The organism is Burkholderia sp. BCC0322 (assembly GCF_902833045.1).
Taxonomy (GTDB): domain Bacteria; phylum Pseudomonadota; class Gammaproteobacteria; order Burkholderiales; family Burkholderiaceae; genus Burkholderia.
Genome location: NZ_CADFDU010000012.1, coordinates 1 through 56,795, shown reverse-complemented (window position 1 = coordinate 56,795; position 56,795 = coordinate 1). Strand labels below are relative to the sequence as shown.

51 protein-coding genes and 2 pseudogenes (1 of these 53 running past the window's edge) are annotated in these 56,795 nt (G+C 67.1%); 17 read left to right on the top strand and 36 right to left on the bottom strand.

Annotated features, from left to right (window positions below; translation table 11 throughout):
- Both HWX39_RS27315 and HWX39_RS27310 read right to left on the bottom strand, forming a co-directional pair.
- A protein-coding gene (locus tag HWX39_RS27315) for a peptidylprolyl isomerase (RefSeq protein ID WP_175970861.1) crosses the window boundary here: on the bottom strand, window positions 1–751 show its 5' portion. It extends 608 nt beyond the left edge of the window; only the first 751 of its 1,359 coding nucleotides appear in the window; it begins with the start codon at window positions 749–751; the stop codon falls past the left edge of the window.
- Between the two features lie 51 nt (window positions 752–802).
- Entirely contained in the window at window positions 803–3,163 is a 2,361-nt protein-coding gene (locus tag HWX39_RS27310) for an LPS-assembly protein LptD (RefSeq protein WP_175970860.1), read from the bottom strand.
- A gap of 223 nt (window positions 3,164–3,386) precedes the next feature.
- Between HWX39_RS27310 and HWX39_RS27305 the strand changes: the two genes are divergently transcribed.
- Window positions 3,387–4,436 (top strand): phosphotransferase, encoded by a 1,050-nt coding sequence (locus tag HWX39_RS27305; protein WP_175970859.1) that lies wholly within the window; start codon window positions 3,387–3,389, stop codon window positions 4,434–4,436.
- Window positions 4,437–4,467: 31 nt separating this feature from the next.
- A complete protein-coding gene (gene murU, locus HWX39_RS27300; protein WP_175970858.1) occupies window positions 4,468–5,187 on the top strand; it encodes an N-acetylmuramate alpha-1-phosphate uridylyltransferase MurU in 720 nt (239 codons plus the stop codon).
- A gap of 194 nt (window positions 5,188–5,381) precedes the next feature.
- Here murU and HWX39_RS27295 read toward each other — a convergent pair whose 3' ends face one another.
- Window positions 5,382–7,253, bottom strand: coding sequence for an ABC transporter ATP-binding protein/permease (locus HWX39_RS27295; RefSeq protein WP_175956332.1), 1,872 nt, complete (start codon window positions 7,251–7,253; stop codon window positions 5,382–5,384).
- A gap of 175 nt (window positions 7,254–7,428) precedes the next feature.
- On the opposite strand from HWX39_RS27295, the gene HWX39_RS27290 reads away from it, so the two are divergent.
- Entirely contained in the window at window positions 7,429–7,824 is a 396-nt protein-coding gene (locus HWX39_RS27290; protein ID WP_041492954.1) for a hotdog domain-containing protein, read from the top strand.
- A 46-nt stretch (window positions 7,825–7,870) separates the two neighbouring features.
- Here the strand turns inward: HWX39_RS27290 and HWX39_RS27285 are convergent, their stop codons facing one another.
- Window positions 7,871–8,353, bottom strand: a complete 483-nt coding sequence (locus HWX39_RS27285; protein WP_175970857.1) for a nitrate reductase associated protein — start codon at window positions 8,351–8,353, stop codon at window positions 7,871–7,873.
- 121 nt (window positions 8,354–8,474) lie between these two features.
- Between HWX39_RS27285 and fdhD the strand changes: the two genes are divergently transcribed.
- Window positions 8,475–9,311, top strand: coding sequence for a formate dehydrogenase accessory sulfurtransferase FdhD (fdhD, locus tag HWX39_RS27280; protein WP_175970856.1), 837 nt, complete (start codon window positions 8,475–8,477; stop codon window positions 9,309–9,311).
- 51 nt (window positions 9,312–9,362) lie between these two features.
- On the opposite strand, the gene HWX39_RS27275 is transcribed toward fdhD, so the two are convergent.
- The 18 genes from HWX39_RS27275 to HWX39_RS27190 form a co-directional block, all read right to left on the bottom strand.
- A complete protein-coding gene (locus tag HWX39_RS27275; protein WP_175970855.1) occupies window positions 9,363–10,130 on the bottom strand; it encodes an enoyl-CoA hydratase in 768 nt (255 codons plus the stop codon).
- 91 nt (window positions 10,131–10,221) lie between these two features.
- A complete protein-coding gene (locus tag HWX39_RS27270; RefSeq protein ID WP_175970854.1) occupies window positions 10,222–11,421 on the bottom strand; it encodes an acetyl-CoA C-acyltransferase in 1,200 nt (399 codons plus the stop codon).
- A 27-nt stretch (window positions 11,422–11,448) separates the two neighbouring features.
- Window positions 11,449–13,884 carry a 3-hydroxyacyl-CoA dehydrogenase/enoyl-CoA hydratase family protein gene (locus tag HWX39_RS27265; RefSeq protein WP_175956322.1) on the bottom strand — a complete coding sequence of 812 codons (2,436 nt, stop codon included), beginning with the start codon at window positions 13,882–13,884 and terminating at the stop codon, window positions 11,449–11,451.
- Between the two features lie 113 nt (window positions 13,885–13,997).
- Window positions 13,998–15,785 carry an acyl-CoA dehydrogenase C-terminal domain-containing protein gene (locus HWX39_RS27260; protein WP_069257557.1) on the bottom strand — a complete coding sequence of 596 codons (1,788 nt, stop codon included), beginning with the start codon at window positions 15,783–15,785 and terminating at the stop codon, window positions 13,998–14,000.
- Between the two features lie 58 nt (window positions 15,786–15,843).
- Window positions 15,844–16,443 (bottom strand): TetR/AcrR family transcriptional regulator, encoded by a 600-nt coding sequence (locus tag HWX39_RS27255; protein ID WP_006751498.1) that lies wholly within the window; start codon window positions 16,441–16,443, stop codon window positions 15,844–15,846.
- A 199-nt stretch (window positions 16,444–16,642) separates the two neighbouring features.
- Window positions 16,643–17,917 carry a cardiolipin synthase ClsB gene (gene clsB / locus HWX39_RS27250; RefSeq protein ID WP_175970853.1) on the bottom strand — a complete coding sequence of 425 codons (1,275 nt, stop codon included), beginning with the start codon at window positions 17,915–17,917 and terminating at the stop codon, window positions 16,643–16,645.
- Entirely contained in the window at window positions 17,914–18,408 is a 495-nt protein-coding gene (gene nudB / locus HWX39_RS27245) for a dihydroneopterin triphosphate diphosphatase (protein WP_175970852.1), read from the bottom strand. The genes clsB and nudB overlap by 4 nt, the downstream gene beginning before the upstream one ends.
- A 159-nt stretch (window positions 18,409–18,567) precedes the next feature.
- On the bottom strand, window positions 18,568–20,370 hold the full coding sequence (gene aspS, locus HWX39_RS27240) for an aspartate--tRNA ligase (protein WP_006477843.1): 1,803 nt from the start codon (window positions 20,368–20,370) through the stop codon (window positions 18,568–18,570).
- Window positions 20,371–20,437: 67 nt separating this feature from the next.
- Window positions 20,438–21,088, bottom strand: a complete 651-nt coding sequence (locus HWX39_RS27235) for a DUF502 domain-containing protein (RefSeq protein WP_175970851.1) — start codon at window positions 21,086–21,088, stop codon at window positions 20,438–20,440.
- 61 nt (window positions 21,089–21,149) lie between these two features.
- Window positions 21,150–21,497, bottom strand: a complete 348-nt coding sequence (locus tag HWX39_RS27230; RefSeq protein ID WP_175970850.1) for an FmdB family zinc ribbon protein — start codon at window positions 21,495–21,497, stop codon at window positions 21,150–21,152.
- Window positions 21,498–21,592: 95 nt separating this feature from the next.
- The gene (locus HWX39_RS27225) at window positions 21,593–22,219 is read right to left on the bottom strand and encodes an SAM-dependent methyltransferase (RefSeq protein WP_175970849.1); all 627 of its coding nucleotides are present in this window, start codon (window positions 22,217–22,219) and stop codon (window positions 21,593–21,595) included.
- A 17-nt stretch (window positions 22,220–22,236) separates the two neighbouring features.
- Complete coding sequence (gene ubiB / locus HWX39_RS27220; RefSeq protein WP_175970848.1) at window positions 22,237–23,814, bottom strand: ubiquinone biosynthesis regulatory protein kinase UbiB; 1,578 nt, start codon at window positions 23,812–23,814, stop codon at window positions 22,237–22,239.
- A 13-nt stretch (window positions 23,815–23,827) separates the two neighbouring features.
- The gene (locus HWX39_RS27215; RefSeq protein WP_175970847.1) at window positions 23,828–24,454 is read right to left on the bottom strand and encodes an SCP2 sterol-binding domain-containing protein; all 627 of its coding nucleotides are present in this window, start codon (window positions 24,452–24,454) and stop codon (window positions 23,828–23,830) included.
- 164 nt (window positions 24,455–24,618) lie between these two features.
- Window positions 24,619–25,653 carry a TIM44-like domain-containing protein gene (locus HWX39_RS27210; protein WP_175970846.1) on the bottom strand — a complete coding sequence of 345 codons (1,035 nt, stop codon included), beginning with the start codon at window positions 25,651–25,653 and terminating at the stop codon, window positions 24,619–24,621.
- 41 nt (window positions 25,654–25,694) lie between these two features.
- Window positions 25,695–26,426 (bottom strand): bifunctional demethylmenaquinone methyltransferase/2-methoxy-6-polyprenyl-1,4-benzoquinol methylase UbiE, encoded by a 732-nt coding sequence (ubiE, locus tag HWX39_RS27205; RefSeq protein ID WP_175970976.1) that lies wholly within the window; start codon window positions 26,424–26,426, stop codon window positions 25,695–25,697.
- 53 nt (window positions 26,427–26,479) lie between these two features.
- The gene (locus HWX39_RS27200) at window positions 26,480–26,893 is read right to left on the bottom strand and encodes a DUF971 domain-containing protein (protein ID WP_175970845.1); all 414 of its coding nucleotides are present in this window, start codon (window positions 26,891–26,893) and stop codon (window positions 26,480–26,482) included.
- Window positions 26,890–27,333: an HIT family protein gene (locus HWX39_RS27195; protein ID WP_175970844.1), complete on the bottom strand. Its 444-nt coding sequence runs from the start codon at window positions 27,331–27,333 to the stop codon at window positions 26,890–26,892. Before HWX39_RS27195 ends, HWX39_RS27200 begins: the two co-directional genes overlap by 4 nt.
- Window positions 27,334–27,418: 85 nt before the next feature.
- Window positions 27,419–31,444, bottom strand: coding sequence for a DUF3683 domain-containing protein (locus HWX39_RS27190; protein ID WP_175970843.1), 4,026 nt, complete (start codon window positions 31,442–31,444; stop codon window positions 27,419–27,421).
- 578 nt (window positions 31,445–32,022) lie between these two features.
- On the opposite strand from HWX39_RS27190, the gene ilvA reads away from it, so the two are divergent.
- Together ilvA and queF are read left to right on the top strand one after the other, a co-directional pair.
- On the top strand, window positions 32,023–33,546 hold the full coding sequence (gene ilvA, locus HWX39_RS27185) for a threonine ammonia-lyase, biosynthetic (RefSeq protein WP_175970842.1): 1,524 nt from the start codon (window positions 32,023–32,025) through the stop codon (window positions 33,544–33,546).
- Between the two features lie 11 nt (window positions 33,547–33,557).
- Entirely contained in the window at window positions 33,558–34,382 is an 825-nt protein-coding gene (gene queF / locus HWX39_RS27180) for an NADPH-dependent 7-cyano-7-deazaguanine reductase QueF (RefSeq protein ID WP_175970841.1), read from the top strand.
- Between the two features lie 90 nt (window positions 34,383–34,472).
- On the opposite strand, the gene HWX39_RS27175 is transcribed toward queF, so the two are convergent.
- From HWX39_RS27175 to HWX39_RS27165, 3 genes are all read right to left on the bottom strand, one after another.
- Window positions 34,473–34,859: a Rid family hydrolase gene (locus tag HWX39_RS27175; RefSeq protein ID WP_006751946.1), complete on the bottom strand. Its 387-nt coding sequence runs from the start codon at window positions 34,857–34,859 to the stop codon at window positions 34,473–34,475.
- 133 nt (window positions 34,860–34,992) lie between these two features.
- A complete protein-coding gene (locus HWX39_RS27170) occupies window positions 34,993–36,474 on the bottom strand; it encodes a D-aminoacylase (RefSeq protein WP_175970840.1) in 1,482 nt (493 codons plus the stop codon).
- A 3-nt stretch (window positions 36,475–36,477) separates the two neighbouring features.
- Entirely contained in the window at window positions 36,478–37,416 is a 939-nt protein-coding gene (locus HWX39_RS27165; RefSeq protein WP_175970839.1) for a MurR/RpiR family transcriptional regulator, read from the bottom strand.
- Between the two features lie 119 nt (window positions 37,417–37,535).
- On the opposite strand from HWX39_RS27165, the gene HWX39_RS27160 reads away from it, so the two are divergent.
- Window positions 37,536–38,816 carry an amino acid deaminase gene (locus tag HWX39_RS27160; RefSeq protein WP_174940195.1) on the top strand — a complete coding sequence of 427 codons (1,281 nt, stop codon included), beginning with the start codon at window positions 37,536–37,538 and terminating at the stop codon, window positions 38,814–38,816.
- A 156-nt stretch (window positions 38,817–38,972) separates the two neighbouring features.
- Window positions 38,973–39,554, top strand: a complete 582-nt coding sequence (locus HWX39_RS27155; RefSeq protein ID WP_021161332.1) for a DJ-1/PfpI family protein — start codon at window positions 38,973–38,975, stop codon at window positions 39,552–39,554.
- A gap of 113 nt (window positions 39,555–39,667) precedes the next feature.
- On the opposite strand, the gene HWX39_RS27150 is transcribed toward HWX39_RS27155, so the two are convergent.
- Both HWX39_RS27150 and HWX39_RS27145 read right to left on the bottom strand, forming a co-directional pair.
- Window positions 39,668–40,114: a MarR family transcriptional regulator gene (locus tag HWX39_RS27150; RefSeq protein WP_175970838.1), complete on the bottom strand. Its 447-nt coding sequence runs from the start codon at window positions 40,112–40,114 to the stop codon at window positions 39,668–39,670.
- 26 nt (window positions 40,115–40,140) lie between these two features.
- On the bottom strand, window positions 40,141–41,736 hold the full coding sequence (locus tag HWX39_RS27145) for an MDR family MFS transporter (protein ID WP_175970837.1): 1,596 nt from the start codon (window positions 41,734–41,736) through the stop codon (window positions 40,141–40,143).
- Window positions 41,737–41,844: 108 nt separating this feature from the next.
- Here HWX39_RS27145 and HWX39_RS27140 point away from each other — a divergent pair, with 108 nt between their 5' ends.
- Window positions 41,845–42,687, top strand: coding sequence for an EcsC family protein (locus HWX39_RS27140; protein ID WP_175970836.1), 843 nt, complete (start codon window positions 41,845–41,847; stop codon window positions 42,685–42,687).
- On the opposite strand, the gene HWX39_RS27135 is transcribed toward HWX39_RS27140, so the two are convergent.
- On the bottom strand, window positions 42,657–43,619 hold the full coding sequence (locus HWX39_RS27135; protein ID WP_175970835.1) for an alpha/beta hydrolase: 963 nt from the start codon (window positions 43,617–43,619) through the stop codon (window positions 42,657–42,659). The genes HWX39_RS27140 and HWX39_RS27135 overlap by 31 nt on opposite strands.
- Before the next feature lie 89 nt (window positions 43,620–43,708).
- Window positions 43,709–44,143, bottom strand: coding sequence for a CHRD domain-containing protein (locus tag HWX39_RS27130; protein WP_175970834.1), 435 nt, complete (start codon window positions 44,141–44,143; stop codon window positions 43,709–43,711).
- Window positions 44,144–44,505: 362 nt separating this feature from the next.
- On the opposite strand from HWX39_RS27130, the pseudogene HWX39_RS36440 reads away from it, so the two are divergent.
- Window positions 44,506–44,956 (top strand): annotated as a pseudogene (locus HWX39_RS36440) (hypothetical protein); the annotation flags it as partial.
- Between the two features lie 13 nt (window positions 44,957–44,969).
- On the opposite strand, the gene HWX39_RS27120 reads toward HWX39_RS36440, so the two are convergent.
- From HWX39_RS27120 to HWX39_RS27110, 3 genes are all read right to left on the bottom strand, one after another.
- Entirely contained in the window at window positions 44,970–45,743 is a 774-nt protein-coding gene (locus HWX39_RS27120) for a class II aldolase/adducin family protein (protein ID WP_175970832.1), read from the bottom strand.
- A gap of 149 nt (window positions 45,744–45,892) precedes the next feature.
- Complete coding sequence (locus tag HWX39_RS27115) at window positions 45,893–47,518, bottom strand: phospholipase D family protein (RefSeq protein WP_175970831.1); 1,626 nt, start codon at window positions 47,516–47,518, stop codon at window positions 45,893–45,895.
- Window positions 47,519–47,745: 227 nt separating this feature from the next.
- Entirely contained in the window at window positions 47,746–48,462 is a 717-nt protein-coding gene (locus HWX39_RS27110) for a FadR/GntR family transcriptional regulator (RefSeq protein ID WP_175970830.1), read from the bottom strand.
- A 133-nt stretch (window positions 48,463–48,595) separates the two neighbouring features.
- On the opposite strand from HWX39_RS27110, the gene HWX39_RS27105 reads away from it, so the two are divergent.
- From HWX39_RS27105 to HWX39_RS27090, 4 genes are read left to right on the top strand one after another with little or no spacing between them, the layout of a single operon-like run.
- On the top strand, window positions 48,596–49,396 hold the full coding sequence (locus tag HWX39_RS27105; protein WP_175970829.1) for a (Fe-S)-binding protein: 801 nt from the start codon (window positions 48,596–48,598) through the stop codon (window positions 49,394–49,396).
- On the top strand, window positions 49,393–50,124 hold the full coding sequence (locus tag HWX39_RS27100; RefSeq protein ID WP_175970828.1) for a lactate utilization protein C: 732 nt from the start codon (window positions 49,393–49,395) through the stop codon (window positions 50,122–50,124). The genes HWX39_RS27105 and HWX39_RS27100 overlap by 4 nt, the downstream gene beginning before the upstream one ends.
- Window positions 50,121–51,566 carry a LutB/LldF family L-lactate oxidation iron-sulfur protein gene (locus tag HWX39_RS27095; protein ID WP_175970827.1) on the top strand — a complete coding sequence of 482 codons (1,446 nt, stop codon included), beginning with the start codon at window positions 50,121–50,123 and terminating at the stop codon, window positions 51,564–51,566. Before HWX39_RS27100 ends, HWX39_RS27095 begins: the two co-directional genes overlap by 4 nt.
- 49 nt (window positions 51,567–51,615) lie before the next feature.
- Window positions 51,616–53,328: a lactate permease LctP family transporter gene (locus tag HWX39_RS27090; RefSeq protein ID WP_175970826.1), complete on the top strand. Its 1,713-nt coding sequence runs from the start codon at window positions 51,616–51,618 to the stop codon at window positions 53,326–53,328.
- A gap of 107 nt (window positions 53,329–53,435) precedes the next feature.
- On the opposite strand, the gene HWX39_RS27085 is transcribed toward HWX39_RS27090, so the two are convergent.
- Window positions 53,436–54,197: a M48 family metalloprotease gene (locus tag HWX39_RS27085; RefSeq protein WP_175970825.1), complete on the bottom strand. Its 762-nt coding sequence runs from the start codon at window positions 54,195–54,197 to the stop codon at window positions 53,436–53,438.
- 132 nt (window positions 54,198–54,329) lie between these two features.
- Here HWX39_RS27085 and HWX39_RS27080 point away from each other — a divergent pair, with 132 nt between their 5' ends.
- The 3 genes and pseudogenes from HWX39_RS27080 (at window position 54,330) to HWX39_RS27070 (ending at window position 55,326) form a co-directional block, all read left to right on the top strand.
- Entirely contained in the window at window positions 54,330–54,506 is a 177-nt protein-coding gene (locus tag HWX39_RS27080) for a hypothetical protein (protein WP_175970824.1), read from the top strand.
- 143 nt (window positions 54,507–54,649) lie between these two features.
- Window positions 54,650–54,943: pseudogene (locus HWX39_RS27075) on the top strand (beta-ketoacyl-[acyl-carrier-protein] synthase II); the annotation flags it as partial.
- An 83-nt stretch (window positions 54,944–55,026) separates the two neighbouring features.
- On the top strand, window positions 55,027–55,326 hold the full coding sequence (locus HWX39_RS27070; RefSeq protein ID WP_175970823.1) for a hypothetical protein: 300 nt from the start codon (window positions 55,027–55,029) through the stop codon (window positions 55,324–55,326).
- Between the two features lie 90 nt (window positions 55,327–55,416).
- On the opposite strand, the gene HWX39_RS27065 is transcribed toward HWX39_RS27070, so the two are convergent.
- From HWX39_RS27065 to HWX39_RS27055, 3 genes are all read right to left on the bottom strand, one after another.
- A complete protein-coding gene (locus HWX39_RS27065; protein ID WP_175970822.1) occupies window positions 55,417–55,623 on the bottom strand; it encodes a hypothetical protein in 207 nt (68 codons plus the stop codon).
- Between the two features lie 109 nt (window positions 55,624–55,732).
- Window positions 55,733–56,476, bottom strand: a complete 744-nt coding sequence (gene phbB / locus HWX39_RS27060; RefSeq protein WP_175970821.1) for an acetoacetyl-CoA reductase — start codon at window positions 56,474–56,476, stop codon at window positions 55,733–55,735.
- A 216-nt stretch (window positions 56,477–56,692) separates the two neighbouring features.
- Window positions 56,693–56,795, bottom strand: a 103-nt coding sequence (locus tag HWX39_RS27055; protein WP_155633707.1) for a hypothetical protein, incomplete at its 5' end; no start/stop codon positions are given.

The window sequence follows — 56,795 nt, the reverse complement described above, 5'->3', positions numbered from 1 at the left end:
GTGCCTTGAAGCCGAGGTCACCGCCCTTCTTCGCGTCGTTCGCTTCCGAATTGTTCTTCGCGAGCTTCTCGAAATCGGCGCCCGACTTCGCCTGCTGCAGCAACGCGTCAGCCTTCTTCTGCGCGGCTTCGATGTCGGCCTGCGGCGCGTTGGTCGGCGCCTTGATGAAGATGTGCTGGAAGCGCAGGTCCTGCTGCTGCGACGCATTCGGCCCGCGTTGGCTCGCGATGTAGTTCGCGACCTCGGCGTCCGACACGGTGATCTTGCCGTCGACCTCGCGCTCGCGCAGCTTCGACAGCATCAGTTCGGTGCGCGCGTCGCTCGTGAAGATGCTCCAGGGCACGCCTTGCGCCTCGAGACGCGCGCGGTACTGCTCGAGCGTCATGCCGTTCGCCTGCGCGAGACGCTGCAGGGTGGACTGCACGGTCGCGTCGTCGATGCGGATCCCGTCGTCCTTGGCCTTCTGCACCTGGATACGCTCGAGCACCATCTGGTTCAGCACCTGCGCGCGCAACTGGTCGGTCGGCGGCACGGGTGCGTTCTGCTGCTGCAACCGGCGCGCGATCAGGCCGGCACGCTGGTCGAGTTCGCGGCCCGTGATCACGTCGTTGTTGACGACGGCGACGACTTCGTCGGCGAGCTGCGCACCTTGCGAACCGAGCGCCTGCGCCGCGGCCGGCGCGGCGGCGAGCAGCGCGGAGGCCGCAGCGAGGCTGGACACGACTGCCGCGAAACGAAGGGTTTTCTTCATTGCCACTGGAACTCCATTGAAATCGTGCTGACCGGTGCAGACAAGCCGGCGTTACTCGTAGTTGCTGAAGCGGGACATCGGCGGCGGCGGCGGCGGCAACGGCGTGTAGCCCGGCACCCCGGCGCGGAATGCGGACACGAGGCCGTTGTCGACGGTCGACAGGCCCTTGAGCGTCAGCTGCATCATGACTCGCGTCGACGAGTTCTGCTGTCCCGACGAATTGATGCCGTTCGCAGCCCGTTGCACCCCGACCCCGAGCGCCCAGCAGTCCGCGTCGTATTGTAAGCCGACCAGACCGTCGACCACGCGATCGCCGGCGAGGTCGTAGTTGAAGCGGCCGATCGCATACAGGCGGCGCGTGAGCGGCCATTGCGCGGACACCAGGAACTGGTTGATCGGCTGGTTGTCGAGCGTGGTGTTCGAGCGCGTATAACGGTAGCCGACGTTGATCACGCGGCGCTCGCCCGGGCTGTAGCCGAAACCGACGCTCGACTTCACGAGCTGGTTGTTGTTCTGGTTGTACTGGAACGCCGTCTCCGACATGAAGCCCGAGCCGAGCTTCAGCGCGGCGCCGACGATCAGGTCCGAGTGGCGCGCCAGTACGGCACTCTGCCCGGAATTCAGCGTGACACGCTGATCGGCGAAGTAATACTGCTGCGCGATCACGAAGCGCGCACGCTCGTCGCCGGTGCGCGGATCGATGAAGCGCGACGTGAGGCCGGCCGTGATCCGGTTCGCATCGGCGATCCGGTCGTTGCCGACGAACGTGTTCGGCTGGTAGATCTCCGCGAGGCCGAAGTCCGATTCCGCAGTATCGAACAGCGGCGCGTTCGACTGGTTGCGATACGGCGTGTACACGTAGTACAGGCGCGGCTCGAGGGTCTGGATGAAGTCCTGGCCGAACAGGCGTACCGAGCGGTCGAAGATCAGCCCCGAGTCGAAGCTGACGGTCGGGATCGATTCGGTGAAGCGCTTCGGGTTGTTCGGCGTGGTCGACGACAGGTAGTTCAGGTCGTACGACGCGAAGTGGTACTGGACCTTCGGCACGACGAAGTAGCCGGGGCCGTACACGCCGTACGAGATGTACGGATTGAAGACGATCCGGTCACCCTGGGCCGCATCGGCGGTCGTGATGCGGAACCGCGAATAGTCGGCTTCCGCGCCGAAGTCGAAGCCGCCGACGTTGTACTTCGTGTACTTCACGTTCAACTGCGGCTCACGGCTGTACGGCGCGATCGACGGCGGCAGCGTCTGCCAGTGCTGGTAGCGCGCGAGCACCGACCACGGGCCGTTGTTGTACGTCAGGCCGGCTTCCTGCTGGTACAGCGTCTGCGTCCCGTTGATGAACTGGTTCGACGAACCGAGATCTTCGGGATAGGTGTTGTCCGAAACCTTGTTGTAGTAGACGTAGCCGCCGAAGCCGCCGCCGAAGTTCTGCTGGTGCTGCCAGTAGATCGCGTAGCGGTTGCGGTGCGCGAGCCGGTCATCCGGCAGGTAATTGGCCGTAAACGTGCCCGAATACGACGGCGACAGGTAGCGGAACGTCGCCTCGGCCATCACGCCGCGCCGCGAGATGATGCGCGGCGTGAGCGTCAGGTCGCGGTTCGGCGCGATGTTGAAATAGTACGGCAGCGTCAGTTCGAAGCCGTTGCTCGAGTTCATCGAGAACGTCGGCGGCAGCAGGCCGCTGCGTCGCTCGCCCGACAGCGGGAACGTCATCCACGGGCTCGCGAAGATCGGTACGCCCTGGAAGAACAGCACGCCGTTGCGCGCGGTGCCTTCGTCGGCGCCCGTATCGAAGTCGAAGCGGCTGCCCTTGATGTACCACGCGGGGTTCGTCGAGCACTGGCACGCGGTGTACGTGCCGTTGACGAACACCGAGCGCTCGCTGTCGATCATGTCGACGCGCTCCGCGCTGCCCGACCCGCCCGTCATGTTGAAGTGGTACTTCGGCGCCGTCATGAAGCCCTGGTTCGCCTCGATCTTCAGATGCGCCTCGGGGCCCGCGAACGACGTGCCGCCATTGATCACCTTGACCTGGCCGTACGCATCGGCCATGTCGGTATCCTGATCGTAGTGGATCGCGTCGGCCTTCACGACGGCGTCACCGCGCCGCAGCTCGGCCGAACCCTTCGCGGCGAGATCCTGCTCGGCCGTGCCGCTCGTGTGGTCGGCGATCACGAAGGCGGCCGGCTTCGAGCCGTCCTTCAGCGGATGATCCTCGAGCTGGGGCGCGAGACGCAGATCCCACGGCGAGTCGAGCGGCTGCGGCTGCGCGGCCGCGCCCGACAGCTGCGCGTACGACACGGCCGGCACGAGGCCGGGCACGGCCAGGAGCGCGAGCGCGAGCCGCCGTTTGCGCGGCGCCCCGTCACCGGGGAAAACATTCGGGAATAGCGGTTTGGGCGGCATCTATCGTTTGGCGAATCGCCCCTTGTCAACCGCGCCGTCGCGGCACATTCGCGCATGGCGGGCCGCACCGTCGCACCGCGACTGCGGCTGAGCGCAAACCGGGGAGGCGATCGGGCGGACGGCGCGGCAGGCAGCGGGCCTGCACGGCGGAAGCTGACGCGGGGCGCGTCAAAAAAGTCGTGGGGTATTATATGGCAAGACGTTCCCCCCTCCGCCGAGTTTCATGACGCCCCCATCCGCCGCATCCCAGCCCGACGCCCGCCTCGAAGCGCTCGCCGCGTGGCTGCACCCGCTCGCCGAACGCTATGCGCTCGACCTGTCGACACTCTCGCCCGCATCGTCGGACGCCAGTTTCCGGCGCTATTTCCGCGTCGCATCGGCCACGAGCGCCGGCGGCACGCTGATCGCCGTCGACGCGCCGCCGCCCGAAAAGTGCCGCGAGTTCGTCCAGGTCGCGCAACTGCTCGTCGCGGCCGGCAACCATGTGCCTGACGTGCTGGCCCACGATTTCGACGCGGGCTTCATGCTCGTGACCGATCTCGGCCGCACCTCGTACATCTCGGTGCTCGATCCGACCGACCCGGCCGCCGCAAAACCGCTGATGCGCGCGGCGCTCGACGCACTGATCCGCTTCCAGCTCACATCGAAGCCCGACGTGCTGCCGCCGTTCGACGAGGCATTCCTGCGCCGCGAGATGGAGCTGATGCCCGAATGGTTCGTCGGCCGCCACCTCGGCAAGCCCGTCACCGACGCGATGCGCGGCACACTCGACCGCACCTTCGCGCTGCTGGTCGCCAGCGCGCACGCGCAGCCGCAAGGTTTCATGCTGCGCGACTTCATGCCGCGCAACCTGATGGTGTGCGAGCCGAACCCGGGCATCCTCGATTTCCAGGACGCCGTCTACGGGCCGCTGACGTACGACGTCGTGTCGCTGCTGCGCGACGCCTTCATCAGCTGGGACGAGGCGTTCGAGCTCGACTGCTTCGCGTACTACTGGGAAAAGGCGAAAAAGGCCGGCCTGCCGGTCGACCCCGATTTCGGCGAGTTCTACCGCCAGCTCGAGTGGATGGGGCTGCAGCGCCACATCAAGGTGCTCGGCCTGTTCGCGCGTATCAACTACCGTGACGGCAAGCCGCACTACCTGAACGACCTGCCGCGCTTCATCGCGTATGCGCGCAAGGTCGCGCTGCGCTACCGCCCGCTCGTGCCGTTCGCGAAGCTGCTCGACGAGTTCGAGGGTAACGCACCGGCCGACGTGGGCTATACGTTCTGATCGTTCCGACTCTCCTGAAACCCGGCCGAACATGAGCAACACCCTGACCACGGCGATGATCTTCGCCGCCGGGCGCGGCGAACGGATGCGCCCGCTCACCGACACTCGCCCGAAGCCGCTGCTCGAAGCGGGCGGCAAGCCGCTGATCGTGTGGCAGATCGAAGCGCTCGCCCGCGCGGGCATCGAGACGATCGTGATCAACCATGCGTGGCTAGGCGAACAGATCGAGGCTGCGCTCGGCGACGGTTCGCGCTGGGGCGTGCGGCTCGCGTATTCGGCCGAGGGCGAGGCACTGGAAACGGCCGGCGGCATCGCGAAGGCCTTGCCGCTGCTCGAGCGCGACGGGCAGCCGGCCGTGTTCGCGGCGGTCAGCGGCGACGTCTACTGCGCGTTCGACTACCGGTCGCTCGCGCCGCGCGCCGCCCGAATGGCCGAGCTCGAAGCGCCGGCGATGCACCTCGTGATGGTGCCGAACCCGCCGTTCCACCCGGCCGGCGACTTCGCACTCGGCGACGACGGCCGCCTTGCGCTCGACGGCCCCGCACGCTTCACGTTCGGCAATATCGGCCTGTATGACACGCGGATGTTCCGCGATCTCGCGCCCGGCACACGGCGTGCGCTGACGCCGTACTATCGCGCGGCGATCGAGGCCGGCCGCGCGAGCGGCGAACTGTATGAAGGCGTCTGGGAGAACGTCGGCACACCCGCGCAGCTCGGCGAGCTCGATGCGCGGCTGCGCGCCGCGGAGTGACCGGCTGACGGGTCGTCGGGCCGGTCGATCGGATGGGCGGTTGGCCCGCTGGTGAGCCGACCGGCAACCCGGCCGGGTTGGCCTGGCTGAACAACAGGACCAGCGCCTGCCGGCCCCTCATGCCGGCGCGACTCCCGCCCGTCAAGCTCGCTGCCGTCCCGCTGCGGTGCTGCGCGCGCAGCACCGCCCGCCGCTCACGCGGCTTCCGCCTCCTCCCCGCCCGCCGCCGCGCGCTGCTGCTGCAGCGCCCACATCTGCGCATACAGCCCGTCGGCGCGCACGAGTTCGTCGTGCGTGCCGCGCTCGACGATCCGCCCGTGGTCCATCACGAGGATCTGCTGCGCGTGCACGACCGTCGACAGCCGGTGCGCGATCACGAGCGTCGTCCGATGCCGCGCGATCTGGTCGAGTTCGTGCTGGATCGCGCGCTCCGAGCGCGAATCGAGCGCCGACGTCGCTTCGTCGAACAGCAGCACCGGCGGATCCTTCAACAGCGTGCGCGCGATCGCGACGCGCTGCTTCTCGCCGCCCGACAGCTTCAGCCCGCGCTCGCCGACCGGCGTGTCATAACCCTTCGGCAAGCTTTCGATGAAATCGTGGATGTGCGCTGCACGCGCGGCCGCGATCACCTCGTCGCGGGTCGCGGTCGGCCGGCCGTATGCGATGTTGTAGTAGATCGAGTCGTTGAACAGCACGGTGTCCTGCGGCACGATCCCGATCGATGCGCGCAGCGAGTCCTGCGTGACGTCGCGGATGTCCTGCCCGTCGATCCGGATCGCACCGCCCGCCTGCCGGTCGAGATCGTAGAAACGGAACAGCAGCCGCGACAGCGTCGACTTCCCGGAGCCGCTGTGACCGACCACCGCGGTCGTCGTGCCCGCGTCGATCGTGAACGACACGTCGTACAGGATCTGCCGCGCCGGCTCGTACGCGAAATTCACGTGCTCGAAGCGCACCTGCGCGCCGGCGACCGCAAGCGGCCGCGCATCGGGCAGGTCGGCGACTTCCTTCGCGGCCGACAGCAGCCCGAACATCCGGTCCATGTCGGTGAGGCTCTGCTTCAGCTCGCGGTAGACGACGCCGAGGAAGTTCAGCGGAATGTACAGCTGCAGCATGAACGTGTTGATCAGCACCAGATCGCCGAGCGTCAGCTTGCCCGCGAGCACGCCCTGCGTCGCGCGCCACAGGATGAACACGAGCCCCGTGCCGATGATCGCCTGCTGGCCGAAGTTCAGCACCGACAGCGAGTTCTGCGAACGGATCGCGGCCTTGCGGTAGCGCTTCAGGTTCTCGTCGTAGCGCTGCGCTTCCCACTCCTCGTTGCCGAAGTACTTCACCGTCTCGTAGTTGATCAGCGAATCGATTGCCCGCGAGTTCGCGCGCGAATCGAGTTCGTTCATCGTGCGGCGGAAATGCGTGCGCCAGTTGGTGACCTTCACCGTGAACACGATGTAGGTGACCAGCGCCGCGAACGTCACGTACGCGTAATAGGCCTCGTACTTGACCACGAAGAAGCCGAGCACGAGCCCGACCTCGACGAGCGTCGGCAGGATGCTGTACAGCGAATACGAAATCAGTTGCTGGATGCCGCGCGTGCCGCGCTCGATGTCGCGCGACATGCCGCCCGTCTGGCGCTCCAGGTGAAACCGCAGCGACAGCCCGTGCAGGTGCCGGAACACCTGCAGTGCGAGCTGGCGCACCGCGCTCTCGGTGACCTTCGAGAACAGGATCTCGCGCAGCTCGGTAAACAGCGAAGTGGACAACCGCACGAGCGCATACGCGACGACCAGCAGCCCCACGCCGCCCGCGAGCACGATGCCGGCCGACTGTTCGGCGCGGCCGATCGCGGTGATCTGCTGTACGTAGGACAGGTGGTCGACGATGCGCTTCATCACGACCGGCACGCCGAGGTTCGCGACCTTCGCGCCGATCAGGCAGCCGAGCGCGAGCGCGACGCGCCACTTGTAAGTGGCCAGGTACGGCAGCAGCGACCGGATGGTCTGCCAGTCGTTGCGGGGCCCGGTTGAAGCCGGCGCGGGCTCACCGGAAGCAGGAAATCGGCGCATGGGGGGAAGGATCGGCGGCGGTGCCGAACGCGTGCAACGGCGGCCGGCTCGCTCACTTTCTCGTACAATTTGCGAACGTTGTATTGTCGCAGAAGCCGCTTCGCGCCGCTGCCGGCGCCCTCGCCGGCCAGGCTGCGCGCGGCGGCAAATTCATTACAGGATGAAAGCCCCCGCCATGACCGATTCGACCCTCGAACTCCCGCAAAAACAGCCCGCGCTGCGCGTCGTCCCGCAACCGCACGACGCGAACGTCCACGGCGACGTGTTCGGCGGCTGGATCATGTCGCAGGTCGACATCGCCGGCTCGATCCCCGCGAGCCAGCGCGCAAACGGTCGCGTCGCGACGGTCGCGGTCAACTCGTTCGTGTTCAAGCAGCCGGTGTTCGTCGGCGATCTGCTGAGCTTCTACGCGACCATCACGCGCACCGGCAACACGTCGATCACGGTCGACGTCGAGGTGTACGCACAGCGCATGCGCCTGATGGGTGAAGTCGTGAAGGTTACCGAAGCGACGCTCACCTACGTCGCAACCGGCACCGACCGCAAGCCGCGGCAACTGCCGCCGCTCTGACGGGCGAGCACCGCGCGACGGCGCCCTCCGCCTGCCGGCGGCCACCTCAGTGCGTGGCCGTCAGCCCGAACTCCCGCATCGCGGGCAGAAAATCGTGGTTCAGCTTCGGCTTGCGCGACAGCTTCACCAGCACGTAGCGCTGGAACGGCGCGAGCCGCTGCCACTGCGCGAGCGCCGGCGCCGACAGCCCGGCCAGCGCGCTCTGCTGCACGAGCGACTCCGGCACCGTATCGGTGGCGCGCCAGGCCGGCTGCTCGTCCGGCTGGAACCACGACGGTTCCAGATCGGCATGCGTGCGCAGCATCTCGAACAGCGCGTGATCGAAATTGGGCTCGATCACGGTGTCGTCGTCGGCCGGAAAGCGCGCGAGCAGCTTGCGGTCCTCGAGCGGCAGCAACTGCCACTGCGCCAGTGAAATCCGCAGACCGAAACGGTCGAGATTGAAACGCACGATCATCGGGATGTACGTGAAGTTTTCCGACGATTCGTGTTCGAAGGCGAATAGCAGTGGAGCGTCGCTGAGTCCCATGATCGTTACCTGACGTGGCGGATGCCGGCGCGGCCGGCTTGCCTGGGGTATTTTAGAACCTCTGCGCGCAGGCGGCGGATACGATTGCCGCCGGCCTCGCGCTGAATCAACGGGAGTGCTCGTGAATCCGACCGAATCCGCTGACATGCGCGACGAACCGCGCGGCGCGATCGAACTGACCGTGCGCCGCACGCGCGGCGGCGCCGTCGAGACCGCACACGACTACGTGGGCCAGGAATGGCCCGTCGCGCTCGTCTTCAACGGCATCTCGCATGCGGTGATGATGTGTACGCCGTGCGACCTCGAAGCGTTCGCGGTCGGTTTCGCGATCTCGGAAGGGATCGTCTCGCGCGGCAGCGACATCAAGGATATCGAGGTGATCCTGCACGCCGACGCGCCGCTGCCGCATGCGGAAGTCCACCTGGAGGTCGTCCAGCAGGCATTCGCCGCGCTGAAGGACCGGCGCCGCGCGCTCGCCGGACGCACCGGCTGCGGCGTGTGCGGGATCGAAAGCATCGACCTGCTCGACCTCGCACCCGAACGCGTGCCCGACACGGGCTTTCTCGCGCGCCTCGCGCCCGACGCGCTGGCGCGCGCGGCGCGCGGTCTGCCGGCCCACCAGGCGCTCACGCAGCTCACGGGCGGCCTGCATGCGGCCGCGTGGTGCAGCGCAACAGGTGCGATCCGGATGGCGTTCGAGGACGTCGGCCGCCACAACGCACTCGACAAGCTGATCGGCTCGCTCGTGCTGTCGCGCGCCGACGCGACCGACGGCTTCGTGTTCCTGTCGAGCCGCGCGAGCTACGAGCTCGTGCGCAAGGCCGCACGGGTCGGCATCCCGCTGGTGGCGACGATCTCCGCACCGTCGTCGCTCGCGATCGAAATCGCGAAAGCGGCCGGCTTGCGGCTCGTCAGCTTCTGCCGCGAAACCGGTCACGTCGACTACGGCACGGCCTGATCCCGAGCGCGAAATCGCGCCGACGATACGCCGCCGGCGCGACCCGCTCCGTCAGTCGAACTGACGGAAATCCGGCTTGCGCTTCTCGAAGAACGCCGTCATCGCCTCGCGCGCTTCCGGCGCGCGCAGCATCGCCGAGAAGTGGGCCGCCTCTTCGGCCATCCGCGCGGCGGTAGCCACACCGCCCGTATCCTTGAGCAGCGCCTTCGTCACACGCAGCGATGCCGCCGGCAGCGCCGCGAGCTTCGCCGCCTGCTTCGCCGCGAACGCGTCGAGCTCGGCCGCCGGCAGCACGCGGTTGACGATGCCGATCCGGTGCGCCTCCAGCGCGTCGAACGCCTCGCCGAGCAGCAGCTTCTCGGCCGCCACCTGATGGCCGGCCAGACGCGGCAGCAGCACGCTCGACGCGGCTTCCGGGCACAGCCCGAGCTGCGTGAACGGCAGCGAGAACGTCGCGGTGTCGGCCGCGTACACGAGATCGCAATGCAGCAGCATCGTCACGCCGACGCCGATCGCCAGACCCGGCACCGCGGCCACGATCGGCTTGCTCGCGCTGCTGATCCGCGCCAAAAACTGGAACACCGGAGCGGTGTCGTCCTTCGGCGGCGACTTCAGGAAATCCTCGAGATCGTTCCCCGCGGTGAAATTGCCGTCGCCACCGCGCAGCAGGATCACGCGAATCGCCTTGTCTTCCTGGGCTTCGGCGAGTGCGTCGGCCATCGCCTGGTACATCGCCGCCGTCAGCGCGTTCTTCTTCGCCGGGCGCGCGATCGTGATCGTCATCACGCCATCGGCGCGTTCCACTTGAATTTCGGCCACAACCGTCTCCTTTGACTTTCCTCTATCGGAATGAAAAAACGGTGCGCGAGCTCGTGGCCCGCGCACCGTCGTCGCTCTTGTCCCGCTCCGCTTACAGGCGTTCGATGATGCCCGCGGCGCCCATGCCGGTGCCGACGCACATCGTGACCATCCCGTACTTCAGGTTACGGCGACGCAGGCCGTGCACGACGGTCGCCGCGCGGATCGCGCCGGTCGCGCCGAGCGGGTGGCCGAGTGCGATCGCACCGCCCATCGGGTTGACCTTCGACGGGTCGAGGCCGAGATCGCGCATCACCGCCAGCGATTGCGCGGCGAACGCTTCGTTCAGCTCGATCCAGTCGAGATCGTCCTGCTTCAGGCCGGCGGCCTTCAGCGCGGCCGGAATCGCTTCCTTCGGACCGATGCCCATGATTTCCGGCGGCACGCCACGCACCGCGAAGCTCACGAAACGCGCGAGCGGCGTCAGGTTGAATTCCTTGAGCACCTTCTCCGACACGACGAGCAGCGCACCCGCGCCGTCCGACGTCTGCGAACTGTTGCCGGCCGTGACCGAGCCCTTGTTCGCGAACACCGTGCGCAGCTTCGCGAGGCCTTCGATCGACGTATCCGCACGCGGACCTTCGTCGAGCTTGATCTCGCGCGTCTTCACGTCGACCTCGCCCGTCGCCAGGTTCGGGAAACGCTCGGTGATCGTGTACGCAGCGATCTCGTCGTCGAACTCGCCGGCCTGCTGCGCGGCAAGCGCCTTGCGGTGCGACTCGACCGAGAACGCGTCCTGGTCTTCGCGACTCACCTTCCACTGCTCGGCGACGCGCTCGGCCGTCAGGCCCATCCCGTACGCAATGCCGAAGTCTTCGTTGCGATCGAAGATATGCGGCGACATCGACGGCTTGTTGCCCATCATCGGCACCATGCTCATCGATTCGCAGCCGCCCGCGAAGATCGCGTCCGACTCGCCGACGCGGATGCGGTCGGCCGCCATGGCCAGCGCCGTGATGCCCGACGCGCAGAAGCGGTTGACCGTCACGCCGCCGACCGTCTGCGGCAGGCCCGCGAGCAGCGCGCTCATCCGCGCGACGTTCAGGCCCTGCTCGGCTTCCGGAATCGCGCAGCCGATGATCGCGTCTTCGATCAGCTTCGTGTCGAAGCCGGGCACCTGCGCAACCGCCGACCTGATCGCATGGACCAGCAGCTCGTCCGGGCGCGTGTTCTTGAAGACACCGCGCGGGGCCTTGCCGATCGGCGTGCGGCTGGCGGCGACGATGTATGCGTCTTGCAATTGTTTGCTCATTTGAGACTCCTTGCCTTATCCGCTCGCTCAGTTACGCACCGGCTTGCCGGTCTGCAACATGCCCATGATCCGTTCCTGCGTCTTCTGCGTGCCGAGCAGCTCGACGAACGCACGGCGCTCCAGCGCGAGCAGCCACTGCTCGTCGACGAGGCTGCCGGCTTCGACGTCGCCGCCGCACACGGCTTCGGCGATGCGGCTCGCGATCAGGTAGTCGTGGTCGCTGATGAAGCGGCCGTCACGCATGTTGACGAGCGATGCCTTGATCGTCGCGATCGCCGAGCGGCCTGCGACCGGCACGTCCTTCGCGCGCAGCGGTGCGCGGTAGCCGGTTGCTGCCAGCGCGCGCGCTTCCTTCTTCGCGGTGTCGAGCAGTTCGAACACGTTGAAGACGATCGTGTCGGACGGCTTCACGTAGCCCATCGCACGTGCGTCGTGCGCGGACGCCGACACCTTCGCCATGGCCGCGTTCTCGAACGACTTCGTGACGAACTTCAGGATGTCGGTGGTCGCGTTCGCGGCCGTTGCGGCCTCCGCTGCGCGCAGCGCGGCTTCCTTCAGGCCGCCGCCCGCCGGCACGAGGCCGACGCCCACTTCGACGAGACCGATGTAGCTCTCGACGTGCACGACGCGCTTCGCGCTGTGCAGCATCAGCTCGCACCCGCCGCCGAGCGCGATGCCCGACACGGCTGCGACGACCGGCACGTTCGCGTACTTCACGCGCAGCATGCCTTCCTGGAACTTCTTCACGAACGGCTCGATACCCTTCGCGCCGCCCATCATGAACGCGGGCATCGCCTCTTCGAGGTTCGCGCCAGCCGAGAACGGGCCGCCCGGCGTGCCGAGCTTCAGCGACGTCGGCTGCCAGATCACGACGCCCTTGTAGTCCTTCTCCGCGAGTTCGATTGCCTGCACGAGGCCGTCGATCACGCTCGGTCCGATCGTGTTCATCTTCGACTTGAACGACACGATCACGACGTCGTCTTCACCCGCACGGTCGTCGACCCAGGCACGCACGGCATCGGTCTCGAACAGGGTCTTGCCGTACGTCTTCGGATCGGCGCCGGCTTCGCCGAGCAGCGGTGCGCGGAACACCTGCTTGTCGTAGACCGCGAGGTCCGAACGCGGCACGAAGCGCTTCGCTGCCGGTGCCCACGAGCCTTCGGCCGTGTGCACGCCGCCCTTCTCGGCAACCGGGCCGTCGAGCACCCACGACGGCAGCGGCACGTTCGCGAGCGCCTTGCCGGCCGCGATGTCTTCCTGCACCCACTCGGCGACCTGCTTCCAGCCGGCGGCCTGCCAGCCTTCGAACGGACCTTCGTTCCAGCCGAAGCCCCAGCGGATCGCGAGGTCGACATCGCGCGCGTTGTCGGCGATCGATTCGAGATGCACGCCGATGTAGTGGAACACGTCGCGGAAGATCGACCACAGGAACTGCGCGTGCGGATGATCCGTTTCACGCAGCAGCTTCAGGCGTTCCGCCGGCGGGCGCTTCAGGATGCGGCCGACGGTTTCGTCCGCCTTCGCGCCCGAATCCACGTAGGTACCCGTCTTCGCGTCGAGCACCTTGATCGCCTTGCCTTCCTTCTTGTAGAAACCGCCGCCCGTCTTCTGGCCGAGCGCGCCCTGCTTCACCAGTTCGGCGAGCACGGCAGGCGTCTGGTAGACCGGAAAGAAGGGATCGTCGGCGAGGTTGTCCTGCATCGTCTTGATCACGTGCGCCATCGTGTCGAGGCCGACCACGTCCGCGGTGCGGAACGTCGCCGACTTCGCGCGGCCGAGGCGGCTGCCCGTCAGGTCGTCGACTTCGTCGAAGCGCAGGCCGAACTTCGCGGCCTCGGTGATCACCGCGAGGATCGAGAAGATGCCGACGCGGTTCGCGATGAAGTTCGGCGTGTCCTTCGCGCGCACGACGCCCTTGCCGACGATGCTCGTCAGGAACGTCTCGAGCTGGTCGAGGATCTCCGGACGCGTATGCGCGGTCGGGATCAGTTCGACGAGGTGCATGTAGCGCGGCGGGTTGAAGAAGTGCACGCCGCAGAAGCGCGACTTCAGCTCGTCCGAGAAACCTTCGGACAGCTTCGTGATCGACAGGCCCGACGTGTTGGTCGCGAAGATCGCGTTCGGTGCGATGTGCGGCGCGACCTTCTTGTACAGGTCGTGCTTCCAGTCCATCCGCTCGGCGATCGCTTCGATCACGACGTCGCACTCGGCGAGCTTCGCGATGTCGTCTTCGTAGTTCGCTGCTTCGAGGTACTTTGCGTCGTCCTTCACGCCGAACGGCGCAGGCGACAGCTTCTTCAGGTTCTCGATCGCCTTCAGCGCGATCGCGTTTTTCGGGCCTTCCTTGGCCGGCAGGTCGAACAGCAGCACCGGCACGCGCGCGTTGATGAGGTGCGCGGCGATCTGCGCGCCCATCACGCCGGCGCCCAGCACGGCGACCTTGCGAATCAGGAAATTGCTCACGGGATGTCTCCGGATAGTGTCGTGCAGCGCGGGAGGTATGGGCTGCACGGCGAAGTGAGTACCAGGAACCGTTGCGTTCGGGCGGCGCGCAGCGCGCGCCGCCCGGACTCGCGTCAGAACAGCGATTCGTCGACTTCCATCAGCGTCTTCGAACCGGCGCGAGCGGCGCGGATCGTCGATGCCGTCTCGGGAAGCAGGCGCGCGAAGTAGAAACGTGCCGTCGCGAGCTTCGACTTGTAGAACGGATCGCCCGACGCTTCCTTGTCGAGTGCGAGGCGCGCCATGCGCGCCCAGAAGTACGAGAACACCAGGTGGCCGACGGTGCGCAGGTACGGCACGGCGGCAGCGCCGACTTCGTCCGGGTTCTGCATCGCCTTCATGCCGATTTCCATCGTCAGCTTCTGCACCTTGTCGCCGATGTCGGCGAGCGGGTTGATGAACTCGGCCATTTCCGGCTTCACGCCTTCGGCTTCCGCGAATTCCGTGACGAGCTTGCCGAACTTCTTCAGCTTCGCGCCCATGTCGCCGAGCACCTTGCGGCCCAGCAGGTCGAGCGACTGGATCGAGTTCGTGCCTTCGTAGATCATGTTGATCCGCGCGTCGCGCACGTACTGCTCCATACCCCACTCCGAGATGAAGCCGTGGCCGCCGTAGATCTGCATCGCGTGGTTGGTCGACTCGAACGCGTTGTCGGTCAGGAACGCCTTGATGATCGGCGTGAGCAGCGCGACGAGATCGGCTGCTTCCTTGCGCACCGCTTCGTCACCGTGCGACAGTTCCTTGTCGATCTGCAGCGCGGACCAGTACGTGAATGCGCGCGCGCCTTCGGCGTAGGCCTTCTGCGTGAGCAGCATGCGGCGCACGTCCGGGTGCACGATGATCGGGTCGGCCGGCTTGTCCGGTGCCTTCGGGCCCGTCAGCGAGCGCATCTGCAGGCGCTCCTTCGCATACGTGAGGGAGTTCTGGTACGCGACTTCCGTGAGGCCGAGGCCCTGCATGCCGACGCCGAGGCGCGCGGCATTCATCATCACGAACATCGCGTTCAAGCCCTTGTTCGGCTCGCCGACCATCCAGCCCTTCGCGCCGTCGAGGTTCATCACGCACGTCGAGTTGCCGTGGATGCCCATCTTGTGCTCGATCGAGCCGCACTTGATGCCGTTGCGCTCGCCCGGCTCGCCCGCTGCGTCGGGGATGAACTTCGGCACGATGAACAGCGAGATCCCCTTGGTGCCCTGCGGCGCGTCCGGCAGGCGCGCGAGCACGAGGTGGATGATGTTCTTCGACATGTCGTGCTCGCCGCTCGAGATGAAGATCTTCGTGCCGCTGATCGAGTACGAGCCGTCGCCGTTAGGTTCGGCCTTGGTGCGCAGGATGCCGAGGTCGGTGCCGCAGTGCGGCTCGGTCAGGCACATCGTGCCCGTCCATTCGCCCGTCACGAGCTTCGGCAGGTAGCGCTGCTGCAGCTCCGGCGCACCGTGTGCGTGCAGGCACTCGTAGGCGCCGTGCGACAGGCCCGGATACATCGTCCAGGCCTGGTTCGCCGAGTTCAGCATTTCGTAGAGCGCGTTGTTCACGAACGCGGGCAGGCCCTGGCCGCCGTACTCCGGATCGCAGCCGAGTGCCGGCCAGCCGGCCTCGACGTACTGCTGGTAGGCTTCCTTGAAGCCGGTCGGGGTCTTCACGACGCCGTCGCCTTCATACGTGCAACCTTCGCGATCGCCGACCTGGTTCAGCGGGAACAGTACCTCGGAGCAGAACTTGCCCGCTTCCTCGAGGACCTGGTTGATCGTGTCGGCGTCGAGGTCCGCATGCTTGGGCATTTGCTTGACTTCGGCTTCGACGTTCAGAAGCTCGTGCAACACGAATTGCATGTCGCGCAGCGGCGCGGCGTACTGTCCCATGACTCTCTCCAAAGGTGGGCAAAACGGCTCGAGCTCCTGGCGGGCGGATCACGCGCCGCTAACGGCTCTCGCTCTGATACGAAACAATCGTCTTTTCCAGCGCGGCCCACGTGAGGCGCACGGCGTCCGGCGAATGCAGGAAGCGTGCGTCGTGATGCAGGCCGAGCGTGAAGCTGTACAACTCGAAGAGCATCAGGTCCGGATCCGTATCCGCACGCAGATGGCCTTCTTCCTTCGCCTGCGAAATGGCACGCAGCATCGCGGCACGCCAGGCCGTCACGCTTGCGATCAACTGCTCGCGCACGGGGCTGTCAGGCCGGTCGTCGTACTCGACGGCACCGCTGATGTAGATGCATCCGGTCGTCACCTCCTGGATGCGCTTCTCCGTCCAGCGGGCCAGCATCGCCCGAAGGCGCGGCAAGCCTCGCGGCTCGCGCAGGCTCGGAAAGAACACCTCGTTTTCGAAACGATGGTGGTACTCGCGGACGACCTCGACCTGCAGATCCTCACGCGATCCGAAGTGCGCGAACACACCGCTCTTGCTCATCTGCATGCGCTCGGCCAGCAGGCCGATCGTCAGCCCCTCCAGCCCGTCACGGCTGGCGAGGTCCAAAGCAGCTTCAAGTATCGCGGCACGCGTCTGTTCGCCTTTTCGCATAGCTATTTCTGTAACCGTTCGGGGGTTCGAATAAAATCGAACGGCCGTACTATTATTGAGTGCGGCCGCTCGCGAAACAAGGAAATTATTAGAAACCGGTGTCTAACCGAGCCGCTATTTTGCGCGATTCCGGCGGGACCGGAGCGGCTTTTCCGCACGAACGTGCGGACAGATTTTTGAAGCGAACGCTTAGTCTTCGTCAGTCGTAACCACCGACCGTCAGCGCCTTCATCACGAGGCGATAGGTCGTATAGGCGAGCCAGTTCAGCATGCGCTCGATCCGGGGGCGCGCGGCGAATCGCGCGGGATCGATTTCCCGGCCGTCGGCAAACGCGGCCGCGATCGCGTCACGCAGTTCGTTCGTGACAGCATCGTAGCGCACCAGCACGACATTCGCCTCATTGTTCAACATCAGGCTCAGCGCGTCCAGGTTCGACGAGCCGACCGTCGCCCAATTGTCGTCGATCACGGCCACCTTGCCGTGCAGCATCGTCTTGTCGTATTCGGCCACGCGCACGCCTGCGCGCAGCAGCGCGTGATAGAGGAACGGCACGGCCGTATCGAGCGCCGCGAATTCCTTGCGGCCGATCAGGATCCGCACGTCGACGCCGCGTCGCGCGGCGCCCGTCAGCGCACGGCGCAGTTTGCGCCCCGGCATGAAGTACGGATTGGCGAGCAGGATCCGCTGGCGCGCCTGGCCGATTGCGGCGAGATACGCTTTCTCGATCGCACGGCGGTTCACGACGTTGTCGCGCGCGACGAACGCGACGCTCGGCTCCGTCACGACCCGCAGCGCGCCGGCCTTGATCCACCTGTGGCTGCGCATCCAGCGCCGGAACATCTCGGGGAAGGCCTCGCCGCCATGCAGCCCGGCCGCGTATTGCGCATACGGCTTGTGGCCGAACATGATCCGGTGCCACTGCAGTTCGAACGCGGCCCGCACGTCGGACACCGCGGGCCCCGCCATCTCGACCGCGAAATCCCAGCGCGGAAACGGCAGCGTCGCGCCGCCCTGCGCGTAGTCGTCGATGATGTTGATGCCGCCACAGAATGCGACTGCATGATCGATCACCGCGAGCTTTCGATGCGTGCGCGAAAAGCCGAAACGGCCGAACAGGAAACGGTTGTAGATGCAGTGCTCGATGCCGGCCGCCACCCATGTGTCAAACAACGGCAGGCGTGCGGTGCCGATGCCGTCGGTGATCACGCGCACGCGCACGCCGCGCTGCGCCGCGCGGATCAGCGCGTCCGACACCGGCCGGCCGGCCGCGTCGTCGCAAAAGATGTAGGTTTCGAGCATCACCTGCTCGCGGGCGGCATCGATCCGCTCGATCAATGCCCGGAAGAATGCGCCGCCGCCCTCGCACAGCCTGACGGTGTTGCCCGACGTGAAGGCCAGCCGCGACGCGGAACCGCGTTCCTGCAGGAACATCTGCCGCAATTGCGCGAAGCGCTTGCGGGCTTCCGCCGTCATGCGGACGAGCCGTGCGGCGCGCGCGACAGTGCCACGCGTGCGGGCAGTTGCAGGATCGCTTCGGCGTTCGACGGCGAGAAGCAGCGCGCGGCCGCCTCGCGGAACGGCAGCCACGCATGGTCGACGTGCTCGCGCGGCGACAGCGTCACGTCGACGCGATACGGCACGCACAGGCCGAACCAGTGTTCGGTGTTGCGCGTGACGCCCGGCGCATAGCGGTGCAGGTATTGCGGATAGATCGTGTATTCGATCCGGTGGCGCCAGTCGACGAGTGCACTGGCCGGCACGTCCGGCGTGCCGATCGCGATGCCGGTTTCTTCGGCCACTTCGCGTGCGGCGGTGACCGCGAGCGGCTCGTCGAGCGCGTCCTTCGAGCCGGTCACCGATTGCCAGAAATCGGGCTGGTCGGCACGCTTGATCACGAGCACATCGAGGTCGGGCGTGTAGATCACGACAAGAACGGATTCGGGGATTTTCGGCGGCTTCGTCATCGTTGTTTCATGCAGCACGGGGCCGCGCGCCGGGCATGGACTCCGAACGGGCGGCAAGTGCTGCGACTGTACCGCAAAAAACGAAAAAGGCGCATCGCTGCGCCTATTTCATGTGCGTCGTGTGTGCGCGAACGCACACACGACCGGGTACGAAACGCGTTACGCCTTCGGCTGCTCCGGCTGACGCAGACGGATGTGCAGTTCGCGCAGCTGACGCTCGTCGACCGGGCTCGGTGCCTGCGTGAGCAGATCCTGCGCACGCTGCGTCTTCGGGAATGCGATCACGTCGCGGATCGAATCGGCGCCGGCCATCATCGTGACGATGCGGTCGAGACCGAATGCGATACCGCCGTGCGGCGGCGCGCCGTACTGCAGTGCGTCCAGCAGGAAGCCGAACTTCAGTTGCGCTTCTTCCGCACCGATCTTCAGCGCGCGGAACACCTTGCTCTGCACTTCCTCGCGGTGGATACGCACCGAGCCGCCGCCGATTTCCCAGCCGTTCAGCACCATGTCGTACGCCTTCGCGAGGCAACGGCCCGGATCCGTCTCGAGGTACTCGAGGTGCTCGTCCTTCGGGCTCGTGAACGGGTGGTGCGCAGCGACGTAGCGCGCATCTTCGTCGTCGTATTCGAACATCGGGAAGTCGACGACCCACAGCGGCTTCCAGCCAGCCTGGACGAGTCCGTTCGCCTTGCCGAATTCCGAATGGCCGATCTTCAGGCGCAGCGCGCCGAGGCTGTCGTTGACGACCTTCGCGCGGTCGGCCGCGAAGAAGATGATGTCGCCGTCTTCCGCGCCGGTGCGCTCGAGGATCGCCGCGATCGATGCGTCGTGCAGGTTCTTGACGATCGGGCTTTGCAGGCCGTCACGGCCCTTCGCCTTCTCGTTGACCTTGATCCATGCGAGGCCCTTCGCGCCGTAGATGCGCACGAATTCGGTGTAGCCGTCGATGTCGCCACGCGACAGCTCGCCGCCCTTCGGCACGCGCAGTGCCGCGACACGGCCGTCCTTCGCGTTGGCCGGCGTGCTGAACACCTTGAAGTCGACGTCCTTCATCGCGTCGGTCAGCTCGGTGAATTCGAGCTGCACGCGCAGGTCCGGCTTGTCCGAACCGAAACGCGCCATCGCTTCCGAGTACGGCATCACCGGGAATTTCGCGTCGAGTTCGACGTCGATCGTCGTCTTGAAGATGTGACGGATCATGTCTTCGAACAGGTCACGGATTTCCTGCTCGCCGAGGAACGACGTTTCGCAGTCGATCTGCGTGAATTCCGGCTGACGGTCGGCACGGAGGTCTTCGTCGCGGAAGCACTTGGTGATCTGGTAGTAACGGTCGAAGTTCGCGACCATCAGCAACTGCTTGAACAGCTGCGGCGATTGCGGCAGTGCGAAGAACTGGCCTGCGTTCACGCGCGACGGCACGAGGTAGTCGCGCGCGCCTTCCGGCGTGCTCTTCGTCAGCATCGGCGTTTCGATGTCGATGAAGCCCTGCTCGTCGAGGTACTTGCGCGCTTCGATCGCGACGCGGTAGCGCAGGCGCAGGTTGTGCTGCATCTGCGGGCGGCGCAGATCGAGCACGCGGTGCGTGAGACGCGTCGTTTCCGACAGGTTGTCGTCGTCGAGCTGGAACGGCGGCGTGACCGACGCGTTCAGCACGTTCAGTTCGTGGCACAGCACTTCGATCTTGCCGCTCTTCAGGCCGGCGTTGACCGTGCCTTCCGGACGGTTGCGCACGAGGCCCTTGATCTGCACGCAGAACTCGTTGCGCACGCCTTCGGCGGTCGCGAACATTTCCGCGCGATCCGGGTCGCACACCACCTGCACGAGGCCTTCACGATCGCGCAGGTCGATGAAGATCACACCGCCGTGATCGCGGCGGCGCTGCACCCAGCCGCACAGCGACACGGTTTGGCCCAGCAGGTGTTCGGTCACGAGACCGCAGTATTCAGTACGCATCGACATGATGTTTGCTTTCGTTCGGTTTGATCAACGGGCGCCGCAACGCGCGGCCCGGGCGATGATTCTTTACTTACAGCGGCGGCTCGACGGGGCGGCGCGCAGGCGCCGGAGCCGGCGCCGGGGGCGCCACCACGCCCATCGAGACGATGTACTTCAGCGCGGCATCGACCGACATGTCGAGTTCGATGACTTCGCTCTTCGGCAGCATCAGGAAGAACCCCGACGTCGGGTTCGGTGTCGTCGGAATATAGACGCTCACGTATTCTTCCGTCAGATGATTGAGCACGTCGCCGCCCGGCGTGCCGGTCAGAAACGCGATCGTATACGAGCCGCGACGCGGGTATTCGATCAGCAGCGCCTTGCGGAACGCGTTACCGCTGCTCGACAGCAGCGTGTCCGACACCTGCTTGACGCTCGTGTAGATCGGCCCGACGACCGGGATGTGACGCACCACGGCGTTCCACCACGTGACGAGCTTCTGGCCGATGAAGTTCTGCGTGGCCAGCCCGACGACGAAGATGAACGCGAGCGTCAGCACCGCGCCGATCCCCGGCAGGTGGAAGCCGAGCAACCGCTCGGGCTGCCACGATTCGGGAAGCAGGAGCAGCGTCTGGTCCATCGTGCCGATGATGAGACCGAGCACCCACAGCGTGATCGCGAGCGGGACGAGAACCAGCAGGCCGGTCAGAAACACCGATTTCAGGGTCGTCTTTTTCATCATCTGCCGTCAATGAACCGCGCCGGCGGCGCGGGTTGGTCGCAGCCCGGCCGGGCCGCGACGGTCAACTGCTGGCGGCGGGCGCTGCAGCCGGGGCGGGCGCGGCGCTCGTCGTCGTACTTTCGGAACTGCTCGATGCAGCCGGCGCAGCCGCAGCGGGCGCGGTTTCGGTCGTTGCCGCCGGTGCTGCGTCGCCCGACGCCGTCGCCGGCGCGCTGGTGCCGCCCGAACCGCCACGGAAATCGGTGACATACCAACCCGAACCCTTCAGCTGGAAGCCCGCAGCGGTGACCTGCTTGCGAAACGCATCCTTCCCGCATTCCGGACACTGCGACAGCGGTGCGTCGCTCATTTTCTGGAGCACGTCCTTCGCGAAACCACACGCTTCGCATCGATAGGCGTAGATCGGCATGATATTTTTCCCGCGGAAACTGGAAACGGCTTGCAAAACCTTGAATTATAGCCGAAACCCTGCCGCTCTCCGGCAATGGCCGCGACACCCGCGCATCAGCGGCGACGCCACGTGAGCCAGCGCTCGTGCCCTTCGAACACGGGCAGCGAATCGGTCACGGGCAAATCCTCGATCAGCTCGAAGTGCGGCGTAAGCAGCGCATCGAGTTCGGCACGCTCGATTCCGAACGGCGGCCCCTTCGGTTTCGCCGTCAGGAAGAAATAGCCGGCCAGTAATCCGTCCGCCGGCAGCAGCTCGGCCATGCGCGCCGCATAGCCGGCACGCATGGCCGGCGGCAGCGCGCACAGGAACGCGCGCTCGTACACCCACTGCACGTCGAACGGCGGCCGGTACGCAAAGAAATCGGCCTGCTCGACGACACCCGCATGCGCGCCGAGTTGCGCCTTCGCGGCAGCCACCGCCTGCGCGGCGAAATCGATCGCACGCACGGGCCAGCCGGCTTCAGCCAGCCACCCGGCTTCCTGCGCACTGCCGCAGCCAGGAATCAGCACCGCGCACGGCTCGAGCCGGTGCGCGAACACCCCAAAACCCTCGGGCACGCCTCCGAATTCCCACGGTGTCACGCCACGCTCGAAACGCTCGTCCCAGAATGACGCGTTGCCGGGATCGCGCGTCGCGAAATCGGCGGCTGACGGTGTAGCGGGTTGCTTCGGATCGGACATCGCCCTGCTCCTTTCGGTCATGTGCCGTACGCGAGCGCGAGCAGCACACGTGCAACGAGCGCTCCGACGCCAACGGCGAGACCGAAGATCAGCAGCGCCTGCAGCAGCCGGTTCGTCCGCTTCTGCTCGACGAGGATCTGGCGCATCAGGTCCTCGCTCGCCGCGCGCGGCGCGTCATGGCGCGCGGCCATCGCATGGTGGATCAGGCGCGGCAGTTGCGGCAGCGTCTTGCTCCACTGCGGCGCCTCGACCTTGAAGCGTTCGTACCAGCCGCGCAGGCCGATCTGCTCGGTCATCCAGCGCTCGAGGTACGGCTTCGCGGTCTTCCACAGGTCCAGTTCAGGGTCGAGCGAGCGGCCGAGCCCCTCGACGTTCAGCATCGTCTTCTGCAGCAGCACGAGCTGCGGCTGGATTTCGACGTTGAAACGGCGCGACGTCGAGAACAGGCGCATCAGCACCTGGCCGAGCGAGATGTCCTTCAGCGCCCGGTCGAAATACGGCTCGCACACCGCGCGGATCGCGCTTTCGAGTTCCTCGACGCGCGTTTCGGGCGGCACCCAGCCCGACTCGAGGTGGAGCGTCGCGACGCGGTGGTAGTCGCGCTTGAAGAACGCGAGGAAGTTCTGCGCGAGGTAGTTCTTGTCGAAATCGGACAGCGCGCCGACGATCCCGAAATCGAGCGCGACGTAGCGGCCGAACGTGTTCGGATCGAGGCTCACCTGGATGTTGCCCGGGTGCATGTCCGCGTGGAAGAAGCCATCGCGGAACACCTGCGTGAAGAAGATCTCGACGCCTTCGCGCGCGAGCTTCTTGATGTCGACGCCGGCCGAACGCAGCGTCTCGACCTGGCTGATCGGCACGCCGGTCATGCGCTCCATCACCAGCACCTGCGACGTCGAGAAATCCCAGAACATCTCGGGCACGAGCAGCAGGTCGAGGCCCGCGAAATTGCGGCGCAACTGGCTGCCGTTCGCGGCTTCGCGCATCAAGTCGAGTTCGTCGTGCAGGTACTTGTCGAATTCGGCGACGACCTCGCGCGGTTTCAGGCGCCGGCCGTCGGCCCACATGCGCTCGGTCCAGATCGCGATGTCGCGCATCAGCGCGAGGTCGGAATCGATCACGGACAGCATGTTCGGGCGCAGCACCTTGACGGCGACGGCCTTGCCCGCGTGCTGGCCCTGCTTCAGCTTCGCGAAATGCACCTGAGCGATCGATGCGCTCGCGACCGGCTCGCGCTCAAATTCGTCGAACAACTCATCGACCGGCGCGCCGAGCGACTTCTCGATGATCCCGATCGCGACCGCCGACTCGAACGGCGGCACCTGGTCCTGCAGCTTCGCGAGTTCGTTCGCAAAGTCGACCGACAGCAGGTCGCGGCGCGTTGACAGCACCTGACCGAACTTCACGAAGATCGGGCCGAGGCTTTCGAGCGCGTGACGCAGCCGCACAGCGGGCGGATCGGAATAGCGGCGGCCGATCGTCGTGATCCGCAGCAGCAGCTTCACGCGCCGGTCGTCGATCCGGGACAGCATCACTTCGTCGAGGCCAAAGCGGATGACGGTGTAGACAATCTTGATGAAACGAAAAATGCGCATGCCCTGCGGCCCCTCAGTGCGCGCCGCGCGGGCCGGAACCCGTGCGCGCGCCGATTTTTTGTTCGAGTCGCTCGACCCGCTTTTCGACCCGCGCGAGCGCATCGCGTGCGCGCGCCAGTTCGGCGTCGAAGCCGCCGAGCGACGCGCGCCGGACGACTTGCGGGTTCTCGTCGAGCCAGTATTCGGCGACGGAATCGAGCACGTTGCGGCCGGTGCGTCGCGCGCGCGCGCCGGCGTCGCGCACGACCGTCGCGATCCGGTGTGCCGCGGCGTCACCGACCAGCTTCGCGAGATCTTCTTCAGGTTCCCAGCGCAGGTGCTCGGCCAGCTTCGCGATCTGCGTCGCGAACTCCGCGTCGCCCTCGATCTTCACGTGCTTCATCACGGCTGCCTGGCCGCCCTGCAGGAACGCAGCGACCGTGTCGCCCGCGAGCGCGATCGACACGTCGACCTGCTGCGCATCGTGCGAATCGACGGCCGACAGATAGCCGTCGGGCTGCACCAGCAGCGTGAGCGTGACGGGAGGCACGTCGATCCGGGCAGTCTTGCCCGCATACGGAATCAGGCGGTCGCGCGCCCACGATTCGCGGGCGAGCAGGTGATTGACAGCAGCAGCAAAAGGCTTGGCGGCAAAGGTCATCGGGCTGGGAAAGAAAAAACCCGCACAGGCCGGGCGCCCACGCGGGTTTCTATTGTAACGTCGGATCGTCGGCAGACCGTGCCTGACCGCACACCCGGGCGGCAAGCGGTCGCAGTGCGGCGGCCGTTGCCCGGGTGTCCGGCGGCGCGAGCCGCCGGTCACGCTCAGTGCGTGTTGATCTGCTGGATGCCCGCGAGCAGCCAGCCCTGACTGCCCGACTTCGACAGGTTCCACACTTCGTCGAACGGTGCGGCCGACGCATTCGCCGATTCGCGGATCAGGCCGTGGAAGCGCACGCTCGCCGACTGCTCGATGCCGCGATCCTCGATCGCGACCAGTTCCGCGTCGAGCTGCACGACGTCGGTCTGGTTCGACTCGTTGCCGCGCGAATCGAGGTCGATCTTTATCTCGGCGAACATTTCGGGCGTCGTGAACTCGCGAATGTCGGCCAGGTTACCCTGGTCCCACGCGGCCTGCAGGCGCACGAAATAGACCTTCGAGCTGCGCAGGAACGCTTCGGTGTCGAAGCCGGCCGGCACCTGGAGCGGCGCTGCCGCAGCAGCCGCTGCCGCGCCGGCGCCCGCGGCACCGCCGCCGAACACGCCTTGCGCTTCGTTCGCGTAGCTGCTGCCGCTACCCGCATAGTTGCTGCCGGTGCTGCCCTGCTGGAACGACGGGCTTTGCGAGTAACCGCCCGACGACGACGACGAGCCGCCGACCGAGTACGCCGGTTCCTGCGGACGACGGCGGTTCATGAACTTGCGGATCAGCCAGATACCGACCATCGCGAGCAGCGCGATCACGATGACGTTCGCCATCATGCTCGCGAATGCGCCGCCCAGGCCGAAGTGCGACAGCAGCGCCGCGATGCCGAGACCGGCCGCGAGGCCGGCGATCGGCCCGAGCCAGCGCGAGCGGTTGGGCTGCGCGGCCGGCGCGGGCGCGGCCGGATTCGCACGCTGCGCCTGCGACGGCGCGGCCTGCTGCATCGGCTGCTGCGCAGGCGGCGTGGCCTGGCGCTGCGTGACGGTGGAATTCTGGCGGCCGATGCTGCGCCCGCCGCCCATGCGCTTGGCTTCGGCGTCGAGCGATGCGAACGTGCCGGCCGTGAGCAGGCCGACCATCAGCAGCGTGCCGACCCGTCGAGCCCACGGCTTCGACGGCTTGTCACGGTTGAACAACGAACGCGATTCGAACATCAGCTTCTCCGGATGTAAGACAAATGTATGGAAAGAGCCCCTTAGTACTTGGCTCCCATGTGTAAAGCTACCACGCCACCTGACAAATTGTAATATTTGACGGCATCGAGGCCCGCTTGTTCCATCATCGTCTTCAGCGTGTCCTGATCGGGGTGCATCCGGATAGATTCAGCAAGATACCGGTAACTTTCAGCATCTTTCGCGAACTTGTCGCCAAGCCACGGTAATACTTTGAAAGAATACAGATCGTACGCTTTTTTCAGCGGATCCCAGACTTTCGAGAATTCCAGCACCATCACGCGGCCGCCGGGCTTCGTCACGCGGCGCATCTCGGCCAGCGCGGCGTCCTTGTGCGTCATGTTGCGCAGCCCGAACGCGACCGTGACCACATCGAAGTAGTTGTCCGGAAAGGGAATTTTCTCCGCGTCGCACAGCAGCGACGGCGTCACGATGCCCTTGTCCAGCAGCCGGTCGCGGCCGACGCGCAGCATCGATTCGTTGATGTCCGTGTGCCAGACCTCGCCCGTCGGCCCGGCCGCCTTCGCGAACGCCTTGGTCAGGTCGCCGGTGCCGGCCGCAAGGTCGAGCACCTTGAAACCGGCGCGCACGTTCGCCTGCGCGATCGTGAACGCCTTCCACGCGCGGTGCATGCCCGCCGACATCAGGTCGTTCATCAGATCGTAGTTGCTCGCGACCGAATGGAACACACCCGCCACTTTCTTCGCTTTTTCGTTTTCCTCGACGCTTTCGAAGCCGAAGTGGGTTTTGCTCATCGCGTTGATCCTCAGTAAATGGCAAGACGGCGCCGAGCGGGCGCCGTCGAATTTCAGTGGCAGTGGCCGTGCGACGCGCTCGCCGCCGGCATCGGGGCGTCGCGCTCGACGCCCGCGGCCTTCAATTTGTCGAAATAGTCGCGCCACAGCGCGTCCTGCTGCGTGGCCAGTTCGTACAGCAGGTCCCACGAGTAGATGCCGGTCGAATGGCCGTCCGAAAACGTCGGCTGCAGCGCGTAGTTGCCGACGCCCTCGAGCGCGGTGATCGTCACTTCGCGCTTGCCCGTCTGCAGCGTTTCCTGGCCGGGCCCGTGGCCGCGAACCTCGGCCGACGGCGAATACACGCGCATCAGCTCGAACGGAATCCGGTAGCTGTCGCCATTCGGGTACTGCAATTCGAGCACGCGCGACACCGCGTGCACGACGACGCCGGACGGAATCGGCGTCGTGGAAGTCAAACCACTCATGGCTGCCTCGAATCGGTCATGCGTTGAATTTCCTCGCGCACCGCATTGTGCAGCAGCGAGGCCTGCGCCGCGCGCGCGCGCAGCAGCGCCTCGGACACGCTGCGCTGGCGCGGCGCCCATACGGGCTGCGGGAAATGAGCGTCGTTGGAAAAGCGTGGGATCACATGCCAGTGCACGTGCGGCACCATGTTGCCGAGGCTCGCGAGATTCACCTTGTTCGGCTGCATCACGCGGCGCACGGCCCGCTCGACCGCGTAGACCACGCGCATCAAATGCGCCCGCTCCGGCTCGCCAAGATCGGAAAATTCGGCCACGTGCGCGCCCCAGATCACCCGGCAGAAGCCCGGATATTCGTGCTCGCCCGTCGCGAGGACGACACGCAGCGCATCGTCCTGCCAGAGCAGCTCGCCGCCGTCTTCACGGCAAAACACGCATTCCATCGTCGCTCCCATGTGGACGGGCGCCCGCATTGCTGCGCCGGCGCCCGCTCATCCCTAGCCCGGTCGGGCGTTCGTCATGCCCGCATTAGACCAGCACGCGCTCGATCCCGCCATGGTTCGCACGTGCGACATAATCGGCCATCCAGTTCTCGCCGAGCACCTGACGCGCGATTTCGACGACGATGTAGTCGGCCTCGAGGTTCGCGTCCTCGCTGTAGCGCGACAGGCCCTGCAGGCACGACGGGCAGCTCGTCAGGATCTTCACGTCCGGGCCGTTCGCGGCCGCGGCGGCCGGCGCCGGCGCGTTGCCGGCCACGACCGGGATGCTGCGCAGCTTCGCGGCCCCCTTGCGGATCTCCTCTTCCTTGCGGAAGCGGACCTGCGTCGACACGTCCGGGCGCGTGACCGCGAGCGTGCCCGACTCACCGCAGCAACGATCGTTCTTCTCGATCTTGTAGCCGTCCTTCTCCGCGCCCATCAGCTCGTTGACGAGCTTCACCGGATCCATCGTCTTGATCGGCGTGTGGCACGGGTCGTGATACATGTAGCGCGTGCCCGTCACGCCATCGAGCTTCATCCCCTTCTCGAGCAGGAACTCGTGGATGTCGATGATCCGGCAGCCCGGGAAGATCTTGTCGAATTCGTAGCCGGCGAGCTGGTCGTAGCAAGTGCCGCACGACACGACCACCGTCTTGATGTCGAGGTAGTTCAGCGTGTTCGCGACCCGGTGGAACAGCACGCGGTTGTCGGTGACGATCTTCTCGGCCTTGTCGTACTGGCCCGAGCCGCGCTGCGGATAGCCGCAGCACAGGTAGCCCGGCGGCAGCACCGTCTGCACGCCGGCCTCCCACAGCATCGCCTGCGTCGCGAGACCGACCTGCGAGAACAGGCGCTCGGAGCCGCAGCCCGGGAAGTAGAACACCGCTTCCGAATCGACGGTGGTCGACTTCGGGTTGCGGATGATCGGCACGATCTTGTTGTCCTCGATGTCGAGCAGCGCGCGCGCCGTCTTCTTCGGCAGGTTGCCCGGCATCTTCTTGTTGACGAAGTGGATCACCTGCTCGACCACGGGCGGCTTGCCGACCGTCGCCGGCGGGTGCTGCGTCTGCTTCGTCACGACCTTCTTCAGCATGTCGTTCGCGAAGCGCTGCACCTTGTAGCCGGCGCCCATCATCACGCTGCGCGCGACGTTGATCGTCTGCGGGTTGGTCGCGTTCAGGAAGAACATGCCCGCCGCATTGCCGGCGTTGAACTTCTTCTTGCCCATCTTGCGCAACAGGTTGCGCATGTTCATCGTGACGTCGCCGAAGTCGATCTTCACCGGGCACGGCGTCGCGCACTTGTGGCACACCGTGCAGTGGTCGGCCACGTCGTTGAACTCGTCCCAGTGCTTGATCGACACGCCGCGGCGCGTCTGCTCTTCGTACAGGAACGCCTCGACCAGCAGCGACGTCGCGAGGATCTTGTTGCGCGGGCTGTACAGCAGGTTCGCGCGCGGCACGTGCGTCGCGCACACCGGCTTGCACTTGCCGCAGCGCAGGCAGTCCTTCACCGAATCGGCGATCGCGCCGATGTCGGACTGCTTCATGATCAGCGACTCGTACCCCATCAGCCCGAAGCTCGGCGTATACGCGTTGCGAAGATCAGCGCCTTCGAGCAGCTTGCCCTTGTTGAAGCGGCCGTTCGGGTCGACGCGTTGCTTGTACGCGCGGAATTCCGCGATCTCGTCGTCGGTCAGGAACTCGAGCTTCGTGATGCCGATGCCGTGCTCGCCGGAAATCACGCCGTCGAGCGAACGCGCGAGCGTCATGATGCGAGCGACCGCCGCGTGGGCGTCCTGCAGCATCTCGTAGTTGTCGGAGTTGACCGGCAGGTTGGTGTGGACGTTGCCGTCGCCCGCGTGCATGTGCAGCGCGACGAACACGCGGCCGCGCAGCACCTGCTTGTGGATCGCCTGCGCCTCGTCAAGGATCTGCTTGAACGCGCCGCCGTTGAAGATCGCGCGCAGCTCGGCGCGGATCTCCTGCTTCCACGAGATGCGGACCGTGCGGTCCTGCGTGATGTGGAACACGGTCGCGCCCGGCTGCTCGTCCGCGCGGTCCGCGAACTTCTCGGCCAGCGCCTCGTAGCCGAGCTGCACGAGGTAGTGCTGCGCCTCGCGCAGCGGCTGGTCGAGGCGGTCGCGCACGAATTCCCAGCGCGCCCGCACGCGCTTGAGCAGCTCCAGCGCCTGCTGGACCCGGTCTTCGAGCAGTTCGGCGCTCGGGATCTCGTTCGCGTCGTCGGTCTTGCCGAGCGGCAGGTTGCCGGCACGGAAAAACGCTTCCAGCGCGTCGACGAGCTGCAGCTTGTTCTTCAGCGACAGCTCGATGTTGATCCGCTCGATGCCGTCGGTGTACTCGCCCATCCGGTTCAGCGGAATGACGACGTCTTCGTTGATCTTGAACGCGTTCGTGTGCTTCGCGATCGCGGCCGTACGGCTGCGGTCGAGCCAGAAGCGCTTGCGCGCCTCCGCGCTGACCGCGACGAAGCCTTCGCCGCTCTTGCCGTTCGCCATCCGGATCACTTCGGACGTGGCGTGCGCGACCGCATCGGCATCGTCGCCGACGATGTCGCCGATCAGCACCATCTTGGGGAAGGCATTGCGCTTGCTCTTGGTCGCGTAGCCGACCGCGCGCAGGTAGCGCTCGTCGAGGTGCTCGAGGCCCGCGAGGATCGCGCCGCCCTGCTTCGACGTCTCGAACAGGTAATCCTTGATCTCGACGATGCTCGGGATCGCCTCGCGCGCCTGGCCGAAGAATTCGAGGCAGACCGTGCGCGTGTGCGCGGGCATCTTGTGCAGCACCCAGCGCGCGGACGTGATGAGCCCGTCGCAGCCTTCCTTCTGCACGCCTGGCAGGCCGGCGAGGAACTTGTCGGTCACGTCCTTGCCGAGCCCTTCCTTGCGGAACCGGCGGCCTTCGATCTCGAGCATCTCGCTCTTCAGCAGCTTCTCGCCTGGCGCGTAGGCACCGTCGAACCACCTCAGCTCGAACCGCGCGACCGCGATGTCGTGGATCTTGCCCTGGTTGTGCTCGTGGCGCGTGACTTCGAGCCAGTTGCCGTCCGGGTCGACCATCCGCCACCAGGCCAGGTTGTCGAGCGCGGTGCCCCACAGCACGGCCTTCTTGCCGCCCGCGTTCATCGCGACGTTGCCGCCGATGCACGACGCGTCGAGCGAGGTCGGATCGACCGCGAACACGTAGCCGGCCGCTTCCGCCGCCTCGGTCACGCGGCGTGTGACGACGCCCGCGCCGGAGAAGATCGTCGGCACCTTGTGCGCGACGCCCGGCAGCTCGGTCAGCTCGACCGCGCCGAGCTGCTCGAGCTTCTCGGTGTTGATCACCGCGGAGAATGGCGTGAGCGGCACCGCGCCGCCCGTGTAGCCGGTGCCGCCGCCACGCGGGATCACGGTCAGGCCGAGTTCGAAGCAGGCCTTGATGAGGCCGGCGATCTCGGCTTCGCTATCGGGGGTCAGCACGACGAACGGGTATTCGACGCGCCAGTCGGTCGCGTCGGTCACGTGCGACACGCGCGACAGCCCGTCGAAACGGATGTTGTCCTTCTGCGTGCAGCGGCCGAGCGCCTTGGTGGCGCGGCGGCGCAGATCGGCCATCTTCTCGAATTCGTCGGCGAACTCGTTGACCGCGCGCTGCGCGGCGGTTTCGAGCATCGCGACGCGCGACGCGCGTTCGCGGCCCGCGTCGTCGCGGTGCTCGGTGAGATCCGCGCTGCGGCGCTTGCCAATCTCGGTCAGGCGGTGGTTCAGCGCCTCGATCAGCAGCGCGCGGCGCTTCGGGTTGTCGAGCAGGTCGTCCTGCAGGTACGGATTGCGGCGCACGACCCAGATGTCGCCGAGCACTTCATACAGCATCCGCGCCGAGCGACCCGTACGGCGTTCGGCGCGCAGTTCGTCGAGCACCGACCACGCCTCTTCGCCGAGCAGGCGGATCACGATCTCGCGATCCGAGAAAGACGTGTAGTTGTAGGGAATCTCGCGCAACCGGGGCGCGGGGTCGGCGGCGACGGCAGCGGCCGCGCCATTCGGATCGAAAACTTGTGGTGCGTTCATGTTCGGACGACTCGGAGGGCCGATACCCCGTGCACGGGCGTCGGCAAGCGCGTGGGCGCAATCTTGGGGAAATCTGTTCTGTTACCAGGCGCGCGGCTGTCCTTCATGGGGCCGGAACGGGCGTTGACTCGCCCCTCGTGGCCGGCGACAGGGCCTGGCGGCACTCGGAACCATCAGCACGATCGCGCGCGGCGCGCATGCCGTTCCGCCGCGGGGGTGGCTGCGCGCGGCGTCGGCTTCAACGGGGCGATCTGAGGGTGCCTCTGCATCTTCCGATCCTTGATTCAAAACGGAATTCTAACCCATGATCGGGCCATGCGTGACACGTCGGACAGGTCGTGGGGCTATCGCCGCGAGCCGCTCCAGGCCTGGCTTGGCGCGATTTCGCGCGATCATTCGCCGCCCGTCCGGTCGGTAACCACGCGGTTAAACCGGTAAAAACGGGCCATGCGAGCGCGCCGACGCCCCGCCAGTACGGCCCCGCGAGCGCGCGCCCGGCACGCCGCTTGCATGCGGGCGGACCCTTGGCGCTATCATTGATCCTTTACCGTCTGCTTCCGCACTGCACGCGAGCGCCCATGGCATCCCACGATTACCTGAAGAAAATCCTCACCGCGCGCGTCTACGACGTCGCGATCGAGACGGAACTCGAATCCGCCCGCAACCTGTCGGCCCGGCTGCGCAATGCGGTCTACCTGAAGCGCGAGGACAACCAGCCGGTGTTCTCGTTCAAGCTGCGCGGCGCGTACAACAAGATGGCGCACATTCCGGCGGACGCGCTCGCGCGCGGCGTGATTACGGCGTCGGCCGGCAACCACGCGCAGGGTGTCGCGTTCTCGGCGGCCCGGATGGGCGTGAAGGCCGTGATCGTCGTGCCGGTCACGACGCCGCAGGTGAAGGTCGATGCGGTGCGTGCGCACGGCGGCCCGAGCGTCGAGGTGATCCAGGCCGGTGAATCCTACAGCGACGCGTATGCACACGCGCTCAAGGTGCAAGAAGCGCGCGGCCTCACGTTCGTCCACCCGTTCGACGATCCGTACGTGATCGCCGGCCAGGGCACGATCGCGATGGAAATCCTGCGCCAGCACCAGGGCCCGATCCACGCGATCTTCGTGCCGATCGGCGGCGGCGGGCTCGCGTCCGGCGTCGCGGCCTACGTGAAGGCGGTGCGCCCGGAGATCAAGGTGATCGGCGTGCAGGCCGAGGATTCGTGCGCGATGGCGCAGTCGCTGGAAGCCGGCAAGCGCGTCGAACTGAGCGAGGTCGGCCTGTTCGCGGACGGCACCGCCGTGAAGCTGGTCGGCGAGGAAACCTTCCGGCTCTGCAGCGAATACCTCGACGGCGTCGTCACGGTGAACACCGACGCGCTGTGCGCGGCGATCAAGGACGTCTTCCAGGACACGCGCAGCGTGCTCGAACCGTCCGGCGCGCTCGCGGTGGCGGGCGCGAAGCTCTACGCGGAACGCGAAGGCATCGAGAACCAGACGCTTGTCGCGGTCACGTCCGGCGCGAACATGAACTTCGACCGGATGCGCTTCGTCGCGGAGCGCGCGGAAGTGGGCGAAGCGCGGGAAGCCGTGTTCGCGGTCACGATCCCCGAGGAGCGCGGCAGCTTCAAGCGCTTCTGCTCGCTCGTCGGCGACCGCAACGTCACCGAGTTCAACTACCGGATCGCCGATGCGCTGGCCGCGCACATCTTCGTTGGCGTGCAGATCAAGCGCCGCGGTGAATCGGCCGAGATCGCCGCGAACTTCGAATCGCACGGGTTCAAGACCGTCGACCTGACGCACGACGAACTGTCGAAGGAACACATCCGTTACATGGTGGGCGGCCGTTCGCCGCTCGCGCTCGACGAGCGCCTGTTCCGCTTCGAATTCCCGGAACGGCCGGGCGCGCTGATGAAGTTCCTGTCGTCGATGGCGCCGCACTGGAACATCAGCCTGTTCCACTACCGTAACCAGGGCGCGGACTACAGCTCGATCCTCGTCGGGCTGCAGGTGCCGCAGGCCGATCGCGCCGAATTCGAACGCTTCCTCGCGGCACTCGGCTATCCGTATGTCGAGGAGAGCGCCAACCCGGCTTACCGCCTCTTTTTGTCGTAAGGGCGACACGCATGAATCCCGAACATTCCCCGCTCGGTAAGGCCACCGTCTACGCCGCCCAGTACGACGCGTCGCTGCTGTTCCCGATTCCGCGCGCCGGCGCGCGCGAGCAGCTCGGCATCACGTCGGCGCTGCCGTTCTTCGGCACCGACATCTGGAACGCGTACGAGCTGTCGTGGCTCAACGCGCGCGGCAAGCCGCAGGTCGCGGTCGCGACCTTCTACGTGCCGGCCGAATCGCCGAACATCGTCGAATCGAAGTCCTTCAAGCTGTATCTCGGCTCGTTCGCGCAGACGAAGTTCGACTCGATCGACGCGGTGCGCGACACGCTGAAGCGCGACGTGTCGGCCGCATGCGGCGCGAGCGTCTCCGTGCAGCTCGTGTCGGCGCACGATTTCGGCAAGCTGGAGATGGAGGAGCTCGACGGGCTGTCGCTCGACCGGCTCGACCTCGACACCGACGTGTACGAACCCGATCCGTCGCTGCTGTCGGCCGCCGAGGACGAAGCGCCGGTCGAGGAGACACTCGTGTCCGACCTGTTACGCTCGAACTGCCCGGTCACGGGCCAGCCCGACTGGGGCAGCGTGCAGATCCACTACGTCGGGCCGCAGATCGATCATGCCGGCCTGCTGCGCTACATCATCTCGTTCCGCAATCACACGGGCTTTCACGAGCAATGCGTCGAGCGGATCTTCCTCGACATCCTGCATGCGTGCAAACCGGTGAAGCTCGCGGTATATGCGCGCTATACGCGCCGCGGCGGGCTCGACATCAACCCGTTCCGCACGAACTACAACCAGCCGATGCCGGACAACGCGCGGACGGCGCGGCAGTGAGGGCGGCGGGCGGGTAAGGACCAAACGAAACAGCCCGGTCGGGTTCAACCGACCGGGCTGCTTTATTGTGCGCGGGGAAGCGCGGCCGCGTTACTTCGCCGGCGCCTTGTAAGCAATGCAGTCGACCTCGACCTTGCAGTCGATGACCATGCTCGACTGCACGCACGCGCGTGCCGGCGGATGCTCGCCGAAGTACGACACGAACACCTTGTTGAACGACGCGAAATCGCGTGCGTCGTCGAGCCACACGCCGCAGCGCACGACGTGCTCGAGGCCGTAGCCGGCTTCCTTCAGGATCGCAATCACGTTCTCGATCGTCTGCTTCGACTGCGTGACGATGCCGCCTTCGACGACCTCGCCGTTCACCATCGGCGTCTGGCCCGACACGTACAACCAGCCGTCGGCCTCGACCGCGCGTGCAAACGGCATCACCTGGCCGCCCGTGCCCTTCGCTTCGCCTACGCCATATCGCTTCATCGTTTCACTCCTTGTTTCGTCGACCCGGGCAGGCGCATCAGCGCCGACCCGAATCCCATGCAACGCACGGTTGCGGATGCGCACGCCTGCAGCGGCGCGCGCGGGAAGATCGGAACAACAGCCGCGCCCGGACTCAGAACGCAGCCTCGGCACCCACCGGCACGCGCTCGCCGCGCGCGACGAAGCCGCCCGCGCGCTCGCCGGTCGGCTGGCCGTTTTCATAGGTGAGCACGCCGTTCACCCACACGGCGTCGATCCCGTGTGCGGGCTGCTGCGGCTTCTCGAACGTCGCGGCGTCGATCACGCGAGCCGGGTCGAACAGCACGAGATCCGCGTGGTAACCCACATGCACCTCGCCGCGCCGCGCGATCCCGTAGCGGCGCGCGGACAGCGACGTCATCTTGCGGATCGCCTCCTCGAGCGGCAGCAGGTTCGTGTCGCGCACGTAATGGCCCAGCACGCGCGGGAACGCGCCCCACAGTCGCGGGTGCGGCAACGGATCGTTCGGCAGGCCGTCGGAGCCGACCATCGTCGCGGGGTGCGACAGGATCCGGCGCACATCGTCCTCGGACATGTTGTGGTACACGGCGCCCGCCGGGCGGATGCGCTGCGCGGCTTCCTGCTCGGTCACGCCCCAGTCGGCCGCGATCGCCTTAAGCAGCTTGCCCGCCACTTCCGGGTGCGGCTCCGACCACGTGATCGTGATGTCGATGTCGCCCGTCACCTGCTTCAGGTCGAGCGTCGATGAGCTGCGGCTGTACGGATAGCAGTCGCAGCCGACCGGCTGGTAGCGGCGCGCGCCTTCGAGCGATGCGAGGACTTCGGTGCTTCGCCCCCAGTTCGACGGGCCCGCGCACTTCAGGTGCGAGATCACGACCGGCACGCGCGCGTGGCGGCCGACCTGGTACGCCTCTTCCATCGCGTCGAGGATCGCGTCGAACTCGGTGCGCATGTGCGTCGTGTACAGCGCGCCCGCGTTCGCGAGCGGCTCGGCGAGCGCCATCACCTCCTCGGTCGGCGCCGCGAACGCGGAGCCGTACGCGAGGCCCGACGACAAACCGAGCGCGCCGTTCGCGAGCGCCTCCTCGAGCTGCGCGCGCATGCCGGCGATCTCGCCGTCGGTCGCCGCGCGGTCGAGGCGGTCCATCTGGTTGTTGCGCAGCGCCGTGTGACCGACGAGCGCCGCGACGTTCACGGCCGGACGCGCGTCGTTCACGGCCGCGACGTAGTCGGCGAAGGTCGGGTACAGGAATGCACCGCGCTCGCCGAGCAGGTTCATCGGATCGGGCGGATCGCCCGCGAGCGTCACCGGTGACGCGCTGATCCCGCAGTTGCCGACGATCACGGTCGTCACGCCCTGCGAGATCTTCGGGATCATCTCCGGCGCGCGGATCACGTGCGTGTCGTCGTGCGTGTGCACGTCGACGAAGCCCGGCGCGAGCGCGCGGCCGTCCGCATCGACGACGGTCTCGGCAAGCCAGTTCGACAGGTTGCCGATCGCCGCGATCACGCCGTTGCGGATCGCGACGTCGCGCGTGACGGGCGGCGCGCCGGTGCCGTCGTACAACTGCGCACCGACGATCAGCGTATCGGCGGCTTCGGGATGCGAATGCATGGGTCAGTCTCCTACCGGTTGACGGTCTCCGCCGCCGCGATGCGCATCGAGCGCGTGCTTGATGCGACGCAGCGATTCTCGGCCCGCATCGCCGAGCCGCAATGCGACTCCGGTGACGAGCACGTCGATCGCCATCATCATCGCGTAACGCGATGTCGACGGCTTGTAAATGAAATCGGTTTCGAACGCGACGACCGGAATCAGGTGGTCGGCCAGCTTCGCAAGCGGCGAAGCCGGCGCGGTGATCGCGATCAGCTTCGCGCCGTAGCGCTTCGCGAGCCTGCAACTCTCGAGCAGCTCGGGCACGCGGCCGCTCACCGACAGCGCGACGACGACGGTGTCGCGCGACAGCGTCGCGGCCACCATCCGCTGCAGCAAGCTGTCCTGGTAGCTCGCGACCGGCCGGCCGAAGCGCACGAGCCGGAAGCGCAGCTCGTCGGCAAGCGCCGTCGAGCCGCCGCCCTGCCCGTACACATAGGTCATCTTCGCGCCGGCGAGCAGGTCGGCCGCTTCGTCGAACGACGTATTGCGCAGCAACTGATGGTTGTGCGCGAGCGCCACGCGGATCTCGTCATAGACCATCGACGCGGGGCTCGCGTCGTCGGCCGGCGCGTCATCGGACGGCACCAGGAAGCGCTGCCCGACGGCCGCCGCCTGCGCGACCAGCACTTTCAGTTCGCGCACGTCGCGGCAGCCGACCGCTTTCGCGAAACGCGTGACCGTCGCGACGCTGACCTCCGCGTCGCGCGCAAGTGCACCGATGCTTGCATGCGCGGCGCGCGCGAGATCGGCGAGGATGTACGCGGCGACCTTTCTCTCGGCTTCGCGCAGCTCGGGCGCGCATTCGGCGATCCGCGCGACGATGTCGAGGATCGGCGTAGCGGCAGGCGCCGGATGGAGCTCGGCCGCGGGCGGAACGGACGGGGTGACGGGCGTATTCATCTGCGGAAAAGGGTGCGAAGCTCGATGTTACTAAATAACATCACCGCGCCGATGCTACTTTCTGTACCATCGGCGTGTCAACTTCAGTGCAATGCATAGTGATGATGGAGTGGGATGACATGAAAGTTACAAACTATCAGGAAGCGACGATCGATCCGTTCGGCAAGGGTCTCGGCAATCTGCCGAGCGCCAGCGTGCCGCTCGGCGACGCGGGCCGGCTCGAGTGGAACCTGCTTGCGGAAGACGTCAGCCTGCCGGCCGCCGTGCTGTACGAGGACCGCATCGAACACAACCTGAACTGGATGCAGGCATTCGTCCAGAAGTACGGCGTCAAGTTTGCGCCGCACGGGAAGACGACGATGGCGCCGCAGCTGTTCCGCCGTCAGCTCGACGCCGGCGCCTGGGGCATCACGCTCGCGACCGCGCACCAGACGCAGGCCGCGTATCACGGCGGCGTGCGGCGCGTGCTGCTCGCCAACCAGCTGGTCGGCCGCCAGAACATGACGATCATCGCCGGGCTGCTGTCCGATCCCGACTTCGAATTCTTCTGCCTGGTCGATTCGGCGGAGAGCGTCGACCAGCTCGGCCGCTTCTTCGGCGCACTGAAGAAGCCGCTGAACGTGCTGCTCGAGCTCGGCGTGCCGGGCGGCCGCGCAGGCGTGCGCGATGCCGCGCAGCGCGAGGCCGTGCTGGCCGCGATCGCGCGCTATCCGGACACGCTGAAGCTGGCCGGTATCGAACTGTACGAAGGCGTGCTGAAGGAGGAAGGCGAGATCCGCACGTTCCTGCAGGAAGCGGTCGCGCTCACGCGCGAGCTGGCCGAAGCGGGCCGCTTCGCGCGTACGCCGGCGATCCTGTCCGGCGCCGGTTCGGCATGGTACGACGTGGTCGCGGAGGAATTCGCGAAGGCGTCGAACGCCGGCTTCGCGGAAGTCGTGCTGCGTCCGGGCTGCTACCTGACGCACGATGTCGGCATCTACAAGAAGGCGCAGACCGACGTGTTCGCGCGCAACCCGATCGCTCGCACGATGGGCGAAGGGCTGCTGCCCGCGCTGCAGCTGTGGGCCTATGTGCAGTCGGTGCCGGAGGCCGATCGCGCGATCGTCGCGCTCGGCAAGCGCGACGCGGCGTTCGACGCGGGGCTGCCGGAGCCGGCGCGCCATTTCCGCCCGGGCCGCGATACCGCGCCGCGCGACGTCGCCGCCACCGAAGGCTGGGCCGTCACCGGGATGATGGACCAGCATGCGTACCTGCAGATCCCGCCGGGCGCGGACGTGAAAGTGGGCGACATGGTCGCGTTCGACATCTCGCACCCGTGCCTGACGTTCGACAAGTGGCGCCAGGTGCTCGTGCTCGATCCGCAGTTCAGCGTGACGGAAGTCGTCGAAACCTTCTTCTGACGCGCGTCGCGCGTACCGCCCCGCCGCTCGCGCGGGGCGGCCGTCACGCGCGCTTCAAGCGGCCGGAGTACACTGCGCTTTCGTCCTCGGGGCCCCAGGCGGGCGTTGCACGCGCCTGCCGCGCGGGCCCTCAACGCAGCTCCACTGGAGAAAGCCATGGCCGCGAAGAAGATCCTGTTCCTGACCGGCGATTTCGCCGAAGACTACGAAACGATGGTGCCGTTCCAGGCGTTGCAGGCCGTCGGCCACCACGTCGATGCAGTTTGCCCGGGCAAGCGCGCGGGCGACAAGATCAAGACCGCGATCCATGATTTCGAGGGCGACCAGACCTACACCGAGAAGCCCGGCCACCAGTTCACACTGAACGCGGCGTTCGACGACGTCGACGCATCGCGCTACGACGCGCTCGCGATCGCGGGCGGCCGTGCTCCCGAATACCTGCGACTCGATCCGAAGGTGATCTCGCTCGTGCGCGAGTTCGCCGAAGCCGGCAAGCCGATCGCCGCGATCTGCCACGCGGCGCAACTGCTCGCGGCCGCCGACGTGATCCGCGGCAAGCGCATCTCGGCCTACCCGGCCTGCGCGCCCGAGGTGAAGCTCGCCGGCGGCGAATACGCGGACATCCCGGTCGATGCGGCCGTGACCGACGCGCCGTTCGTCACCGCGCCCGCATGGCCTGCGCATCCGGCCTGGCTCGCGCAGTTCCTCGCGCTGCTGGGGACGCGCATCGAGCTGTAAATCGAAAGTGAATTGAGATGAGATGAAGCGCCGGCCGGCCGGCGGAATTTCGTGCCCGCCTGCCGGCCGCGATCGGTCGCGGGCGCGGCGCACGCGCCTGCCCGCGTCGCGCTTCAGCGCGCGGCCGGTGTCGAGCCGACGTCCGCGATCCGCGCCTCCAGCATCGCCAGCGCGCCCGACAGCGCATTCAGCACGTCGTCCGGCAATTGGGCCATCGTCTGGTCGAGAAATGCCTTGCGGCGTGGCAGGCATGTGTCGAACGCGGCGCGGCCGTCGTCCGTCAGCGTCACGTTGGTCACGCGATTGTCGCGTGCATCGGATTCACGCTGGATCCAGCCGAGCGCGTCGAGCGACTTCAACTGGCGCGTGAGCGCGCCTGGATCGATGCGCAGCACTTCGACGAGCTTCTTCTGCGACGAATGCCCGCCCATCGTGTGCAGTGCGACCATGATGCGCCAGCGCGGCATCGGTTGCCCGACGTGCGCCTCGAACGCGATCATGAACGCACGATACGTGCGTCCGAATTGCTGCAAGATCGCGACGCGGTCCTGTTCTTCCATGCGCTCAGTTCTACTCGTTCAATCGTTCAGTCGGCCGCGACATGCGGTTCGATCTTGTGCCGCAGCGCGATCGGCGGCACGCGGCGGCACTGCCACACCGACACCACGGCGACGACGGCCGCCATTGCGACGCCCAGGTGAATCGCGCCGACGAGCGACTCGCGGGCCGCCTCCAGCAGCAGCGCGCCATTATGCCCTGCACGCGTCAGCTCCGCGACCAGACCGCCCTGCGCGGCGCGATCGATCAGGATTTGCGGATCGGCGAGCTGCGCATGCCACGGCGTCGCATGATCGGCCGACAGCGCACTGCGCACGCCGCTCGAGTACATCTGGTTGACCAGCGTGCCGGTCAGCGCGGTGCCGACCATTCCGCCGACCATCCGCAGCGACTGCAACAGCGCCGTCGCGATGCCGAGATGCTCGCGGCCGGCCGTCTGCTGCGCGAAGACGGTGAGGTTCGGCAGCACGAAGCCGAGCCCGATGCCGCCCGCGACCATCAGCGCCATCAGCACCCACTTCGGCGTCGTGTGGGTCGACACGACGACGCCCGCGCAGGTGATCGCGAACAGCACAAAGCCGACGTGCAGCATCGCGTTCGGATTGCGGATGCGCGTGACGACCCGGCCGTTCATGATGCTGCCGATCGTGATGAACACGACGAGCGGCGTGATCACGAGCCCCGCCTCCTTCGGCGACATCCCGAACCCGCCCTGGAACAGCAGCGGCGCGTAGAACAGCAGCGAGAACATCGAGAAGCCGGCGAGGATCGCCAACACGAAGAGTGCCGACAGCGCGCGGTTGCCGAACATGTCGAACGGCAAGATCGGCTGCGCGCAGCGCCGCTCCCAGTGCCACAGGCCGAAACCGGCCGCGACCGCGACGACGAGCAGCAGCGAGGCCCAGCTCGCGACGCCGTACTTCGGCAGCCATTCCACGAACAACTGCAGCGCGCCGAGCGACAGCGCGATCAGCAGCGCGCCCGGCCAGTCGAGCCGCATCTTGCGATCGTGCTCGACGTGGCGCAGGTGCGGCAGGTAACGCCACACGAACAGCAGCGACAGCAGGCCGACCGGCAGGTTCACGTAGAACACCGAGCGCCAGCCGAACGACTGGGTCAGCACGCCGCCGAGCGACGGGCCGACCGCGTTCGCGATGCCGAACGCGGAGCTCATCAGCACCTGCCAGCGCAGCCGCACGACGGAATCGGGGAACAGGTCGGGAATGCACGCGAACGCGGTGCCGACCAGCATCCCGCCGCCGATCCCCTGCAGCCCGCGCGCGAGCACGAGCATCAGCATGTCGTTCGCCATCCCGCACAGCACGGACGCGCCGGTGAACACGACGATCGACGCGATGACGAACGGCTTGCGACCGTAATAGTCACCGAGGCGGCCGAAGATCGGCACCGTGATCACGGAACTGAGCAGGTATGAGGTCGCGACCCACGCGTACAGGTCGAATCCGCGCAGCTCGGCGACGATGGTCGGCAGCGCCGTGCCGACGACGGTCTGGTCGAGCGCGACGAGCATGGTGACAAATGAGATCCCGATCATCGCCAGCAGCGATTCACGGAACGGCAGGACTTGCCCGCTCGAATGGTGGGCGGCAGTATGGACGGCCATTTTTTGTTGGCGCAACTTTTGACGAGTCAAACAATCTCAAAATTCTAGCATGCCGGAGTAATCTAGGCCGGCGACGGCCAAACTGGCTCAGCCCCCCCAAGGAGAAAGATGGAACCGATTTCAATCACCCCCGCGACCACGCTGTCGCAGGAGGATCGGGACGCGCTGTGGCGCGCGAAACAGGTGCTGGAAAGCCCGTCGCTGACGATGAAGCTGACGGGCATGCTGGGCGCGCCGGTCGAGAAAATGATCGCCCGGCTGCCGGATTTCGCGACAGGCAAGATCAACGACGCGACGCAGCTCGCGCTGCGCAAGTGCCTGAACATCGCGCTGCGCACGCTCGGCAAGCCGCCGGCGCCGGACGCCGAACCCGACAAGCCGAGCAACCTGCTGCACAAGCTCGCCGTCGCGACCACCGGCGCGGCGGGCGGCGCGTTCGGCTTTCTCGCGCTGCCGGTCGAACTGCCGGTGACGACGACGCTGATCTTCCGCTCGGTGTGCGACATCGCGCGCAGCGAGGGCGAAGACCTGAGCTCGGTCGATACCCAGCTGCAATGCCTGGCCGTGCTCGGCATGGGCGGCAACCCGGACAAACAGGAAGAGGACGCCGATCTCGGCTATTTCGTGCTGCGCGGCGCGCTCGCGCAGGCGATCTCGAAGGCATCGTCGGACATCACGACGAAGGGCATCGCCGCGCACAGCTCGGCGGCCGTGTTCAAGCTCGTGCAGACGGTGGCGTCGCGCTTCTCGGTGCAGGTGACCGAGCAGATGGCCGCGAAGTCGATTCCGGCGATCGGCGCCGTGCTCGGCGCGACCGTCAATACGCTGTTCATCGACCACTTCCAGCAGATGGCGCAAGGCCATTTCACCGTGCGCCGGCTCGAGCGCAAGTACGGCTCGGTGGCCGTCAAGGCGGCCTATCAGGCGATCGACGCCTCGCCGGCACGCTGAACCGCTCGTTCGACCGCGACGCGGCGCAGGAACGCGGCCGCGCGGTCGAGCGCGTCGCGTGCTTCCGGCACCATCGGCACGTACAGCTGCCACACGTGCGGCATGTCCGGCCACACCTCGATCTCCACCGCCACGCCGGCCGCCTTCGCCTTCTCGGCGACGCGGCGCGAATCGTCGAGCAGCACCTCGGTGCTGCCGACCTGGATATACAACGGCGGCAGGCCGGCGAAATCCGCATAGAGCGGCGATGCGTAAGGATTCGTGCCCGGCTCGTCACCCAGGTAAAGCTTCGCGGCCTTCGGCAGCGCCGCGCCCGCGAACATCGGATCGGCGCCGTCGTTCGTGCGCAGCGTCGCGCCGGTGGCGGCCAGATCAGTCCAGGGCGAGAACAGGATCGCGCCGGCCGGCAGCGGCTCGCCACGGTCGCGCAGCGCGACGAGCGTCGCGAGCGCGAGACCGCCGCCCGCCGAATCGCCGCCGAGCACGATCGACTCGGGCGGCGTGCCGAGCGCCAGCAGTTGCCGGTACGCCGCCAGCGCATCGTCGAGCGCGGCCGGGAAACGGTTTTCGGGCGCCAGCCGGTAGTCGAGCGAGAACGAGCGCACGCCCGCGCGCTTCGTCAGGCCGAACACGAGCGGCCGGTGGGTTTTCGTCGAACAGAAGTAATAGCCGCCGCCGTGGAAGTACAGCAGCGTGCGGCCGGGCCGGCGCCCCTCGCACGCGTCGGTGCGTTCGAGCCATTCGCCGCGCAGCGGCGCGTCGCCCGCGCCGTAGCACTGGCGCAGCCGGTAGCCCGACGGCGCGCGGCGCGGCACATACATTCGCAGGTCGGTAAAGCGCCGTGCGCGGGCAGGATCGAGCACCTCGCGCGTGGTCTCGGGACGGAACTGCCAGCGCAGCAGCCAGCACGCGAACCTGCTTTGCCAACTCATCGGACGCACTCCGTAATCACAGTGTGACGATGGTACGTGCGATCGCACCCGCACCGCTCGACAGGTGCCTCTATATCAAACGCCGGCGCTCAGTTCGCCGGCATCACCTGGCCGCGGATCTCGCCGGACGGGTGCTCCTTCGTATGGACGTTGAAATACCACTTGCCGCCCATCAGGTCGGTGACCTGCGCGTCGGTGAGTTCCTTCGAACCCTTGATCGGGCTTGCCAGCTCGTCCTTCGGAATCGGCACCTGCACGCCAGCGTTCTGGCCAACCGGCGCCGGCCCGTGGAAGTGCGCGGCGGTGGCCGGCCCCGTGAGGTGCTCGTAAGTGACCTTCCACTGCAGCATGCGGGTGGCCGTGTCGTAGGTGGCCTCGACGTCGCCCGAACCCTTGGTCGCCGTCGGCGGCACTTCACTCGACGGCTGGAGATTGGCGGTCAGGCGCACCGTTTCGGCAGCGGCGCTGCCGGCGGCGAGCACGCCCGCGAGTAACGCGACCTGGAGCAAACGCAGCTTGAGCATGGACTCTCCTTGTACGACGTTGTACGCCGCCCGGGCGGGGGCGCCAGACATGATGGTAGTCGATCGCCGCCGCTGCGGGAGTCCCCCGAACGGCCAGGCAGCGAATCGCCGCGCCACGCACGGCCGGCCATCTCGCGCGGCACGCGACGCGTCAATCTGCGTCAACCTGGAATGGACCTTTGCAGCCCGATGACTCAATCCACCCGCGGCCTTTCGCTACACTGAGTCTCACAGTTGCTTGTTTCCTTCGTCCGAAGGAGTCTGCGAGTATTCACGCGGCCGCCCGGCCGCGTTTTTTTTTGCGCGCCGCTCGCTGGCCCGGCACGCCCGGCCACGCGTACATGCATCGCGACACGCCGCTGACGCGCACCGGCAAGGTCGCGAACAACGAGGTCACCGCGATGCCCGGCGAGACGATCCTGAACAGCCGCTCCTCGCCATCGACGCTCGGCGGCAGTCTCGAGTGCCGCCGCGGCCTGACGCGCACCATCGCCTGGACCGCGACCTGGATGTACGTCGGCACGAAACAATCGATCCACCGCAGCGGGATCGCCTCCGAGCCGTCGCTTACGCGCGCGCTCCTGAACGACAAGGTCACGCCGGCGGCCGGCGCGGGGCGCCTATTTCACGATCGACCAGCGCAACCGGCGCGACCCGCCCGGGCCAGGGGACGGCCGGTTCTCGGGCATGGTGTCGATCCCGGCCAGCTACCGCATATCCGATCGCTGGCTCACGCGCATCACATGGAACCCTGTGGTCACACGGGCCAACCGCGATACCGACGTGATCCAGGCCAGCCTCGGCGACCGTTTCCGACCGCTGCGCGTCACGCGCGATAGCCGGGATCGATGCGATCGACGATCCGCTGCAGCGCGTCGAACGCGTCCTGCCCCGCGCCATGCTTCGGATCGAAATTCAGCGAATCGCGCACGCACGCTTCGAGCACGGGCGGCGCGATCGACAGCGCGTCGCCGATCGCATGCGTGGCGACCTGCACCTCGCACGCGCGATTGAGCAGCCACATCAGCGAGAACGTCTGCGCGAGCGTCGCGCCGATCGTCACGGGCCCGTGGTTGCGCAACAGCAGCACCGGCCGGCCGCCGGCGCTCTCGACGATGCGCCGCCCTTCTTCGAGATGCACGGTGATGCCCTCGAAGTCGTGATACGCGATCTTCCCGTACAGCTGCGCCGAATAGAAATTCGAGAAAGACAGCCCGTCGCGCGAACAGCACACGGCCATCGTCGGCGTCGTGTGCACGTGCATCACGCAGTGCGCATCGGGCAGCGCCGCATGGATCGCGCCATGGAACGTGAAGCCGGCCGGGTTGATCGGCCAGTCGGAATGGCCGATCACGTTGCCGTCGATATCGATCTTCACGAGGTTCGACGCGCACACCTCGCGGTAATGGAGCCCGAACGGATTGATCAGGAAATGCCCGTCCTCGCCCGGCACGCGCAGCGAGATATGGTTGTAGATCAGCTCGGTCCAGCCGAGATGATCGAAGATGCGGTAAGCCGCCGCGAGCTGCACGCGCGCCTGCCATTCGGCTTCGGAGAAACGGGCAGGACGCGTGAACGGCTGGTTCGGGACACGTTGCATGGGGGAACTCCGGTTGCGGGTGTGCGCGGCACGCGGGGTGCGGGCTGCCTGGCGGCGCCGTCTTGCACGTCACATTAGTTGCGCACACAACCATATCATCGTTCCGCGCGCACCGGAAACGCGGGTTTAGCCGGAGCGCTTCCGTCCCCTTAAAGCTGGTCGTCCACCGGCAGCAGCATGAACATGCCGGTCATCAGGTTGCGCAGCAGCCCCGCGTGCGGATCGACGTGATAGGTGGTCGGCCGGCCGTTGTCGGTGCCCGTCCACTCGAGTTCGGGCGTCCCGCCGCCCGCCGGCGTCACAAGACTCACGCGGTAGCTGTCATCCGGCTGCGTCACGCGCGCGAAGATCGTCGCGACCTGCTGCGCGAGCGCCGGGCTGTGGATCACGAGTGCCAGTTCGGTATTCAGGTGCGCAGACCGCGGATCGAGGTTCATCGAGCCGATCACGAGGATCTTCCGGTCGATCACGTACGCCTTCGCATGCAGGCTCGCCCGCGAGCGCGACCCGAACAGGCGCGGGCGCTGCCGGCCCGGCTGCGCCTTGAACTCGTACAGCTCGACGCCGTGCTGCAGCAGCGGCACGCGGTACGGTCCATAGCCTGCCTGCACGGCGACCGCGTCGGTCGCGGCGAGCGAATTGGTGAGGATCGCGACGCGCACGCCGCGTGCGGTCGTCTCGCCGAGAATCTTCACGCCCGCGTCGTGCGGCACGAAATACGGCGAGAACGCGAGGAATTCCTGCTGTGCGCCGCGCGTGAGCTCGACGAGGCGCTGCATCGGCGGGCTCACGTACGCGTCGGTCGGCTTGGCGACCTTGTCGGGCGCGTCGGCCTTGAACTCGGCCGGCGCCCACACGAGCGCGAGCTCGTCGCGCGCGATCTGCTGCGCGAGCGGCGTCGCGTTCAGCGGCTTCGCGTTGTACGGATCGGCGTTCTGGCGCCAATGGCTGCGCAACTCGTCGCGCGTCGCGTCGAGGTCCTTCGGATCGAACGACTGGTGATTCAGCACACGCAGCGGATAGCTGCTCGCGCTCGACCAGTACGTGTCGAAACTCGCCGAAACGTCGTTTGTCACGGGGCCTGCGGCCAGCACGTCGAGATCGCGGAACTGCAGGGTCGGGCTCGCGTTGAAGTATTCGTCGCCGAGATTGCGGCCGCCGACGATCGCAATCTGGTTGTCCGCGATCATCGCCTTGTTGTGCATCCGGCGCGTGAAGCTGTCGATGCGCGTGAAGAAGTTGGCCGTGCGTTCGGCCATGCCGTACCGAGACGCGCCGAACGGGTTGAACACGCGGATCTCGATGTTCGGGTGCGTGTTCAGCGCGGCCATGATGCGATCGATGTCGCGGAAGTTCAGGTCGTCGACCAGCATCCGCACGCGCACGCCGCGATCGGCCGCATACAGCGCCGCGGCGAGCAGCAGCTTGCCCGTGGTGTCTTCGGTCGCGATGTAGTACTGCATGTCGAGCGTCTTCGTCGCGGCCCGTGCGAGCGCGATGCGCATCTGCAGCGCCTCGGCGCCTTCCGGCAGCAGCCGGAAGCCCGACTGGCCCGGATGCGCGGCCTCGGGTGCGGCCAGCGCGTCGCGCAGCGGCGTCGCGGTATCGGGCGGCAACGCATGGGAGACCGGGCGATCGAGCGTGGTGGCGGGCGGATGTGTCGCACAGGCGGCGACGAGCGACAGCAGTACACCGGCGGCCAGCGTGCGGGCCAGGCGGCATGCGGCGCGCCACGACAGCGCAGCCGGTGCGCGCTGGATCAAAGACGTGAACACGGAAACTTCCTCGACTGGCGGAACGAACGGCCCGCATGCGCCGCAACGCGCGGCTGGCGCACGGTTCCGGCCGATTCTAGTGGGCGCCGGACGAACCGGTCAATCGCGCAAGCGCCACCGACCGGGGCTTCATGCCGCTGACTTGCCCCCGCCTGCCGGGTATCGATACCCCTGAGCGCCGGAAGCGCCCGCAGGGCCGGCCAGGCGCCGAAGCGGTCCAACCAATGTCAGGCGCCGTCGCCGCTGCGTTCGAAATGGCTGCGCACATAGTCGATATGCGTCTGCATCGCGGTGCGCGCCTCCTCGGGCCGCTGCGCGCAGATCGCGTCGCACACGACGCGGTGCTGCAGCAACAGCAGCTCGGACGCCTGCTCGTCGTGCGTCGTCATGCCCGCCACGTTGATCGAGATGTGCTCGCGCAGCATCCCGATCACGCTCGTATGCAGGTGCAGGAACATCGTGTTGTGCGACGCGAGCGCGATCGCCTCGTGCAGCTTCGCGTCGGTCGCGGCTTCGACGGCCGCGGCGCCGTTCGCGTGCGCGGTTTCGAGCTCGCGCAGCAGCGTACGGATCCGGCGCCGGTCGTTCGCATCGGCACGCAGCGCGGCGAAATAGGCGGTCGCGCCTTCCAGCACGCGGCGGAACTCGAGGATGTCGTCGCGCAGCGCCGGATGATCGGCGACCAATTGGCCCCACGGTGACGCGATCCCGGCACGCAACTGGTCGGTCACGTAGACGCCCGCGCCGCGCCGGCTCTGCAGCAGCCCGCGTGCGACGAGCCGCTGGGTCGCCTCGCGCACCGTATTGCGCGCGACGCCGTATTCCTGCGCGAGCACGCGCTCGGCCGGCAGGCGCGCGCCGGCCGGCCACGTGCCGTCGAGCAGCGCCGTCTCGATCTTGCGCATCACCACTTCGGTCCGGCCCCGTGCCGTCATCGCTGCCATCGTCGCGTCTCCTGCGGAATGCCTGTCGCGCCGATTGGCCCAACCAATTTGAGCTACGGCGCCGTCGCGGGAATTATGCAGCGAAATCGTCGTCCCGCATCCGCATGCCGGGCCGTCGCCTCTGGAGCGAGACATGAACGAAAGGCCGTACCCCGCCGCCGTCCCCGCGCACGTCTACCTGTTCGCAACCTGCCTGGTCGACCTGTTCGTCCCCGAAGCCGGGCTCGACGCGGTCCGCCTGCTGGAACGCGAAGGCCTGACCGTCCACTATCCGCGCGGCCAGAGCTGCTGCGGGCAGCCGGCCTACAGCAGCGGCAATCCCGACGAAGCGCGCCGCGTCGCGGCCGCGCAGCTCGACCTGTTCGCCGAATCGTGGCCCGTGATCGTGCCGTCCGGCTCGTGCGGCGGCATGATCCGGCACCATTGGCCGGCGCTGTTCGCCGACGATCCCGTGCACGGCCCCAAGGCCCGCGCGATCGCGGCACGTACCTACGAACTCACCGAATTCCTCGTGCACGTGCTCGACGTGCGGCTCGATGCGCTCGCCGCGCCGGCCGGCGCCGACGAGCGCGTGGTGCTGCACACGTCGTGCGCGGCGCGTCGCGAGATGGGCACACGCGTGCACGGCGTCGCGCTCGTCGACGCGCTGCCTGGCGTGACGCGCATCGAACATGAACGGGAATCCGAATGCTGCGGCTTCGGCGGCACGTTCTCGCTGAAGCATCCCGACATCTCCGGCGCGATGGTGCGCGACAAGGTCGCGTCGGCCTGCGCGACGGGCTGCGACCGGCTCGTATCCGCCGACTGCGGCTGCCTGCTGAACATCGGCCACGCGGCCGACAAGTCCGGCGCGCCGTTACCCGTCGAGCATCTCGCGAGCTTCCTGTGGCGCCGCACGGCAGGCGCCGCATCGCTGCGCGGAGACAAGCCATGAGCGCGCGCGACACAATCCTTCAGCGGCTGCGCGCCGCCGCGCCGGGTGTCGCCGCCGAGGCCGCCCCCGCGCTCGACGCACGCATCGACACGCATTACGACACGCGCCGCGCGCAGACCGGAACCGCACGCGATCCGCACACGCTTGCCCACGCGATGCAGGCCGCGCTTGCCGCGTCTCATGCGGACGTCTGGTGCGCGACCGGTGACGAATGGCCCGCCCAGCTCGCTGCTCGACTCGCCGAGGCCGGGGTGCGCCGCCTGCTGCTCGACCCGGCCCGCGCCGAATCCGCGGCGCTCGCCCGCGCGCTGCCCGACACGGTCGAGCCCGTGCCGTTCGACCGTCCGATCGACACGTGGATGGCCGAACTGTTCGACACGATCGACGCGGGCTTCACCGTTGCGCGCTCGGGCATCGCGGCTACCGGCACCGTCGTGCTCGCACCCGATGCCGGCACGCCGCGCACGGTGTCGCTGGTGCCGCCGCTGCATGTCGCGCTCGTCCACGCGAGCACGCTGCATCCCGACCTGCATGCGGCCGTGCACGCGGAGCGCTGGCACGCCGGCATGCCGACCAACCTCGTGCTGGTGTCGGGCCCGTCGAAGACCTCCGACATCCAGCAGACGCTCGCCTACGGCGCACACGGCCCGCGCCGTCTGTGGGTCGTGATCGTCACCGATACGGCAACCGCTCGCCCGGCCGCCGCCAGCGAGGATCTCCCGCAATGAGCGACCACACGCTGCAATTCGTCGCCCCCGGCGACTTCAAGACCCGTGCGCGCGCCGCGCTCGACGATCCCGCGCTGCGCAAGAGCTTTCGTGGCGCGATGGACTTCCTGCAGGGCAAGCGCTCGACGCAGTTTCCCGACGACGCCGAGCTGCAGCAACTGCGCGACCTCGGCGAAGCGGTGCGGCAGCATGCGCTCGCGCAGTTGCCCGCGCTGCTCGAACGGCTGGAGACGAAGCTCACCGAAGCCGGCGTGCATGTGCACTGGGCCGTAACGGCGGCCGACGCGAACGCGATCGTGCTCGGCATCGCGCAGGCGAAGAAGGCGCGCCGCGTGATCAAGGGCAAGTCGATGGCGAGCGAGGAAATCGAGCTGAACCATTACCTCGCGGAGCACGGCGTCGACTGCATCGAATCCGACATGGGCGAATTCATCGTGCAGCTCGCCGGCGAGAAGCCGTCGCATATCGTGATGCCGGCGATCCACAAGACGCGCGCCGACATCGCCGAGCTGTTCGAGGAACACATCCCCGGCACGCGCTACACGGAGGACGTCGACGAGCTGATCCAGACCGGCCGGCGCGCGCTGCGCCGCGCGTTCGCCGATGCGGACATCGGCCTGTCGGGCGTGAACTTCGCGGCGGCCGACACCGGCACGCTGTGGCTCGTCGAGAACGAAGGCAACGGCCGCCTGTCGACGACGGTGCCCGACACGCACGTCGCGATCATGGGGATCGAGAAAGTCGTCGAGAAGCTCGAGCACATCGTGCCGCTGTCGAGCCTGCTCACGCGCTCGGCCACCGGCCAGGCGATCACGACCTACTTCAACCTGATCTCGGGCCCACGCCGCGACGGCGAACGCGACGGCCCGCGCGAGCTGCACCTCGTGCTGCTCGACAACGGCCGCACGCAGGCCTACGCGGACGAGCAGCTGCGCGCGACGCTGCAGTGCATCCGCTGCGGCGCGTGCATGAATCACTGCCCTGTCTATACGCGCATCGGCGGCCACGCATACGGCACGACCTATCCCGGCCCGATCGGCAAGATCATTTCGCCGCACCTGCTCGGCCTCGACGCGACGGCCGACCTGCCGACCGCATCGACGCTGTGCGGCGCCTGCGGCGAGGTGTGCCCGGTGCGGATCCCGATCCCGCAACTGCTCGTGCGGCTGCGCACCGAAGCGAACCGCAAGCCCGGCGAACCCGTTGCGCATCCGCTGCGCGGCCAGGGCGCGAACTACAACCGCGCGGAAGACCTCGTCTGGCGCTTCTGGTCGGGTGCGTTCGCGCATCCGCGTGCGTACCGCGCGTTCCGCTGGACCGCAACGCGGCTGCGTGCGCTGACGCCCGCGAAACAGATGGGCTGGACGCAGCACCGCACGCCGCTCGAACCGGCGCCGCGCAGCCTGTCCGACCTGCTGCGCGCACGCGGCCAGCCCGAGTAGCCGTTCCGTTTTTCAAGCCGTACCGACAAAACCTATGGAGGAGACATCCATGCAGGCCTGGCACCAGATCTACACGCCGCTCGGCAGCCTCGGGCTGTCGGCGTTCGTCGCCGCAATCCCGATCATCTTCTTTTTCGTCGCGCTGGCCGCGCTGCGGCTCAAGGGCCACGTCGCAGCGGCGATCACGCTGCTGCTCTCGCTCGGCGTCGCGATCCTCGCGTACGGGATGCCCGTGCCGCAGGCGCTCGCGGCAGCCGGCTTCGGCTTCGCGTACGGCCTGTGGCCGATCGCGTGGATCATCGTCGCGGCCGTGTTCCTGTACAAGATCGTCGTGAAGACAGGCCAGTTCGACATCATTCGCGCGTCCGTGCTGTCGATCACCGATGACCAGCGCCTGCAGATGCTGTTGATCGGCTTCTCGTTCGGCGCCTTCCTCGAAGGCGCGGCCGGCTTCGGCGCGCCCGTCGCGATCACGGCCGCGCTGCTCGTCGGGCTCGGCTTCAAGCCGCTGCACGCGGCGGGACTGTGTCTGATTGCAAACACCGCGCCGGTCGCGTTCGGCGCGATGGGCATCCCGATCATCGTCGCCGGGCAGGTGACGGGCATCGACCCGTTCCATATCGGCGCGATGGCCGGCCGCCAGCTGCCGCTGCTGTCGCTCGCGGTACCGTTCTGGCTCGTGTTCATGATGGACGGGCTGCGCGGCGTGCGGCAAACGTGGCCGGCCGCGCTCGTCGCGGGCGGCAGCTTCGCGGTGACGCAATACTTCACGTCGAACCACATCGGGCCCGAGCTGCCGGACATCACGTCGTCGCTCGTGAGCCTCGTCGCGCTCGCCGCGTTCCTGAAGGTCTGGCAGCCGCGCACCGCGAAGCAGACGGCCGACGGCCTCGTCGCGTCGGGCGGCGGCGCCGCGCTCGCGGGCTTCGGCGGCGCAGGCTCGCGCAACGGCTTCGGCGCCGGCACCAGCCGGCAGGCGTCACCGTACTCGCTCGCGCAGACCGTTCGTGCATGGTCGCCGTTCCTGATCCTGACGGCCGTCGTCACCGTATGGAGCATCGCGCCGTTCAAGGCGCTGTTCGCCGCGCACGGCGCGCTCGCGTCGACCGTGCTGAAGTTCCATGTGGCGGTGCTCGACCAGCTCGTCGTGAAGACCGCGCCGATCGCCGCGACGCCGAAGGCGCTCGACGCCGTGCTGAAGATCGATCTCGTATCGGCGGTGGGCAGCGCGATCCTCGTGACCGCGCTGATCTCGATGGCGCTGCTGCGGATGAAGCCGCGCGACGCGCTCGTCACGTTCGGCGAAACGCTGAAGGAACTGACGCGCCCGATCCTGTCGATCGGCCTCGTGCTCGCGTTCGCGTTCGTCGCGAACTATTCGGGGATGTCGTCGACGCTCGCGCTGATGCTGGCCGCGACCGGCGCCGCGTTCCCGTTCTTCTCGCCGTTCCTCGGTTGGCTCGGCGTGTTCCTGACGGGCTCGGACACGTCGTCGAACGCGTTGTTCTGCTCGCTGCAGCAGGCCACGGCCCATCAGCTCGGCGTGCCCGAGACGCTCGCGGTGGCCGCGAACACGACGGGCGGCGTGACCGCGAAGATGATCTCGCCGCAGTCGATCGCGGTCGCCTGCGCGGCAACGGGCCTCGTCGGCAAGGAATCCGAGCTGTTCCGCTTCACGGTGCGACACAGCCTGCTGTTCGCGGTGATCGTCGGGTTGATCACGCTAGCGCAGGCGTATGTGCTGCCGGGGATGGTGCCGTAAGCGGCGCGCAGCCTGGCCCAACAAAACAAAACCCCACGCCCGAGCGAGCGTGGGGTTTTTCTTTTCGCATGCCGACCGCCGGCGCGGGCCGGCGATCGAACGTACGATCAGCTGCCCTTCGCGATGCGATCCTCGATGTGCTGCGCACGGCTCGTCGACGACGGGTGCGAGCTCATCATCGAGCTTTGGCCGCCGTCGAGCTTCGCCAGCTTCTGGAACGCAGTGACGAGACCCTTCTGGTTCATGCTCTTTTGCTTCATCAGGTCGAACGAGTAGTCGTCGGCCGCGCTTTCCTGCGTCTGCGAGAACTGCGCGTTGATGAACTTCTCGGTGATGTCGCCGAGCTGCGAGCTCGTCAGCGCCGCCACGCCCGGCGATGCCGCGCCGGCCGCGGTGCGCGCCGCGCTGACCGCGTAGGCGGTCTGCATCGCCTTCTTCGAGTGACCGAGTGCGACGTGGCCCATTTCATGGCCGATCACGCCGCGCAGCTCGTCATCGTTCATCATGTCCATCAGGCCGCTGTACACGCGCACGCAGCCGTTGCCCATCGCCCACGCGTTGACGTCCTTGGTCATGTAGACCTTGTAGTTGATCTTCTGGCCGTTCAGCGTCATGTCGCCGAAGCCCTTCATCACCTTCGTCAGGCGCTTCGCGTATGCGCTGTTCGCCGGCGCGATCTTCGACTCGGCGTCGCTGGACTTGCACGATTCGTTCGACAGTGCGGCGATGTCGCTGTCCGACAGCGTCGCCGCCTTGTACAGGCTGGCCCCCGCCGACGTCAGGCTGTTCGCGTCAAGGCTCTGTACCCCGCCGCACGCGCTCAACAGAAACGCCACGCCACACGCTGCCACCGCTTTCTTGAGTTGCATCCCGGAATCCCTCGATAGTTGTATTTGGGAGCGGCGATTTTGCATAATCCGGCAGAAAATTACCAGATGTTTACATCCAATGACACGTTCATTACTTGTCGGATTGGAACGAAGCGACGCCCCGGAGCGGGATTGACGACGAAAAAGGAACAATCGCCGAGCGGATGCACGACGCCGTCGCGAACCGCGCCGATCGCGGTCAGGCCCGACCGGTTCGCGCCGTTCGTCGCCGACGTCGAGGTTGCGCGCCACGCACCGCTGCTGACACGTGCGGACTTGCGCGGCACGTCGATGGCGCGCGGCCGCTGACGCGCAGTTGCACTGGACCACGCCGCGCGCGGCGCTCGCGCCTGAGCCGGCCGGTTCTGCCCCCCGTTTGATAAAATCCGACCTCGAACGGCGCGCCTGCCAGCCCTGCTGCGGCACCCGTTCCGGCCACCGGATGCCCCCTCGTGAACCCCCTCCTGCTCTTGCACTTCACCGCCACCAGCTGCATCGGCCGCGGCCTCGACGCGACCCTCGATGCGCTGCGCCACGCGCGCGGCGGGCTGCGGCCCCGCGACTTCGAGCGTGCGGATCTCGACACATGGATCGACGCGGTGGACGGCGTCGATGCGCAGCCCGTGCGTGCCGACCTCGCCGACTTCGCGTGCCGCAACAACCGCGTCGCACAGCTCGGCCTCACGCGGGACGGCTTCGACGCGCGCGTCACGGCGGCCGTCGCACGCTACGGTGCAGCACGTGTCGCCAGCCGGCGCGTTTCGCCCGGCGCCGGCCGGCGCTGCGAATCCTCGATGAAGCCGCTTACTCAACGGATGGAAACCCGGTCGTGAAAGTTCGTCAGTTCATTGGCATCGCGCTCGTTCTGGCACTGATCAGCCCGATCGCGCATGCCGACATGTCGGAAGTGAAGCAGGACATCAAGCGCGATTCGAAGGAAGCCGCGCACAAGACCGGCGAGGCGGCCCGCAGCTTCGGCCACGCGACCGCAAGCGCCGCGAAGGCGGTCGGGCACGGGGTCGCACACCTGTCGCGTGAAGGCTGGGATGCCACCAAGCGCACGACGAAGCGGATCTTCCACAAGAACGACGCGGGCGAGACGGCCGGAAAGAGCGAAAAGAGCCGTTGATCAAGCGCATCGCGCGCATCGCCGACCGCATGCGCGCGATGCGTGACCGTTCGTCAATCGCGGCGTCGCGTTGGCACCGCGTCGCCGGCGTCAACGCGCGCCGCGCATGCGGCGTGCCAGCCTCGCCGGCCGGCGAGCAAAGCACTTGCCGTACGCGGCGAACCAGCAGTCGCGATGATCGAAGTTCCGCAACAACCGCGCGCGACGCCGCTCCAGCCAGTGGAGCACGATCGCCATCGTCAACCCGACGGCCAGTGCCGTGCCGCCGATCACGAGTCCCATCCAGGTGTCACCCATGCCTTCTCCGGAATACGAGGCCGAAGCGGCGTGCCTGCCGCCGCTGCGGCACTGGATATAGCGGAACGCGGCCCGAAACGCATGCGCATGCGGTCCGGGCCACCGTGCGTCAGTGCATGTGCTGGCCGCCGTTGATCGCGATGTTGGAGCCCGTCACGAAGCCGGCCTCCTCCGAGCACAGGTAAGCGACCAGCGCCGCGACTTCCTCGGGCTTGCCGAGCCGGCCCGCCGGAATCTGCGGGAGGATCTTCGTGTCGAGGATGTCCTGCGGGATCGCCGTGACCATCTTCGTCGCGAGGTAGCCCGGCGACACCGTGTTCACCGTCACGCCCTTGCGCGCGACTTCCAGCGCGAGGGATTTCGTGAAACCGTGCATGCCGGCCTTCGCGGCCGCATAGTTGGTCTGGCCGACCGAACCCTTCGAACCGTTCACCGACGAGATGTTGACGATGCGACCCCAGCCGCGCTCGACCATGCCTTCGCAGACGGGCTTCGTCATGTTGAACACGGAATCGAGGTTCGTGCGGATCACGGCATCCCAGTTCACCTTGTCGAGCTTGCGCAGCGTCATGTCGCGCGTGATGCCCGCGTTGTTCACGAGAATGTCGACCGGGCCAACGTCCCGCACGATCTTCTCGATGCATTGCTGGCACGAATCGTGATCGGCCACGTCCACCGGATACGCGAGGAACTCGCGGCCGGCCGCGTGCATCTCGGTCAGCCAGCGGTCGGCGCCGGTGTTGTTCGGCGAATACGTGACGACTACCCGGTGGCCCGCGTCGTTCAACCTGATGCTGACCGCTTCGCCAAGACCGCCCATTCCACCTGTCACAACTGCAATTCGCTTAGTCATCCTATAAATTACCGACAAAAAAGTAATCGATGAAGGCGGGGCGACGGCATCGCATAGGCTGCCGCCCCACCGCTTCGATGCGCAGCCGCCCGCGTCGCGGGCGCGGCGCGCACCGGCACCTCGCGCTTGTTGTTGGCTGCTTGTCGTGCGCGAAAACCGCTCCACCCGCGTGCGGCACCGGCCGGCGCCACATGCGGGACGTGTGTCAGGCCCCGCTCAGGCGCGCTCGACCGCGAGCGCGACGCCCATCCCGCCGCCGATGCACAGCGACGCCAGCCCGCGCTTTGCGTCACGCTTGGCCATCTCGTGCAGCAGCGTC

Bases quoted from the DNA above. Each gene is read 5' to 3' on its own strand.
- HWX39_RS27310 (WP_175970860.1), bottom strand. From the start codon at position 3,163: ATGCCGCCCAAACCGCTATTCCCGAATGTTTTCCCCGGTGACGGGGCG.
- HWX39_RS27305 (WP_175970859.1), top strand. From the start codon at position 3,387: ATGACGCCCCCATCCGCCGCATCCCAGCCCGACGCCCGCCTCGAAGCG.
- murU (WP_175970858.1), top strand. From the start codon at position 4,468: ATGAGCAACACCCTGACCACGGCGATGATCTTCGCCGCCGGGCGCGGC.
- HWX39_RS27295 (WP_175956332.1), bottom strand. From the start codon at position 7,253: ATGCGCCGATTTCCTGCTTCCGGTGAGCCCGCGCCGGCTTCAACCGGG.
- HWX39_RS27290 (WP_041492954.1), top strand. From the start codon at position 7,429: ATGACCGATTCGACCCTCGAACTCCCGCAAAAACAGCCCGCGCTGCGC.
- HWX39_RS27285 (WP_175970857.1), bottom strand. From the start codon at position 8,353: ATGGGACTCAGCGACGCTCCACTGCTATTCGCCTTCGAACACGAATCG.
- HWX39_RS27270 (WP_175970854.1), bottom strand. From the start codon at position 11,421: ATGAGCAAACAATTGCAAGACGCATACATCGTCGCCGCCAGCCGCACG.
- HWX39_RS27260 (WP_069257557.1), bottom strand. From the start codon at position 15,785: ATGGGACAGTACGCCGCGCCGCTGCGCGACATGCAATTCGTGTTGCAC.
- HWX39_RS27255 (WP_006751498.1), bottom strand. From the start codon at position 16,443: ATGCGAAAAGGCGAACAGACGCGTGCCGCGATACTTGAAGCTGCTTTG.
- clsB (WP_175970853.1), bottom strand. From the start codon at position 17,917: ATGACGGCGGAAGCCCGCAAGCGCTTCGCGCAATTGCGGCAGATGTTC.
- nudB (WP_175970852.1), bottom strand. From the start codon at position 18,408: ATGACGAAGCCGCCGAAAATCCCCGAATCCGTTCTTGTCGTGATCTAC.
- aspS (WP_006477843.1), bottom strand. From the start codon at position 20,370: ATGTCGATGCGTACTGAATACTGCGGTCTCGTGACCGAACACCTGCTG.
- HWX39_RS27235 (WP_175970851.1), bottom strand. From the start codon at position 21,088: ATGATGAAAAAGACGACCCTGAAATCGGTGTTTCTGACCGGCCTGCTG.
- HWX39_RS27230 (WP_175970850.1), bottom strand. From the start codon at position 21,497: ATGCCGATCTACGCCTATCGATGCGAAGCGTGTGGTTTCGCGAAGGAC.
- HWX39_RS27225 (WP_175970849.1), bottom strand. From the start codon at position 22,219: ATGTCCGATCCGAAGCAACCCGCTACACCGTCAGCCGCCGATTTCGCG.
- ubiB (WP_175970848.1), bottom strand. From the start codon at position 23,814: ATGCGCATTTTTCGTTTCATCAAGATTGTCTACACCGTCATCCGCTTT.
- HWX39_RS27215 (WP_175970847.1), bottom strand. From the start codon at position 24,454: ATGACCTTTGCCGCCAAGCCTTTTGCTGCTGCTGTCAATCACCTGCTC.
- HWX39_RS27210 (WP_175970846.1), bottom strand. From the start codon at position 25,653: ATGTTCGAATCGCGTTCGTTGTTCAACCGTGACAAGCCGTCGAAGCCG.
- ubiE (WP_175970976.1), bottom strand. From the start codon at position 26,426: ATGAGCAAAACCCACTTCGGCTTCGAAAGCGTCGAGGAAAACGAAAAA.
- HWX39_RS27200 (WP_175970845.1), bottom strand. From the start codon at position 26,893: ATGAGTGGTTTGACTTCCACGACGCCGATTCCGTCCGGCGTCGTCGTG.
- HWX39_RS27195 (WP_175970844.1), bottom strand. From the start codon at position 27,333: ATGGAATGCGTGTTTTGCCGTGAAGACGGCGGCGAGCTGCTCTGGCAG.
- HWX39_RS27190 (WP_175970843.1), bottom strand. From the start codon at position 31,444: ATGAACGCACCACAAGTTTTCGATCCGAATGGCGCGGCCGCTGCCGTC.
- ilvA (WP_175970842.1), top strand. From the start codon at position 32,023: ATGGCATCCCACGATTACCTGAAGAAAATCCTCACCGCGCGCGTCTAC.
- queF (WP_175970841.1), top strand. From the start codon at position 33,558: ATGAATCCCGAACATTCCCCGCTCGGTAAGGCCACCGTCTACGCCGCC.
- HWX39_RS27175 (WP_006751946.1), bottom strand. From the start codon at position 34,859: ATGAAGCGATATGGCGTAGGCGAAGCGAAGGGCACGGGCGGCCAGGTG.
- HWX39_RS27170 (WP_175970840.1), bottom strand. From the start codon at position 36,474: ATGCATTCGCATCCCGAAGCCGCCGATACGCTGATCGTCGGTGCGCAG.
- HWX39_RS27165 (WP_175970839.1), bottom strand. From the start codon at position 37,416: ATGAATACGCCCGTCACCCCGTCCGTTCCGCCCGCGGCCGAGCTCCAT.
- HWX39_RS27160 (WP_174940195.1), top strand. From the start codon at position 37,536: ATGAAAGTTACAAACTATCAGGAAGCGACGATCGATCCGTTCGGCAAG.
- HWX39_RS27155 (WP_021161332.1), top strand. From the start codon at position 38,973: ATGGCCGCGAAGAAGATCCTGTTCCTGACCGGCGATTTCGCCGAAGAC.
- HWX39_RS27150 (WP_175970838.1), bottom strand. From the start codon at position 40,114: ATGGAAGAACAGGACCGCGTCGCGATCTTGCAGCAATTCGGACGCACG.
- HWX39_RS27145 (WP_175970837.1), bottom strand. From the start codon at position 41,736: ATGGCCGTCCATACTGCCGCCCACCATTCGAGCGGGCAAGTCCTGCCG.
- HWX39_RS27140 (WP_175970836.1), top strand. From the start codon at position 41,845: ATGGAACCGATTTCAATCACCCCCGCGACCACGCTGTCGCAGGAGGAT.
- HWX39_RS27135 (WP_175970835.1), bottom strand. From the start codon at position 43,619: ATGAGTTGGCAAAGCAGGTTCGCGTGCTGGCTGCTGCGCTGGCAGTTC.
- HWX39_RS27130 (WP_175970834.1), bottom strand. From the start codon at position 44,143: ATGCTCAAGCTGCGTTTGCTCCAGGTCGCGTTACTCGCGGGCGTGCTC.
- HWX39_RS27120 (WP_175970832.1), bottom strand. From the start codon at position 45,743: ATGCAACGTGTCCCGAACCAGCCGTTCACGCGTCCTGCCCGTTTCTCC.
- HWX39_RS27110 (WP_175970830.1), bottom strand. From the start codon at position 48,462: ATGGCAGCGATGACGGCACGGGGCCGGACCGAAGTGGTGATGCGCAAG.
- HWX39_RS27105 (WP_175970829.1), top strand. From the start codon at position 48,596: ATGAACGAAAGGCCGTACCCCGCCGCCGTCCCCGCGCACGTCTACCTG.
- HWX39_RS27100 (WP_175970828.1), top strand. From the start codon at position 49,393: ATGAGCGCGCGCGACACAATCCTTCAGCGGCTGCGCGCCGCCGCGCCG.
- HWX39_RS27095 (WP_175970827.1), top strand. From the start codon at position 50,121: ATGAGCGACCACACGCTGCAATTCGTCGCCCCCGGCGACTTCAAGACC.
- HWX39_RS27090 (WP_175970826.1), top strand. From the start codon at position 51,616: ATGCAGGCCTGGCACCAGATCTACACGCCGCTCGGCAGCCTCGGGCTG.
- HWX39_RS27085 (WP_175970825.1), bottom strand. From the start codon at position 54,197: ATGCAACTCAAGAAAGCGGTGGCAGCGTGTGGCGTGGCGTTTCTGTTG.
- HWX39_RS27065 (WP_175970822.1), bottom strand. From the start codon at position 55,623: ATGGGTGACACCTGGATGGGACTCGTGATCGGCGGCACGGCACTGGCC.
- phbB (WP_175970821.1), bottom strand. From the start codon at position 56,476: ATGACTAAGCGAATTGCAGTTGTGACAGGTGGAATGGGCGGTCTTGGC.